Consider the following 57671-nt stretch of genomic DNA (forward strand, 5'->3'; position numbering starts at 1 on the left):
TAAAGGCCTTCCCAGATGGGAAGGCCTTTTTGCTATGGGCGCTCTTTACCCAGCGACCCAAGACTTTCACACCAGAACGAATACAAAAGCCCGGCTTCATGACCGGGTTTTGGTATTTTTAGCCTGCTGGTGAGCTGCCGACATCGCACCACGATGGCAATACCTTCCCCTGTTGGCGATCTTGCTACTGTTTCCACCTCTGTATCGCAGCACATCCCATCTTGGCCATATTGTTCCGCTGCGAGCTGATAGAGCTTGAGGATTAAATCAGGCCATCTTGCAACGGTACGTCATCGCTTCCACTTGTTTGTGTAATCCCCTTTTTTGCTTATGGATTTATTCCATTAAAACAGTCTCTTATCAAGAATGAACTGTTTTGCAGCAGGAATGCCATGCGAGATAAATGATAATGATTATTGTTTGAATGATCGGGGCGGGGTCGTTACAATGCGGGCTGATTAATAAAGTGCTTTTCAAATGAGCCTTTTCTAATACTGCGCGTGGCCGGATGCCAGGGCGTTGTAATAAGTGAAGTAAGGGAATACGTCACCTTCCTACTAAAAATGTTCAGGCTAAAACATGACAACAGTGAAACCGAACAAGCTTGCCTTGCTGATCTGCTCCCTTCTTGCGACCCAGGCCTATGCTGCCAAACAAGAGGTGATGGTCGTTACCGCTTCCGGCTTCCAGCAGAAGATTGAAGATTCTGCCGCCTCCATCTCCGTGATTACCCGCGAACAGCTGGAGAAGCGAGCCTATCGCGACGTGACCGACGCACTGAAGGATGTCCCCGGTGTCGTGGTGACGGGGGGGGGTAGCAGCAGTGATATCAGCATTCGCGGTATGGGGTCGAAATACACCCTGATGCTCGTTGATGGCAAGAAGGTGGATAGCCGTGGCACTCGCCCGAACAGCGATGGTCCGGGTATCGAGCAGGGCTGGCTGCCGCCACTGCAGGCGATTGAGCGCATTGAGGTCGTCCGTGGCCCCATGTCATCCCGTTATGGTTCCGATGCCATGGGGGGCGTGATTAACGTGATTACCCGCAAGACCACCGGCCTGGCTTGGCAGGGCTCGGTTCATGCTGATTCGACCTTCCAGGAGAACAAGGATGCTGGCAACAGCTTCCAGACCGATGCCTATACCGCAGGTTCACTGATCGATGGCGTGTTGGGGCTGCGTTTCAACGGTCAGCTTGCCCATCGTGGTGAAGACAAATTTACCCAGGGTTTTGCCGAGCAGGAGACTCGCAGTGGCACGGCCGTGCTCAGCTTCAAGCCTGATGACCATAACCGCTTCGATCTGGAAGCCAGTCGCAGCCTACAGGATCGGAATCGTACGGCCGGCAACTCGCTGGCTGCCAAGGCGAAAGATAACCTTTATCGCTACGAGCGCACCAACTATGCGCTGACCCATGATGGCCAGTATGATTTCGGCTCTTCCAGCAGCTATCTGCAGCAGGAGACCAACAGCAACCCCGCTCGCAAGATGGAGCTTACCAACACCATCGCCGATACCCATACCCAGTTTATTCTGGGGGATCACTACCTGAGTGTCGGTGGTCAGTATCGCTATGAGGATCTGCACGACCAGGGCAATAACCTGAAAGTAGCCAACCCTGCCGAGCAGCTGACCCGCTGGAGTTGGGCGATGTTTGTCGAGGATGAGTGGTCACTTACTGACAGCTTTGCCCTGACAGGGGGCGCACGCATGGATCGGGATCAGAACTACGGTTCTCACTGGAGCCCGCGCCTCTACGGAGTTTGGCATCTGGATGATAGCTGGACCCTGAAAGGGGGCGTATCAACCGGTTACCGCTCCCCTGACTTGAGGATGTCAGCGGCAAACTGGGGCCAGGTCACCGGTGGTGGCAGCCTGGATGGCATGCTGGTCGGTAACCCGGACCTCAAACCCGAGACCAGTGTGAGTGAAGAGATCGGCCTGCTGTGGAATGGTCATCAGGGCTTCAACGCCGGTGTTACCCTGTTCAACACCGACTTCAAGAACAAGATATCCGAAGTGCGTCGTTGCACCAGCAAGAGCGATCCCGCCTGTACCCTCAATGGTCACAGCTATGACTTCATCAGTGATCGGGTCAACGTCGACAAGGCCAACATGCGCGGTGTCGAGGGGATGATGAATTGGGCCATCAATGAGGATTGGTCGGTCAGCTCCAGCTACACCTTTACCCAGTCCGAGCAGAAGAGTGGTCCACTGGCGGGTCATGCCCTCAACCAGATGCCCCGTCACATGTTCAACGGCAGTGTTGACTGGCAAACCACCGAGGATCTCAGCCTCTGGTCACGGGTAAACTTCCGTGGCGAGACTTCCGAGTACCTGAGCCGGGTCAAGATGGCGGAAGGGACTCCTTCCTACACCTTCTTTGACATGGGCCTGGTCTACAAGGCCAACAATCATCTGGATCTGACCGCCGGGGTCTACAACCTGTTCGACAAGACGGTGGATTACAGCAGCTATGGCACTGTGCTGGATGGTCGCCGCTACAACCTGGGCGTGACTTACAACTTCTGATAGGGAACCTGTCATGCGGCCGCTATCTTCCGATGGCGGCCGTTTTTATTGCGTGTCCGTCAGGGGACTATGCCTGATAGGGGGCGGCTTGCCAGGTATTGCGCCCCAGTCCCTTGGCCTGATACATGAGGGCGTCAGCCTGCCGTAGTAGCTGGTCGGCATCAGCCTCTCTCTCTGCGGCGACCCAGACTGCCCCGGTGCTGATGGAGAGGGTCACCTCGTCGCTGCTGGTGTGCAGGGTTTGCCGGTTGCTCTCCAGGCAGATCCGCTCGGCCCATTGTTCTGTCTCTGCCAGTGTGGCCAGCGGCAGCAGCAGGCAAAACTCCTCGCCGCCGATGCGGGCCAGCAGAGCCTCTTCAGGCAACAGGTTGCTCACAGTCGTGGCCAGCTTTTCCAGCAACAGATCCCCGATGCCATGACCAAAGCGGTCATTGGTCTCCTTGAAGTGATCCACATCGAACAGCAGCAGAGCACAGGGAGCCCCGCTTGCCAGTCGTTGCTCCATGGCGGGCATGAATGCCCGTCGGTTGAGCAGGCCGGTCAGGGGGTCGGTACTGGCTTGTTTCTCCAGTCTGGCGTTGGCGCGGCTCAACTCGGTGGTGCGGCTGGCAACGGCGCGGCGCAGTTGTACTATGTAGGCCATCATGATTAACACTCCGGCAAACAGTAGCCAGGGACCGAGATGGATGGGGTAGACGGTTTCGACATGCATCCACTTGCGGATGATCCGCTCCCGATCGCTCTCTTTGAGCTTGGCGAACCCCTCTTCCAGCCGGTTTAACAGGGCAAGGTCGCCCTTTTTCACCGCAAAGCGGATCTGGTCGGTATAGAGGTGGCGAACCGGAATAAAGCGGGTGGGATCGTCCGAGGTATAGATGTAGAAGTTGGCGACCTGCAGATCGGCGATAAAGGCTTTTATGTCGCCCCGAAAGGCCGCCGCCAGCAGGGTGTCATTGTCATTGAAGGTCTGCAGTCTGGTGCCGGGGAAGTAGCGTCTGGCGTAATACTCCTCGTAGCCACCGGCTACCACACCGACCGTTTCATGGAGCAGGTAGTAATGTACATCTGTGCCGCGCAATTCGCTCGAGAAGAAGAGTTGGGAGTCGAGCTGGGCGAGAGGCCGGCCATAGTCGAACAGTTTGTCCCGCTCCGGTGACCAGAGCAGTCCGGCGTGAACGTCAGCTTTCCCCTCATGGAGCATGTCGAGGGAGCCCTGCCAGTCGACCAGCCTGAACTCGATCTTCTGGCCGGTCACCCGGGTATATTCACGCCACAAATCGATCAGCAGGCCATCCGGCTGGCCCGACTCATTGATATAGGAGAAGGGCTGCCAGGCTTTGGAGTTGGTAATGATGAGCGGCTCTTCCGGGGCTTTGGCCCAGGCAGGCAGGGCAAGGGCGAGTAGCAGGAGCCCCCATCCGATACTGACTATGACTCCTGTCCTGGAAGAGGCCATCCTTGCTCCAATCCGTTGCCGTATACCGTCCCGTGGTCACCGATTATCACCGTCTTTCTGATCGAAGAACAAGCGCTCAAATGATGAAGTTTGCATGATGCAAATGGCGCCATGACAAGGCTGGCGGATAGAGTAACTACTTACAGCGGCAGGCTGATCCGCGCCTCCAGTCCCCCCTGTGGCCGATTGAGCAGGGTCAGCTCGCCGCCGTGCTGATGGACCAGAGTGCGGGCAATGGAGAGCCCGAGCCCCACGCTGCCTGACTCGGTGTTGCGCGCCTCGTCGAGCCGCACGAACGGTTTGAACACATCTTCGAGCCGCGCCGGATCGATCCCCGGCCCGTTATCGCAGACCCGGATCAACAGCTCCTCCTTGCGCCGCTCCAGCGACACTGCGGCGCTGCCGGCATATTTGATGGCGTTGCCGATCAGGTTCTGCAGCACTCGGCGCAGGGTGTTGGCCCGGCAGGCGTAGACCTCTTTGCCTTCCGCCAGACAGGTGACCGGCTGGCCGGTATCGGCATAGTCATCGCACAGGCTGACCAGCAGGCTGACCAGATCCAGCTCGCGGGTAGCCTCCTGCTTCCCCTCCTCGCGAGCAAAGCTGAGGGTCGCGGCCAGCATCTGCTCCATCTGTTGCAGGGTCTGCTGGATGCGCTCCTTGTCCTCGCCATCGGCCAGAAACTCGGTGCGCAGCCGCAGGCTGGTGATGGGGGTACGCAGATCGTGGGAGATGGCCGCCAGCATCCGGGTTCTGTCCTGCACGAAGCGGTCTAGCCGGGTGTGCATCCGGTTGAAGGCCTGAATCGATTCGCGGATCTCGGTCGGCCCCTCCTCTTTCAAGGGCTCGATATCCTCGCCCCGTCCGAGCCGCTCCGCATTGCCTGCCAGCTGCTTGAGCGGGCGGGTGGCACGGCGAAACAGCAGCACCATCAGTCCGATCACCAGACTGGCGACCAGCATCAGATTGAGGGTGGTCTGCCACGACCAGCTGCCCGCCTCCTTGTCGACCAGCGAGCTGAACTGCAGCCAGCCTCCCTGCGGCAGTTCGATGGAGCCATAGAGCCGCATATCCCGCGGCGGGGGCGGCCCCTTGCGATCCCGCATCATGCGGGCATGATGTTCCCACGCCTTGCTGCGCTGGGTATCCTCTTTCAGCTCGGCGCTGATCTCGACGGTGAGGCCGGGGGGGTAGTTGAGGCGCGAGCGCACCAGCTGCTCGAAGCGGGGGCTGCGGTTATCCGGTTGCAGCGGCTCGTCGGAGAGGCGCAGCAGCAGGGTCTCACTGCGGCTCGCTTTGAGGATCTCGTCATAGAGGGACGGAGGAGAGAGGGAGAGCAGTCTGACCACAGAGATGATCCGCTGCATGGCGTTGCGGCTGTTGACGAAGCCGAGCGCCTCCTCCCGATCCGTGCGGTAGATCTGGATACTGAGCAGCTGGATCAGGATCAACCCCGCCAGCGCCACCAGAATGATCTGGCCGGTCAGCCCCTTGGGCCACATCCGTGCCCACAGTCGTCGCAAAGTGCCCACTGTTTAAACCTGTGTCACGTCGGCGGAGAACATATAGCCGCCACCCCAGATGGTCTTGATCAGCTCCGGATGCTTGGGATCCCGCTCCAGCTTGCGGCGCAGGCGGCTCACCAGGGTATCGATGGCGCGATCAAAGGCCACCGCCTCGCGGCCACGGGCCAGATCCAGCAGTTGATCCCGGCTCAGCACCCGTTGCGGGCGTTCGAGAAACACCTTGAGCAGATCGAATTCGGCAGTGGAGAGGCTCAGACCGACCCCATCTTCGTCGACCAGCTCCCGACGATTGACGTCTAGCAGCCAGCGATCGAAGCGCAGGTCCCGGGTCAGGGTCTCGGCGGCGGGCTGGGTCTCGGCCTGGGTGCGGCGCATCACCGCCTTGATGCGCGCCAGCAGCTCGCGCGGATTGAAAGGCTTGGCCAGATAGTCGTCGGCCCCCATCTCCAGCCCTATGATGCGGTCGGTCTCTTCCCCCATGGCCGTGAGCATAATGATGGGCAGGTTCGATTTGACCCGCAGCTCGCGGCAGAGGGTCAGACCATCTTCACCCGGCATCATCAGATCCAGCACCAGCAGGTCGAACTCCCGCTCCTCCAGCAGTCGCTTCATCTCCTTGCCATCCCGGGCGCAACTGACCCGCAGGCCGTGCTGCTCCAGAAAGCGCTTCAAGAGATCGCGGATCTCGCTGTGGTCGTCGACCACCAGAATGTGGGTGCTGCCCTGATTCATGAATACCTCCCCTGCTTGGCGTTGGCACGAGTATACGAAAATCCGCCCGGCGGTTTGTGTCAAAGTGTGCCAGATCCGCACGATGCCACACTCTGCTACAAAAAAGGTTGATGCTGGCAAAGTTCAGACACCGATAGGGTGTTTACTTGAGGGCAAGGCAAGAGCGCCGAACCAGAATCATCCCTACAGGAGATAGACCATGAAAAAGCTGACCAAAACCCTGCTGACTGCCACCCTGATCCTTGGCCTGCCGCTGGGCGCCTATGCAGCCAGTGAAGCGGCCCCCACCGGCCAGCCCGGTGCCATGGTGGATTGCCCGATGGACGGTGGTGGCATGATGGGTGGCAAACACCACGGTGGTCGCCACGACAAGATGGCCCGCATGCAGAACATGACCCCTGAGCAGATCCAGGCCAACCTGCAGCAACGTTATGACCGCATTGAAGATCCTGCCAAGAAGGCGGAGTTCATCAAGAAGCTCAACGAGCGTGCCGCCGGTATGACCAAGCACGCAGAAGCGATGAAGCAGTTCGCCGAAGCGAATCAGTAAGCCACACCTGACAAGGTGTGCCGAAGATGAGAGAGGGGGAGCACGTTGCTCCCCCTCTCTTTTGTTATGGCGAATGGCGCTGGCAAAGCAGTGTTGATTCACCGCCACTGTTTTAAAACAGTTTTGGGATCTCACGCACCAGCCAGCTTTTGGCCTTGCCCATGGTGTCTCGCCGCCAGGCCAGCACCACCTGCAATTGATGGCGATATTCGGGGCTGATCACCTTGAGCCGACCGGCCTTGATGTCCTCCTCAATCCAGCTTTGTGGCATGGTGCCGACGCCGATCCCTGCCAGCAGAGCATCCCGTTTCTCCGTCATGGTGCTGACGGTGAGGCGCGGCTGCTTGTCCAGCAGGCGGTAGGTGAGCACCGGTTTGCGCAGCGCGGTATCGGCGACGGCGATGGCGCGGTAGCGGCGCAGGGTTTCGTCGGCCAAGGGTTCGGGCTCCTGATGCAGCGGATGATCGGGATGGGCGACGTAGAGCATCACCTCGTCCTTGATCACCTGATGCTTGATGCCGGTCATCATGATGTCCGGGTTGACGGAGGAGATAAGCAGGTCGGCGCGGCCATCTTCCAGACACTCCCAGCTACCCGCCAGCACCTCGGCCCGCAGCCGCAGTCGGGTATCGGTCTGCTCGGCCAGCTTCTCCACCAAGGGGTAGAGGGCCTGCACCGGGACCAGCGCATCGACGGCGACTGTGATGTCGGTCTCCCAGCCACGGGCCAGCGCCCGGGTCTCGCCTACCAGATGCTCGGCTGCCTCCAGCAGCACCCGGCCGCGCTCCAGCAGCATGCGCCCCGCCGGGGTGAACTTGGTGCGGTGGCCGCTGCGGTCAAACAGCATGGCATCCAGTTCGTCTTCCAGCTTCTGCACCGTGTAGCTCAATGCCGAGGGCACCTTGCCCAGCTCGTCGGCCGCCGCCGCAAAGCTGCCGCGGCGGTCGATGGCGTCCAGCACCCGGATTGCCTCCAGGGTCAGCGCCCGCTCCTTGTTCGATTCCTTGGCCATTCCTCACCTTCAATTTTTTTGAATATGTTTGCCAGTTTATCTCGCTAACAAGTTAGGTCATGTCACTTTAATATTCAATCAACGCTTAGGCAGGAACGTCGAGCGGCCAAATATGCGGGTAGTTCCGCACTGTGACACACCAAATCGGTCTGTCTGATGTCGGTGAAAGAACAACACACTATTTGAATAACCTCTTGCATGGATGCATTGATTCTGGCCGAAAAGGCCTTGGCAATGACATATAAAACAAGAGAGTGAATGAACATGAAAAACGTAATCAAGATGCTGGCCGTTGCAGGCCTGATGACCACTGGTTTCGCCCAGGCTTCCGTACCGGCTGACTTCAATGCCATGCCCGGCGTGCTGTTTGTGAACTGGAACGCCACTGCCGCAATGGATGGCAAAGCCAATCCGATGCTGGAAGTGCGTGACGAGTCTGGCGATCTGCTGGCATCAGTCCACGCCAACCTGACTGGCACCCAGCAGGTGCGGATCCCGAGCCGTACCCAGGGCAACCTGACTGTCAGCCTGGCTGACCAGAGCAGCGAGTACCGTATTCCGTTCGGTATCGGTAGCGGCAAACAGCGTTAATCAACCGTCCCGGTAGGTGAGGAGCAGACCATGATGCAATTGAGAGCCGCAGAAGCGCGGGGCAAGGCCAACTTTGGCTGGCTGGACGCGCGCCACAGTTTCTCCTTCGGTCACTACTATGACCCGGAGTGGATGGGGCACTCGGTACTGCGGGTGATCAATCAGGATCTGGTTGCGCCGGGTGGCGGATTCGCCACCCACCCTCACGCCAACATGGAGATCCTCACCTGCGTGTTGCAAGGCACCATAGAGCACAAGGACAGCCTCGGCCATGCCGAGCAGATCCCGGCAGGGGATTTCCAGCTGATGAGCGCAGGCAGCGGGATCCGCCACAGTGAGTACAACCCCTCGCAGACGGATCCTCTCTCCCTGTTGCAGATCTGGATCGAGCCGAACGAGTTCGGCACGCCACCCGGATATCAGCAGAAGAAGATCGAGTCCAGACCGGGCATGACGCTGGTGGCGTCACCGGATGGCGAGGATGGATCGCTGCGGATCCGCCAACAGGCCCGCGTATGGCGGCTGGAATTGGCCCCGGGCGAGACGCTCGAATGGGCACTGGCTGGCCGACACGGTTACCTGCAGATGATTTCAGGGGAGTTGACCGCCAACGGTCTGGCTGCCCGACCCGGCGACGGGGTACTCAGTCGTGATGAATACCGGTGGGAGCTGGTTGCGACCAGTGCCAGCCAAGCCCTGTTATTTGACCTACCCTGAAGCAGTCAGCGGTGATGTGACACAAACGAGGAATATGAAATGGACAAGATGAAAGATGTAGCGCTGCTGGCGGGTCGTGTACTGCTGGCGCTGATGTTCGTAATGGCGGGCTGGAGCAAGATCGGCGGGTACGCCGGAACCCAAGGCTATATGGAAGCGATGGGCGTGCCGGGCTTTATGTTGCCGCTGGTGATCCTGCTTGAGCTGGGTGGTGGCCTTGCCGTCGTGCTCGGTCTCTTTACCCGCAGCCTCTCCGTGCTGCTGGCCGGTTTCACCCTGATGGCTGCCTTTATTTTCCATTATCAGCCTGCAGAACAGATGCAGATGCTGATGTTTATGAAGAACGTCTCAGTGGCCGGTGGTTTCCTAGCGCTGGCGGCGGCCGGAGCAGGGGCTTTCAGTGTGGATGCCCGTCTCGGCAAAAACTGGTAATGCCTTGAAGAGTCAAGTTTTCCAATGCCTTTTGGCCGGTGCAACTGCACCGGCTTTTTTCTGTCTGCGTTTTCCGGGTAGGTGAGGTGACGGCACAAATCTGCGGCGCCCCTCATGGTTCAGCGGTTTGCCCGCCTGCTGGCCACAAGTGCCTTTTGCATCTTATCCCCCGATCCCTGACAATTCCCTCTCTTGTGAAGTGACGGAAATGGCTCGCCTTTTCCCTCGCCCCCTCTCATCCACAGGCGGGAATTGCTCATGTTTACCCTCTACCACTCCAATCAGCTGGATCTGCTCAAAGAGCTGCTGGTGAGCCGCATCCGGCAGGCCCCCCTCTCTCACCCCTTCGATCGGGAGCAGATCCTTGTGCAGAGTCCGGGCATGGCCCAGTGGCTCAAGCTGGAGCTGGCCAAGGCCTTCGGCATCGCCGCCAATATCGACTTTCCGCTGCCCGCCAGCTTTATCTGGGAGATGTTCACCCGGGTGCTGGCAGATGTGCCTCGCATAAGCCCCTACAACAAGGGATCCATGAGCTGGCAGCTGATGACCATTCTGCCTGCCCTGCTGGATCGTCCTGCTTTTGCCCCGCTCGCCGCCTATCTGGGCGGGGGAGATGAGGAGGATCCTGCCCAGGATCCCGAGCAGGTGCGGCTGTGGCAGCTCTGCCAGAAGGTGGCGGATCTCTTTGACCAGTATCTGGTCTACCGGCCAGACTGGATCGCCCGTTGGGAAGAGGGGGAAGGATTGAGTCAGGAGCTGGCCGGGGTGAGCGGTCAGGACTGGCAGCCCGAACTGTGGCGCGAGCTGGTGGCTCGCACCCTGGCGCTCTCTCCGAGCGGTTACCACCGCGCCAACCTCTACGAGGAGTTTATCCACGAGCTGGCGCGCACCGCCGATCTGCCGGGCAAGCTGCCGCAGCGGGTCTTTGTGTTTGGCATCTCGGCGTTGCCGCCGCGCTATGTGGAGGCATTGCTGGCCCTCGGCAGTCGGCCGGAGGTGGAGGTGCACCTGTTCGTCACCAACCCCTGCCGCTACTACTGGGGAGATCTGCTGGATCGCAAGACCCTGGCGCGCCTCGAAAACAAGCTTAAACCCGGCACCGATATCGAGACATTGCAGGGCCCCGCCAACCCATTGCTCGCCTCCATGGGCAAGCTGGGGCGCGACTACCTGCACCAGCTGATGGAGCTGGAGGTGCCGCAAATCGAGGCCTTCGTCGATATCGACGAGCTGGATGGCAAGGGCAATATCAAGCTGCTGCATGCCATCCAGAAGGATGTGCTGGAGCTGGCCGAACGGGGCGCCGGCCAGTTCGATCTCGACTGCAGCCACCACAAGAGCCCGATCGATCCGGCGGATGGATCCTTGCAGATCCACGCCTGCCACGGCCCGATGCGCGAACTCGAGGTGCTGCACGACCGGCTGCTGGCGCTGTTCGAGCAGGATCCCACCCTCACCCCGAAAGATGTGGTGGTGATGATGCCGGATGTGAACAGCTACGGCCCCTACATTCAGGCGGTGTTCGGGGCGCGGGGCCAGATCCCGTTTGCGGTCTCGGATCGGGCGGCGAGTCAGGAAAGCCCGCTGCTGCAAAGCTTCCTCGCCCTGCTCAGGTTGCCCAATGCCCGCTTCGGGGCGGGGGAGCTGCTCGCCATTCTCGAGGTGCCCGCCGTGCTGCGCCGTTTCGATCTGGATGACGAGGAGTTCAACCAGCTGCGGGTCTGGGTGCAGGAGACCGGCATTCGCTGGGGGCTGGACGACGGCTATCCCGTCCGTTTCGATCTGCCGCCCATGTCCGGCAACAGCTGGCTGTTCGGTCTGCGCCGCATGTTGCTCGGCTTTGCCATGGGGGATGGCGAGCCGGTGGCGGGCATCCTGCCCTACGCCGATATCGAGGGTCAGCAGGGGTTGGCACTCGGCAAGCTCGCCTGGTTTGTCGATTCGCTGGCCGAATTCCTGCCCCGCCTGCAACAGGCGCAGCCGCTGGCGGAGTGGAACGCTTGCCTGCTGGCGCTGCTGGAGCGCTTCTATGTGGCCGACGAAGATGAAGAACGTCAGCTTCAGCTTATTCGCAGTCAGCTGGCCGACTGGCAGACCCGGCTCGGCGAGGCCCGCTTCGATCAACCCATCACCGCCGACCTGTTGCAGGATTACCTCGGCAGCGTGCTGGGGGAGTCCCGCTCCAGCCAGCGCTTCCTCGCCGGTCAGGTGAACTTCTGCACCCTGATGCCGATGCGCTCCATCCCCTTCAAGCAGGTCTGCCTGCTCGGCATGAACGACGGCGTCTACCCGCGCACCCTGGCCCCCATGGGGTTCGATCTGATGGCGGTGGCGTCGCGGCGGGGGGATCGCTCCCGTCGTGATGATGACCGCTACCTCTTCCTCGAGGCGCTGCTCAGTGCCCAGCAGGGGCTCTACATCAGCTATCAGGGCTTCAGTGCGCAGGACAACAGCGACAAGGTGCCGTCGGTGCTGCTGGCGGAGCTGATCGACTATGTGCGGCAGGGCTTTGTGCTGGCGGGGGATGAGGATCTCGACGACGAAACCTCCGGCAAGCGGCTGCTCAATCACCTGATGGTGGCGCATCCGCTCACCCCCTACAGCCGCAACTACTTCTACCCGGAGCCGGGTTCGCGTCTCTTTACCTATGCCGCCGACTGGCTGCCCGCCCTCAATCCGGTGCGCGGCGCGGCCAACTTCCAGAGCGGCGAGCTGCCTTTACCTCCCGAATGGGGCAAGGAGCAGGGGCTGGAGCTGGCGGAGCTGCTGCGCTTCTATCGCCAGCCCACCAAATATTTCCTCAACCGCCGCCTCAAGGTGTGGTTCGAGCTGAACGAAGCCAACATCGAGGACAGCGAGCCGTTCGAGCTGGATGGCCTGCAACATTACCAGCTGAAAGATCTGCTGCTCGATGCCCATCTGGCAGAAGGGGATAGCACCGAGCGTCGCGAGCGGTTGCAGCTCACCGGCCTGCTGCCGCAAGGGTGGTTCGGCAGCCTGCTGCTGGACGATCTGGATGCCGAGATGGGCAAGCTGGCGGATCGGCTGCGGCCATGGGTTGCTGCCAATGAGTCAGAAAAACAGGCGGTGGAGATCGATATCTCCCTCACTCAGGGCCAGCTGCAAGGGTGGATCGACACCCAGAAGGGGCGTTTGCTGGTGGTCAAACCCGGCAGCTTCAACGGCAAGGATCTGCTGCTGGGCTGGATCCAGCACCTCTGCCTCTCATTGAGCAGCGCCCCCGGCGACACCCTGCTGTTCGATGCCAAACAGAGTCTGCGGTTAGCCAAGCTCGCTGCCGACGAGGCGCGGCCCAAGCTGGCGGCGCTGGTGGCGTGCTGGGCGCAGGGGATGAAGCGGCCGCTGCCGTTTTTCCCCAACACCGCCTGGGATTGGCTCAAGGCGATCGAGAAGGATCCCGACAAGCCGGAGGCGGCCGACAAGGCGGCTCTCACCCGTTTCAACGGCGGCTGGATGATCAATGGGGAGGGGCAAGACGTTTACGTTGCCCGCTGCTTCCCCGAACTCGATGACGAGGTGCTTGGTCAGTTGCAGGCGCTTGCCCGCGAACACCTGACCCCCCTGCTCAATACCCTGGAGGAGCTGAAATAATGGCTAACCCGCTCAATACCCTGCGTTTTCCCCTCCATGGTGAACGACTGATCGAAGCCTCCGCCGGTACCGGCAAGACCTACACCATCGCCGGTCTCTACCTGCGCCTGCTGCTGGGTCACGGCCCGCTCATCGAAGAGGGGGCTGATGCCGGTCAGCCGAGCGCCCACGAGCGGCCCCTCTCGGTGACCGAAATTCTGGTAGTGACCTTTACCGAAGCGGCCACCGCCGAGCTGCGCGGGCGGATCCGCGGCCGCATCCACGAGGCGCGGCTCGCCTTTATGCGCGGCCATAGCAGTGACACCCTGCTGGCCCAACTGTTGGCCGAGGTGGAGGATCACGAGCTGGCGGCCCGCCACCTGCTGGCCGCCGAGCGGCAGATGGACGAGGCGGCGGTCTTTACCATCCACGGCTTCTGCCAGCGGATGCTCAAGCAGAACGCCTTCGAGTCGGGCGCACTCTTTGAAACCGAATTTCTTACCGACGACAGCCAGCTTCGGCTGCAGGCGGTGAGCGACTACTGGCGATCCGAGTTCTATCCGGTGGATAAAGCCCTCGCCAGCGCGGTGCGCGCGCTCTGGCCGAGCCCCGCCGCCCTGCTGCGGGAGATGGGCAGCTGGCTCGACAACAGCGAGCTGGAGATCCACCCCGCGCTGGGGGATGAGACCCTCGCCGCCCGCCATCATGCAGCTATGGCCCGCATTGAGGCGGTGAAGAGTGAATGGCTGGCGCAGATGGACGAGATCCGCCGCCAGACGGATGGGCAAGTAAGCCGCTACACCGGCAAGAACTACGAAGGGTGGCTTGCCAAGATAGCCGACTGGGCGCAGGACGAGAGCAGTGGCTACGCCATCCCGAAGGAGCTGGAGCGCTTCGGTCAGACGGTGCTGGAGGAGAACCTCAAGAAGGGGGGCGCTGTGCCGACCCTGCCGCTGTTCAGCCAGATAGACGAGTTGCTGGCGAGCCGTCCCGGTATTCGCGATCTCATCCTGCAACGGGCCGCCACAGTAGTGCGCAGCCGGATGCAGGCGAGCAAGCGGCAGGCTCATCAGCTCTCGTTCGATGACTTGCTGAAAGATCTCGACGGGGCGCTTGGCTCCAGCCTTGGCGAGCGGCTCTGCGAGCGGATTCGCGCCACCTATCGGGTGGCGATGATCGACGAATTTCAGGATACCGATCCCCAGCAGTACCGCATCTTCCATCGGCTTTACGGCGGCCACACAGACACGGCGCTGTTGATGATCGGTGACCCCAAGCAGGCCATCTACGGTTTTCGCGGCGCCGACATCTTTACCTACATTCAGGCGCGGCGAAATGTGAGCGCCCACTACACCCTCGGGCGCAACTGGCGTTCCAGCAGTGCGTTGGTGGGGGCGGTCAACGGCCTGTTCGAGCGGGCCAAGGATCCCTTTATCTACGAGGCGGATATCCCCTTCCTGCCGGTGGAGGCGCAGGGCAAGAGCAAGGCGCTGCTGCTCGATGGCGTCACCGCGCCCGTGCTCCACTGCTGGCAGCTGAGCGGCCAGCCGACCTTCAATCGGGGGGATTACCAGAGCAAGATGGCCCGCGCCACCGCCGCCGAGATCCACCACCTGCTGACGCTGGCCCGCGAGGGCAAGGCGCAGATCGGTGACAAAGCGGTGAAGGCCGGGGATATCGCCGTGCTGGTGCGCACCGGCGCCGAGGGCAAGCTGGTGCAGCAGGAGCTGGCGCGCCTCGCCATCGCCTCCGTCTATCTGTCGAACCGCGAGAGCGTGCTGGAGCAGACGGAGGCGCGGGAGATTTTGCTGATTTTGCACGCCTGCCAGAACCCGAGCGAGGAGCGCAGCCTGCGGGCGGCGCTCGCCACCGGCCTGTTTGACCTCGACGCCAAGGCGCTCGATGGGCTGGCCAGCGACGAGCGTGCGTGGGAGAGCGCGGTGCAGGAGTTTATGGAGTACCGCAAGATCTGGCACCGCCGTGGTGTGCTGGCGATGCTGCGGGCCCTGCTGCACCGGCGCAATCTCGCCTCTTCGCTGTTGGCGAGCCCCTACGGCGAGCGGCGGCTGACCAACTTCCTCCATCTCGGCGAGCTGCTGCAACAGGTGAGCAGCGAGCTGGATGGCGAATATGCCCTGCTGCGTTGGCTGGGGAAGGCGGTGAGCCGCCCCAACGGGCAGGATGCGGAGCAGGTACTGCGCCTCGAATCCGAGCGCAAGCTGGTGCAGATCGTCACCATCCACAAATCCAAGGGGCTGGAGTACCCGCTGGTGTTCCTGCCCTTCATCTGCAGCCACAGAACCGCCGAGACCCCGCTCTATCACGAGGCGGACGAGGCGGGCAATCGCACCATTCTCGATCTGACCGGCGGCGACTCGTCGCTCGCCGAAGCGGATAGGGAGCGCCTTGCCGAAGATCTGCGGCTGCTCTATGTGGCGCTGACCCGGGGCGTCTACGCCACCTGGCTGGGGCTGGCGCCGGTGCGGGCGGGGGCGGGCAAGTCGGAGAAGACTGACCTGCACCACACCGCCATCGGCTACCTGCTGCAAAAGGGCGAGGAGGGGGATGCACAGACGCTGGCGACCGCCCTGACCGAGCTGGCGCAGGCGCTGCCCGGGGTGGCCGTCGGTGAGCCCTCGCTCACCCGTCCGGCCCCGCTGCCACCAGAGGAGGAGCAGTTGGGCGAGCCGCAGGTGCGCCACTTTAGCGGCTCCCTTGAGCGGGACTGGTGGATCAGCTCCTACTCCGGGCTGGCGGCGCAGGGCCACGGCCACAGCAAGGGCGTGCTCGCCAATCCCGGCTTCGATGATGAGGTCGTCACCGAGGCGGCTGCGCTGGCTTCCGAGCAACCTGAAGAGGCGCCCCAGCCCTCCATCTTCACCTTCCCGAAGGGGGCGCGCCCCGGCACCTTGCTGCACAGTCTGTTCGAGACCATCGACTTTCAAAGCGCCGCGGGCGAGCCGTTGGCGGAGCATATTGCCACCCTGCTGGCGCAAGATGGCTTCGACGAGAGCTGGGCCCCCGTGTTGCAACAGCAGGTGGAGGCGGTGCTGGATACCCCGCTGGAAACAGGCTTTGGTGAGCCGGTGCGGCTGCGGGACTTGAGTGCCGAGCGCAAACAGGTGGAGCTGGAGTTCTTCCTGCCCATGGGGCGGGTGACGGCCCCGGCGCTGACCGCCCTCTGCCAGCAGCACGACCCGCTGTCGCGGGGCAACAAGCCGCTCAGCTTTGCCACCGTGCAGGGGATGCTCAAGGGTTTTATCGACCTGGTGTTCGAGTGGCAGGGGCGCTGGTATCTGCTCGACTACAAATCCAACCACCTCGGCATGAGCCCCGCCGATTACAGCCGTCCGGCGCTGGAGCGGGCGATGGCCGAGCACCGCTACGACCTGCAATACCAGCTCTACTCGCTGGCGCTGCACCGGCTGCTCACCCTGCGCCTGCCGGGTTACGACTTCGAGCAGCACTTTGGCGGCGTTTTCTATCTGTTCCTGCGCGGCATGCCGCAGGGGGGCATTTTCCATACCCGCCCGAGCCGTGAACTGGTGCTGGGGCTGGATAAGTTGTTTCGCGAAGGCAGTGAGCTGCCAGCAGCGGGATCCCAAGCATTGAACGAGGTAGAGGCATGAGCGGCACCATAATCAGCACCGCGACCAGCGCAATGATGGTTGAACGGCTCAAAACACTGGCGCTGGCTGGCCGCATCCGCCAGCTGGATCTGCAATTTGCCAGGCTGGTGGCAGACCTTGGCGGCAGCCCCGAGCTGGTGCTGGGGGCTGCGCTCGCCTGCTTCGAGCTGGGGCGCGGTCATGTCTGTCTGCCGCTGGAGATGCTCGCTGCCGGATCCTTGCGGCCGTTCGGGCTGGATCCCCAGCAGAGCCAGGATCTGCTGTTGGATCTGGCGGATCCTGCCCGCTGGCCCGCTCTGTTTGCGGCCAGCCCCTTGGTCGGCTGTGAGCAGGATGACGGGCGAACCCCGCGCTGGCCGCTGCGGCTGTGGCACGGGCGGCTCTACCTCACCCGCTACCACGATTTTGAACTGGGGGTGGCCCGCCATCTGCGCGCTTTGAGCGAGCGAGCGCCAGAAGAGGGGCATAAGCGGCCGGAGATAGCCCCGGCCCTGTCGCGGCTGTTTGCCCGCGACTATGGGTTGGTGTTCGCGGCGCTGCTGAAAGCCCGCCTCGCCCCCGACTTCTCGGCCCGCCACTTTATCGAGAAGTATCTGGATCTGGTGTTCCCGAACGAGGTGGATTGGCCCGCCATCGAGACGCTGCTGGCCAGCGCCCAGGCGGCGAGCGACTTGAGCAAGCTGGATACGCTGGTGCCCGAGGCGCTCTGCTGCAACGGTCAGAAGCTGGCGGCGGCCACCGCGGCGGCACGCCCCTTTGCGGTGATCTCCGGCGGCCCCGGCACCGGCAAGACCACTACGGTCGCCAAACTGCTCGCCATTCTGGTGGAGACCGGCCTGCAAGCAGGCAAGGCCCCGGCGATCCGGCTGGTGGCCCCCACCGGCAAGGCGGCGGCGCGCCTCACCGAGAGTATCGGCTCTGCCCTGCAGGCTCTGGACCTGCCCCCCGAGTGGGTCGAAGCGATCCCCACCGAAGCGGGCACCTTGCACCGGCTGCTCGGGGTCATTCCGGGGCGCACCCAGTTCCGCCACCACGCGGGCAACCCGCTGCACCTTGACTTGCTGGTGGTGGATGAGGCCTCCATGGTCGACTTGCCGATGATGGCACGCCTGCTCGATGCGCTGCCCAGCCACGCCCGCCTGATCCTGCTCGGCGACAAGGATCAGCTCGCCTCGGTGGAGGCGGGGGCCGTGCTCGGCGATATCTGCAGCTTTATCGAACAGGGCATCAGCCCGGCGCAGGCGGATTGGCTCTCCCGCCAGACTGGCTACCGCCTGCAGGGCTCGCCCGCAGGGGCACCGGTGCGCGACAGCCTCTGCTTGCTGGCCAAGAGCTGGCGCTTTGATCAGCATTCGGGCATCGGCCAGCTGGCGCGCGCCTGCAACAGCGGCGATGCCACGGCGGTGGAATCAGTCTGGGGCATGGGCTTTGCCGATATCAGCCTGCACCCCTGGGCGGGGGAGGCCTACGACGCCCTGATTGCCCAGGGGGTGGCCGGTTACGGCAGCTATCTGAAGGCGGCCCGCGCGGGGGAAGCGCCCGCCGCTGTGTTCAAGGCATTCAACAGCTTCCAGATCCTCTGTGCCCTGCGCGATGGCCCGTTCGGGGTGCTGGGACTTAACGAGCGGCTCGAACTGGCCCTGTCACGGGCTGGCCTGATCGCCCGCGATGGCGACTGGTATGCCGGTCGTCCGGTGATGGTGGTGCGCAACGACCATGGCGTCGGCCTCTACAACGGCGATATGGGGCTCTGCCTGCCCGATGAAACTGGCCGGTTAAAGGTATGGTTTGAGCAGCCGGACGGTACCCTGCGGGCCCTGTTGCCCAGTCGGCTGCCACCCCACGAGACGGTCTATGCCATGACCATCCACAAATCCCAAGGCTCGGAGTTTGCCCATACCGTACTGGTGCTGCCCGACAGCCCCAGCCCGCTGCTGACCCGCGAGCTGGTCTATACCGGCATCACCCGCGCCAAGGCTCGCCTCGATCTCTACGGCGACCGCGCCCTGCTGGCACAAGCGGTAAGGAAAAAGACCGAGCGTTATTCCGGGTTGGCGGAGAGGTTGGGGGAGTGATGGATTGGACGGCGGTAAAGGGATTCACCGCCGTTTAATTGCGCTTGAATAACTCAAGCTGCCATTAAATTAATTCATAGGAAAAATATCATATATGAAGTATGAGAAGACCTTAAAATCCCTTTGTCAGACACCTAAGTTAACTGAAGAACATATTAAGTTCATTTTCAAAAAACGGGATTCGGTTGATGTGGAAGTAACAAAGAAAAATTTAGGTCGAGATGGATTTGACATTCAAACTGATGAAGGAAGATGTTATGTAACAGAACGACCAATTTCAGATTTGAACAAGAAGTGGGGTAGGGTGACAGCGCTTCAGGAACGAATGCTTAATTTGTCAATACCAGTTCCACTTTTTATTGGAGAAGGCACAATTGTAAGAGATATAGGTCGTATTAATAAAACGGATGACCCATATAAATCAGCTAGTGAATGGCTACATGAAAACTTCACACCTGATGTTTATGCAACATACTTCAATAAGTATTTCTCTGTGAGTGACTCATTAGCAGACTATAAGACAATAATATTTGAAGCTATTGAAGCCTATCATATGGGGTTGGATCACATAGCGATTATGTCTCTTTTTCCTGTTTTTGAAGCTGGCTTGAGGAATATTCAGGTCTGTATCCTCAATCAAGGGATAAATACGGTCAGTACAGTAGAGTTTGAAAAAGGTCTTAAAGAGTTAATAATGCAACGGGGGAGGAATTACATGTCTCCATATATCTGGCATCCAGGGAAAGGTTATAACAGCGAGGTGGAAATAGATTTTCTAACACATGTTAATCCCCAATGCGATGTAATAAATGCATTTAGAAAATTCTTCTCATCAGTGTTATATAAGCCAAGTGGTTCAGATAGATCACTAAACGGTTTTAATAGACACTTGATTGTTCATCTATTGAAAAATGATTTTCATGAACCATCAAATTTTCCAAGAATCATTTTGGCACTAACACACATCATGTTTATTGAAAGTCTTCAAAATGAAAAAGTGCCATTTTTCTGGCCTGGAATAGATCAGGTTGATATGGAGCTTGGGAGTTATTTACGTAAATTAACAGATGCCATTTTCATATCTCGAAGGAAATTATTGGACTCACTAACTACATGTGCATATTGATTCGACAAATGACACATTTATTTCATCCCGTATGTTGGGCTTCGCAGGCTCAGCACCAACCTACCGATTGTGTAGGTTGTGGCTGAGCGTAGCAAAGCCCAACGTTTACCGCGTAATCTCTTTTTTCCTCCCCCTCATCCCCGACCCTTCTCCTCCTTTTCTAATAAACGGGAGAGGGGAGGTTTGGCGCCGTGGCTATACACGCCATTGCCAACACCATATCCCCGATGCTGCTTTATCCCCTCTCCCTCTGGGAGAGGGCTAGGGTGAGGGGAGCCGGTTTACACAATGCCCATTTCGTAAAATCGGGTAGGGTGCAATGAACGAAGTGAATTGCGCCACCCATATTTATCTTGCAAAATGGAGGGATACTTTTCGTTTTTAATAATAAATCAGGCAGTAAAATGACAATTCATAGTTTTAAAAGCGAACGGCAAAAAAACATGCTGCTTGGGGTTGGCTTTATACTTCTGGTTGTTCTATGGTTGGCAAGTATCTTATTCAAGACAAAATTATCAGATAAAACACTTATTGCTGAGTTGGTTCCTGAGTCGCTCACCTACATTACTATCAGTGCGTTATTTGGATTAGTGGGTGCAATAGTAACTGCTTTTCGATGTCCCAGACGTCATGCCTTAAAATATATTTCAAAAGCGTTTTGTAATTGCTTCTTTATGATGCTTATAACGTCATGGTATGGCTATGATATGTACGTCTATTATTATCCAGATAAAGTGGTCAGTTATGATACGGAATATAAAGTGGTTCATCCCGGACCATCCAAAGGCAAATACGGCCGTTGTGAGGCAGGCTTAAAAATAAAAGATAAGCATACAGGGTATTGGTTTGATCTTTGTTACAGTGATAGTGAGCTTGGTAAGGCACAGATTCGGAATTATGGTGAGGTATGGGTGAAAACTCGGGTTAATGAGGCTGGGTCATACCTGGAGAGCTACAAGGTATATCCAGAAAAATCTTATTTTTCTATCCCCTCACCGCCAACCGCTCTCCAGCAACTAAATAAGAGGGTAATCTCGTTCCCGCGCCCAGATTAAGTTTCTCTAATCGAACCGGTGTGGTTGGCGATCATATTTCCGATGCTGCTTTATCCCCTCTCCCTCTGGGAGAGGGTGAGGGGAGCGGGTTGGCACAATATGCTGCACTTGGTCACCCCTCTTGCTCTGCCCGATTATTCCATCCCCCAAATGACTGAATCGTGAGTTAAATCCGGTAAATGGGGCGCGCTTGAGCCACACTTATGGCCACCCTGATTCAGCCTGCGCCGTGAGTGGCCGATAACCGGGGAAACGGTGGTGCGGTGGGGTTCTGGCTGACAGATCTGTTGCAATATGCCAAGGTAGCGCCTCACGACAACAGCGCGATTCCCCGTGGTGGCGCGGGGCGGAAGAACAAGGATAACTGCTATGGTGCAGGACAGTGACACGATCAGGATCTCGGATGTCAGCGAGGCCGTGGTGCATGGCATTCTGGAGGTGACCAGCGATGGCATCTGGGATTGGCATGCCAATACCGGTTTTGTCTATCGCAACCCTGGCTGGTACCGGATGCTGGGTTACGAGCCTCACTCCCTCGGCAATACCGTCTTCACCTGGGAGAACGTGATCCACCCCGACGATCTGGCGGCAGTGATGGCGAAGTTCGATCTCTGCCTGAGCGGCAGTGCCCACGAATATCGCGCCGAGTACCGTTGCCGCTGCCGGGATGGCAGTTACCTCTGGATTGAGGATTGTGGCCGCATCATTGAGCGCAATCCCGACGGGTCTGTGGCGCGGATGATCGGCGCCCATCGCGATATCCACGCCAGCAAGTTGTTGCTGGAGCAGCTGGAGCGGCGCAATCAGTCGCTGGAGCAGCAGGTTGCCGAGCGTACCGCCGAGCTGGTGCGACTCAACGAGGCGCTGCAACAGAAAGCCGAGGAGAACCGTCTGCTGGCAGAGACCGATGCTCTGACCGGCTCCGCCAGTCGCTATCGGCTGGAGCGGGCGTTGCAGCTGGAGTGCGAGCGGGCGCGCCGCTTCCATCAGCCGTTTACGGTGATCGCCATGGATGTGGACAACTTCAAGCAGATCAATGACAGCTATGGCCACAATGCCGGGGATCAGACCCTGATCAACATAGTGGCGCTGGTGCGGCGTCATATCCGCGAGATCGATCTGCTGGCCCGCTGGGGTGGTGACGAGTTTATGGTGTTGTTGCCCAACACCGGCCGCGAGGATGCGCTGGTGGTGGCGAGCAAGTTTCAGGCCTTGATGGCGAGCGAGTCCATTTGCCCACACGCTCCCGCCACCATGAGCTTCGGGCTGGCGGAGTATCAGCAGGATGAGCAGAAAGAGAGCCTGATGGTGCGTGCCGATCGGGCGCTCTATCAGGCCAAGCAGCTGGGTAAAGACCAGATCTGCTAACGCGGGGTACGGAAAAAGAGCAGTAAAAAGGGCCGCAGGTTTGAAACCTGCGGCCCTTTTGTATTGTTACTGACGCGGCGCGACTTAGAAGTGGTAGCGCAGACCCAGCTTGAAGGTATCCAGAGAGTAGTGCTCGTCACCCAGGCTCAGGGCATCGAACTGGCGCTCGTAACCGATACCGGCAGAGAAGTGGTCGTTGAAGGCGTAGTCCAGACCCACTTCCAGATTGGGGTGTACCTTGCTCTTGGTTGCGCTCTTGCTTCCCTGACCGCTGAAACCGAGGAGGGTGGCGTTGCCGACAACTTCCACTTCGGTGCGGGTGTAGGCGATACCCGGTTTGGCATAGGCGCTGAAGCCCCAGGCCAGCGGCTGGCTCAGCTTGGCGGCCAGGCTGATGCTGCGGGTTTCGATGGTGGTGTCGGCAAAGCCGGTTGCAATCGGGGAGGTCACCCAAATCAGCTGATCCATCTGTTGGGCGTGCAGGCCACCTTCAACGGCCAACCAGGGTTTGAAGCTGTAACCCACGATCAGGCTGCCGCCGTCGAGCTGGTCGTCGATCACTTTGGCGTCATAGGCGTCTTTGGCAGCACCATCGAGATCCATCTTGGAGGTGGTCAGATCCAGACCTGCATACCAGCCTTCGGCATGGGCGCCGCCATTCATGGCCAGAGCAAGCAGGGAGAAAGCGGCAATTTTATTAAACTTGTTCATGGATAAATAACCTTGTGTTGCGTGAACTGCGTGTGATTTATATTGCTCAATCCATGAAGCTTTTTATATTTCCGTCATTGCTCTGCTCTCACAGAGGGGCCGCAGTATAGTCAGCACATTTTTGAATAACAAGAGAGTGATTTCCCCATTCTTCTAAATATGACTGGCTGCAAGCAGGGGCATTTTGTTTAATAAATGGTGTTATTAGAGTTTTAGCTTTATTGAGGTTTAAATAATTAACTGGTGAGGGAAATGACAGGCTGAGAGTTCGGTTTTGATTCTATGTGATTGATTTATATCGGCATTAAATTTTCATTCGAGCGTAGCCGTGATGAGTTGTCTAAAAATTGGCATCTCAGATGTCACTGATTGGCATCAGGTTCTTTTCGATGATTTTTTGAACGCCTCACAAGGTGAAACCGTGAGAAAAAAATCTATCTTTTTGCCTGTTTTTTGCTCTTTTTGAGGTTTGGGATTGTTCCCGCTGAGGGTTTTGGTGGTCTTTTGAGGCTGTTTTTGTGTGGGCCATGCTACCCATCAGATACGCGAATGGGCTCTTGTGGGTGGCTTTTCATTTCTCCCGGCAGCACTCGTTGGGGTGGGCGTGAGGTGTGATAAGCAGATATGGGTCGTGCGGCCTGATTAATTTTATTTGCTTATATGCACAAGCCATTTAAAAGATAGGTTTTTGGAATTATAAATAACTTGATTATATTCATTTTATATTTAATGAAGCTTTCCAATCAAGCCATTTAAATATATTGAATGGCAATGACACGGTATTGATGGTCGTTTAGGATACCTTGCCAGAGAGGTCGTGGTGGCTGGCGCATCAGTGGGCGGCGGGTGGCCTGTGACACTTCCCCTTGCCGGGGCCCTTGACCTGACCTGCGAATTCAGGGAAAAGAAAAGGGCGGTGCTATCAGCGCCGCCCAATGCCAGGAAAGAGAAAAAACCTTACGGTTTAAAAGATAAAAATTTGGAAGCAAACAATCGATTTCTCAACCAGGAAGGGTCTTGAATTCGATACGTTTCGATTATGCGCGATGTTCTATGCAGCACTAGCAAAATGTTTGCGGGTTGAAAGATATGCACTGTCTGGTGTCAGATTTTGCGACCTCATCGTTCAACTGGTCTGTCCTGATGGGCGTTGTAGGCGATTTTTTCTCTAGGCTGTTTTTTCGGTGTCAATATCTGAGCCTTGAAGGTAAAAACAGGTCAGAAGCTGACTCGGCATAACCATGCAATGAAAGTGCGATAACAAGGAAGAGTGGCATGACCTACAGCCAGACCCTGGCCAACAATATTCTCGACACCCTGAAGAAGACCCTGACCGACAAGGGGATCCGCTATCAGACCCTGGCAGAAGCCATGGGTGTCTCCATCGCGACCGTGAAACGGATGATGAACAAGCCCTCCCTGCCGTTCGATACTCTGCTGGAGATCTGCCATTTGGTGGGGCTCTCGTTCGAGGAGTTGCTGGATCGCACTCAGGACGCCCAGAGCCGCCGCGCCGTCTTCACCCAGGAGCAGGATGAGGCGTTTCACAACGAGCCGGGGCTCTACGCTTTTCTCGCCAATATCTTCTGGCGCGACAAGACGCTGATCGATCTCAAGCGGGAGTACGGCCTGACCGATGCCTCCTGCTACCTCTATCTGCGCAAGCTGGAGAAGCTCGGCATTTTGCAGCTCGGTATCGACAACAGTTACCACTTCCTCATCAGCGAGCGGATCAGCTTCGAGCAGCACAGCCGTTTCGCCCGTCAGCAGGCACGGCAGGCGATGTCGGTGCTGGGGGAGTATCTGGTGGAGAACATGCACAAGTCGAACAACTATATGGCGCTCTGCCAGCTGCACCTCAACGAGGGAGAGGCGATGGCGCTGATCGACCGGATGAAGGAGTACTGGCATCAGGAGATCAAGCTCAACCGCCCCGCCATCGGCCAGCAGGAGCACGCCAAGACCTACACCATGTCGCTGCAACTGGCCGACTGCGGCTACCAGAGCTTCGACGACATGATCCCCAATATCGACAACTGATCCCGGCGGATCCTGCGGGATCCGCTCTGTTGGCTGGAGTCTAATCGGCGACCCGGGTTTGTTGCAGCTTGCCTGCGAGCGGCTGCAATGCTCGCGTATCCAGACAGATGCGGATGGCATCCGGCCGCCAGTGCTCGATATCGCAATCCACCAGACCACCCCGCTCGTCATAGTTGACCCGCACCAGCCGCAGCACCGCGCTCCCCTCCGCCAGATTGAGGGCCCGAGCGATGGCGCCGCGCGCCGCCGAGGGGGTGATCTCGAGACTCGCCCCGCCCTGGCCTATGCCATAGCGCTGCTGATAGAGCTCGGTGAGGGAGCTGGCCAGCGGCGCGCTAGCGATATCGGGAAAGCGGCTCGCCAGCAGGTGGTGGCTGACATGAAGCACAGGTCGCCCATCGATCAGCCGCTGGCGGCGGATCTCATAAAGTGGGGTGAAGGGTTCCAACCCCATCCAGCGGCACAGCTCGCTGCTGGCAAGCTCGCTGCCGTGGGCCAGCACCCGGGTTTCGGCGGTGCGCTGCTGCTCGCCGATCCACTGGTGAAAGTGGGTGTGGATGGCGGGATCGTAGGTGAGGCGGGGTGGCGCCACAAACCAGCCGCGCCGCTCGGCACGGTAGATAAGGCCGTCCGCTTCGAGGCTGGAGAGCGCCTCCTTGATGGTGATGCGGGTGGTGGCGAAACGCTCGCTCAGGGCCCGTTCGGCGGGCAGCTGCTGCCCGGCCCCCAATTGGCCGCTGCCGATATAGCGGCGCAGGGTCTGGCAAATCTGTTCGCACTTGGAGGAGGAGCGGCCATCGGCCATGCTCTGTTCGTTCACTCTCTGCTCGCTCAATCTCGGCTTGGTCACACTCTTGTCCCTGTTGCTTATTCAGAAGGCGGGTGGTTGGCCAATCCCTTACTGGAATAGTCCAGCCTCACTCGGGTTCAGAGTTGTAACTGCTGTGGATGACAGCGCCATGACAGGGTGATTGTCATCAAACTGCCATTAAAGCGCCCCGCCACCGTCACAATTCCCCTCTAGCATCCCTCTCGAACCTTAACTGACCTAGTCCAGAGGGATGGGATGATGAAAAGCGTGATCGCAAGTGCACTGGCCATGGTGGCCATCAGCCAACCGTTTTTTGCCACAAATAGCTATGCAGCCGAAAATATCGCGGATCTCGAAAAGGCCGCCCGCGGTGAAGGCCAGCTCCACAGCATCGGCATGCCCGACAGCTGGGCCAACTGGAAGGATACCTGGCAGCAGCTGGGCAGCATCTACGGCATCAAGCATCAGGATACCGACATGAGCTCGGCGCAGGAGATCGCCAAGTTCGCCGCCGAGAAGGCCAACGCCACCGCCGATATCGGCGATGTGGGCGGCGCCTTCGGTCCGGTTGCGGTCAAGCAGGGGGTTACCCAGCCCTACAAGCCCTCCACCTGGGCTGATATTCCCAACTGGGCCAAGGACGCCGACGGTCACTGGATGCTGGCCTATACCGGCACCATCGCCTTCCTGATCAACAAGGATCTGGTCAAGGCAGCCCCCACCAGCTGGCAATCCCTGCTGGGTGGCGACTACAAGGTGACCCTGGGTGACGTGGGCGTTGCCTCTCAGGCCAACAACGGCGTGCTGGCGGCGGCCTATGCCACCGGTGGCAGCGAGAAGAATCTGAAACCTGCACTGGAGCTGTTCGGTCAGCTGGCCAAGCAGGGTCGTCTCTCCCTGAACGATCCCACCATCGCCAACATCGAGAAGGGTGAGGTGGAAGTGGGTGTGCTGTGGGACTTCAACGCCCTCAACTACCGCGACCAGATCGACCCCAAGAAGTTTGATGTGGTGATCCCGAGCGACGGCTCCGTCATCGCCGGTTATACCACCATCATCAACAAGTGGGCCAAGAACCCCAACGCCGCCAAACTGGCCCGTGAATACATCCTCTCCGATGCCGGTCAAATCAACCTGGCCCGTGGCTACGCTCGCCCGATCCGCAGCAACGTGACCCTGCCGGATGACGTGAAGGCCAAGCTGCTGCCGGCCGAGCAGTACGCCAATGCCAAGCCGGTGCAGGATCACGCCGCCTGGGAGCAGAGCTCCAAAGCCCTGCCGCGCCAGTGGCAAGAAACCGTCATGATCAACATGCAGTAAGGGAATCCAGTGCAACACAAGGTGATAGTGGTACTTGTGGATGGTCTGGCAGCCGAGGTAGCCCACACCATGGGCTACCTCGGTGGCATGGTGGAGGCGGGGCGGGGCCTGCATACGACCCTGAATGCTGCCCTGCCGTCTCTCTCCCGACCCCTCTACGAGTGCATCCTGACCGGCGTGCCGCCGGTGGTGAGCGGCATCACCCACAACGGGGTGAGTCGTCTCAGTCTGCATGACTCCATCTTCCATCTGGCCCGCGCCGCGGGTAAACGCACCGCAGCGGCGGCCTACCATTGGGTGAGCGAACTCTACAACCGCAGCCCATGGCTGGCTGCCCGTGATCGCTTTACTCACGACGAGCTGCTGCCGATCCAGCACGGCTGCTTCTACTGGGATGACAACTATCCCGACAGCCATCTGCTGATGGATGGCGAGTGGCTGCGCAGCCAGTACGATCCCGATTTTCTGCTGATCCACCCGATGGGGGTGGACGATGTGGGCCACAAGTTTGGCCTCGATTCCCGCCAGTACCGCAATCAGGCGCGCCGGATGGACAGCCTGCTGGCCGATCTGCTGCCCCAGTGGCTGGTGGAGGGATATCAGGTGGTGATCACCTCGGATCACGGCATGAACAACGATCTGAGCCACGGCGGCACCCTGCCGGAAGAGCGCACCGTGCCACTCTGGCTGTTTGGCGATGCCTTTATCGAGCGCTGGCCGGATGGGGTAGTGATCGCCCAGACCCAGCTCTGCGCCCTGATGGCCGATCTGCTGGGCATCCCCCACGACAAGCCGGCTGCGCCACCGCTGCTCAAGGCGGCCTTTATGCGCGAGGTGCACTGATGATGCCTGCCACCACCGAGATCCTCGCGGATCGACCCGTGGCAACCAAGCAGAAGGTGCGCCGCCACTGGCTGCCCGCATTGGTATTGCTGCCGTTTATCCTCTTGATGATCCTGTTCCAGCTCGCCCCCATGGTGTGGGTGCTGGTGGGCAGCTTTCAGACCCCCGATGGCTGGGGCCTCGACTACTACCGGGAGATTTTGAGCTCCCCCTTCTACCTGCAATCATTCGGTAACTCATTGCGTATCGCCGGTATCGCCAGTTTGGCGGGGCTTGCCATCGGCACTCTGGGGGCGGCGGCGCTGCGTCACAGCGGCGAGCGGGTCAAGCGGCTGCTGCTGGCCTTCGTCACCATGACCGGCAACTTCAGCGGGGTGCCGCTGGCATTCGCCTTCATCATCATTCTCGGCATCAACGGTGCGGTGACCCTGCTGCTGAAATCCTGGGGATTGATCGACGGCTTCAACCTCTACTCGGGCAGCGGCCTTATCCTCATCTACACCTACTTCCAGATCCCGCTTGCCCTGCTGCTGCTCTACCCGGCGTTCGATGCGCTGCAGGATGAGTGGCCACAGGCGGCCGCGCTGCTCGGCGCGAGCAAGCGCCAATATGTGTGGCACGTGGCGCTGCCGGTGCTGACACCTGCGCTGCTCGGCACCCTGATCATCCTGTTTGCCAACGCGGTGGGGGCCTATGCCTCTGCCTACGCCCTCACCACCGGCAACTTCAATCTGGTGACCATCCGGGTGGCCAGTCTGGTCTCCGGCGATATCTTCCTCGAACCCAATATGGCGGCGGCGCTGGCAGTGATCCTGATGGTGCTGCTGGGGGTGGTGACGGCCGCCAACCAGTGGCTGCTGAAAAAGAGCTATGTGAACAAGGGGCAATCCCATGCATGATTTGACGCCGCGCTGGCCCAAGTGGGTGCTGGGTGGGCTGGTCGCCACCCTGCTGCTGCCGCTGCTGGCCACGTTTCTCTACTCCATCTCCACCCGCTGGGGGGCGACCCTGCTGCCGGATGGCTTCACCCTCGACTGGTATCTCAAGCTGTGGGGCGACCCGCGCTTTCTGGCTGCATTTGGCCGCAGCCTCCTGGTCTGTTTCGCCACCCTGCTGCTGGGCACCCTGGTGCTGGTGCCGACCGTGCTGGTGGTGGCCTACTACTTCCCAAAGCTGGATCCCTGGATGAACCTGCTGATCCTGCTCCCTTTCGCGGTGCCACCTGTGGTCTCGTCAGTGGGGCTGCTGCAGATCTACGCCGATGGTGTTCTGCCCATTATCGGCACGCCGTGGATCCTGATCGGCACCTGGTTCACCGTGGTGCTCCCCTTCATGTACCGGGCACTGGCCAACAGCCTGCAAGGGGTACCGCTCAGGGATTTGATGGATGCCGCCCATCTGCTGGGGGCAAGTAGTCGGCGCGCCTTCCTGCTGGTGGTGATCCCTTGTCTGCGCAAGGGATTGCTGGCGGCGCTGTTTCTCTCTCTCTCCTTCCTGCTCGGCGAGTTCGTGTTTGCCAATATGCTGGTGGGCACCCGTTACGAGACCCTGCAGGTCTACCTCTACAACATGCGCGCTACTTCGGGCCACTTCACCAGTGCGCTGGTGATGAGCTACTTCCTGCTGACCCTGCTGCTCACCTGGGCGGCCAACAGATTTCATCGGTGATCCAAGATGTTTCATTTAGAAGTCAATCAGTTGCACAAATCCTACGGCGATACGCCGGTGTTCGAGGGGATCGAATTCGGCATTCGCAAGGGGGAGCTGGTGACTTTGCTCGGCCCCTCCGGCTGCGGCAAATCGACCCTGCTGCGGGCGCTGGCCGGGCTCACCCCAGTGGATGGTGGTCAGGTGCGGGTGGCCGGTGAAGATATCACCTGGCAGGAGCCCCAGAAGCGGGGCATCGGCATGGTGTTCCAGAGCTATGCGCTGTTCCCCAACATGACGGTGTGGGACAACGTCGCCTTCGGCCTCAAGATGAAACCCCAGCCGGGACGGGATCTGGCCGCCAGCGTGCAGGAGGCATTGGCGCTGGTGGAGCTGACCGGTTTCGAGCGCCGCTATCCGGCCGAGCTCTCCGGCGGCCAGCGCCAGCGGGTGGCGCTGGCCCGGGCGTTGGTGGTGCAGCCGCGGATCCTGCTGCTGGACGAGCCGCTCTCGGCGCTGGATGCCCGCATCCGCCGCAGCCTGCGCCAGCAGATCCGCGAGATCCAGCAGCGCCTTGAGCTCACCACCATCTTCGTGACCCACGATCAGGAGGAGGCGCTCACCATGTCGGATCGGATCTTCCTGATGAACAAGGGGTCCATCGTCCAGAGCGGCACGCCGGAGGAGATCTACACCCGCCCCGCCAGCGAGTTTGTGGCGAGCTTTATCGGCAACTACAACCTGCTTGGCGCCGAGCAGGGCAAGTCGCTGTTTGGCCCCCGTTTTCAGGGCAAGCTGGCGCTGCGGCCAGAGTCCATCACCCTGCTGCCCGCCGGGGCGAGCAGCAGCGAACCCAGCCTGCCCGGCATCGTTCGTCAGCAACAGCTGCTCGGCAACGTGATCCGCTATCAGGTGGAGTGCGAGGCGGGGCTGTTGACGGTGGATTGCCTCAACCGCTCGGCTGGCGATCTGCTGGCCACCGGCAGTGCCGTGACTCTGGCGGTGGCCCGGGATCAACTCTGTGAGGTAGCATGACGCCTCGTTTCATTTTCGTTGTTACCGCAAGGAGCCCTCATGGCACTGGCACTGTTTGATCTGGACGAAACCCTGATTGCGGGGGATTCCGCCAGCCTCTGGCTGGAGTACATGGTGGCCGAGGAGCTGGCGCCCGCCAGCATGATCGCGGAGGAGCAGGCCATGATGTCCCTCTACCATCAGGGCAAGATGGATATGCACCAGTACATGGCCTTCACCCTGCAACCGCTGGCGGGCAAGACGCGCCAGTGGCTCGACTCGCTCTGTGCCCGCTTTGCCGAGCAGGTGCTGCGTGAGCGCCTCTACCCCGAGGGGTTGGCGCGTATCGAATGGCATCGGGAGCGGGGCGACGATCTGGTGCTCATCTCCGCCTCCGGCGAGCATCTGGTGGCCCCCATGGCGAAGATGCTGGGGATGGATCACTGCGTCGCCATTTTGCTCGATGAGGAGGAGGGGATGCTGACCGGCCAGACCCGCGGCACCCTCAGCTTTCGCGAGGGCAAGGTGGCCCGCATAAACCAGCTGTTTGCAGGCAGGGACCACCTCTGGCAGGGGAGCTTTGGCTACAGCGACTCCCACAACGATCTGCCCATGCTGCGGGCGGTGAGCCATCCCCATGCGGTCAATCCTGCCCCCGCGCTGCGTCAGCAGGCCGAGGAGCTGGGCTGGCCGGTGTGGGAGTGGCAGCGCTGAGCCGCGCGCCACACAGGCTTAACGTGCGGCAAGAAGCACGAAAAACAAAGAGAGAGGCAGGAGCCTCTCTCTTTGTTTTTGCGGACAGCGTTGTGGATGAGGCTGGCCGCTGGGGCTACCCTTCGTTGGTTTGTTGTCGGGGCTCGCCAAAGGCGGGAATGTCCTCCTCGGCACTCTGGTGAGGGGCGTGGCGCAGCGGGAAGCAGATACGGTTTTTCCCCTCCCGCTTGGCCTGGTAGACCCCCTTGTCGGCCAGCTCCACCAGTTCTTTGGCCGAGAGCCCGGAGCGGCTGAAAGCCACCCCGCCGCTGATGGTGATGGTGAGATCGGGTTCGCGCCACTCCAGCTGCTCCACCCCGAGCCGGAACGCTTCCAGCAGGGAGGGGAGCATCGGCTGCTCTTCGCCGTAACGGAAGATCAGCACCAGCTCCTCGCCGCCATAGCGGCAGAACCAGCCCCACTCGTGGAACAGATTCATGCCCAGCTTGCTCACCCGCTTGAGCACCACATCCCCTGCCTGATGGCCATGGGTATCGTTGACTCGCTTGAAATCATCCAGATCGAACATCACCACCCCGAAGGGGGCGCCACTGTTGAGCTGCTTCTGCAGGCACTCGTCGAAGAAGCGGCGGTTGTAGAGCCCGGTGAGCTTGTCCTGATGGGCTTGCAGGCGGATCTGGGCAAAGTCCTGGCTGGCGGCATCCATCTCTTCATAGACCTTGGCCAGCTCCAGCATACGGCGGCCGTTGTAGGCGATACCGCCAGAGCGGCTGGCGCGGATCAGCAGGGTGATCTCCCCCAGCATGCGGCGGAAGTAGCGGGACCAGAGCAGGGCCAGCAGCAGATAGAGAATGCAGGCGACGGCAATCATCAACTGCACGTTGATGGAGACGCTGTCGATCACCTGCTGCATGCTGGCAGTCGGCTCGACGCTGAGCAGGATCCAGCGCTGCTCGGGGATGCGGTAGTAGGAGACCATCAGGCCGCTGGCATCATCGAGGAAAAAGCCCTGCGGCTGTTGCATCCGGGCCAGCCAGTCGGGGTGAGCGAGGGGTTTGAATACCCGTTCACGATCCGGATGGGCCAGCACCAGCCCGTCATGGTTGAGCAGGATCTGATAACCATTGCCCAGATGGTGACTCTGATCATGCCGACTGTTTAGCCAGCTGGCGAGGGGGGTGAGCTGGGTATCCAGCGAGAGTACGCCAACCCGCTTGCCGTCAGGATCTTCAATCACCCTGGCCAGCGCCATAGTGAGAGTGCCCAAGGTGTAGTCGTAATAAGGATCAGTCCAGACAATCTGTCCGGGATGGCTGGATGCCAGCAGATACCAGGGGCGGGTTCTGGGATCGAACTTCTCGTCGGCCTGCCAGGAGGGGTGGATCAGCATCTTGCGATGCTCGGTGCCCACGTAGACGTAATCGAGCTCCATCACCTTGTGATAGGCCTGCCATTGCTGCAGGTAGCGCTCGCCGTTAAGGATCTCAGGGCCGCTGAAATCCCGATAATTTACCTGCTGATAAATGAGCGTAAACTGGCGTTTGAGGGTCGCCAGATAGGGTTCGATCAGGGTATGGAAATACTGGGTGTTGCGAGCAATCAGATATTGTTGCTGCTCGTGGCGCAGGGTGCGCTCCATATGCAGGTAGTAGATGCTGCCGAGCAGCAACACAGGGATAAAGAGCAAGAGGAGGCCCAGCCGCATGCGGGTGATCAAAGACCAAGTGTTCTTGGGCTTGGCGGGGGACATGAACAGATCCTTTTCGTCTCGGGTGACACCAGCATATATGATGCGGTGCGGCTCGTCTAAAGGCAGAAAATGAGATGTTTCCGATGCTGAACCACACTCTGCTCTCAATGATTCATTATGGCAGCATAGCGGTGCTGATCCTTGCCCTCTGTGTCGAGTATCTGATCTTTCGGCGCGGCCTGAACATGCTGCGAGTGCGCCGCCTGCTGTTGGCAGATGGGGTGGCGGCGCTGGCGCTCTTCTCCATCTTTGCCACCGGGTGTCTACTGGCCCTCGAGCATGCCAACTCGGTGGTGCAGATCTTTGCCCATCCTGCCCACGGCCTCAAGATGGGGCTGTTTCTGCTTATTGTCGGCTCCCTCGTTTATCCCAGCCGCCTCTTCTATCGCTGGCGTCGCGCCCTGCGTCTGGGCAAGGCGCCGATGATCTCCATCCAGCAGCACTTCCGGGTGGTGTGGATCCTGCGGGGCAATCTGCTACTGATTGCCCTGTTGGCCGTGTTCACCAAGCCCTCGCTGCTGTAACACTCGCGGTGCTCAAAAGCAGTGCGATGCAGCGCGTTGAGAGCGAGAGCGAAGACAAAGAGTGGAGACAAGAGGATAGGGAGGCGGGTATCTTGGATCGGGTAACCCGTCACGCGCCGATTTAAGGAAGAATCGCCATGCGCTCCAATCTGATGTTGCTGATGGCTGCCACCATCTGGGGTATGGGCTTTGTCGCCCAGCGCCTCGGGATGGATCACATGGGGCCCTATACCTTCAATGGCCTGCGCTTTCTGCTCGGCGCCCTCTCCCTGCTGCCGCTGCTCTGGTGGCTCAAATCCCGACAACCTGTTGCCATCGCGAGCGACCATCGCCAACTGCTGATCGGTGGTGTGCTGGCCGGGCTGGTGCTGTTCTGTGCCGCCTCCCTGCAGCAGGTGGGGCTGCTTTATACCACGGCCGCCAAGGCCGGTTTCATCACCGGGCTCTACATCATTCTGGTGCCGGTACTGGGGCTGCTGCTGCGCCACAAGAGCGGACTCAATACCTGGATTGGTGCCCTGATTGCTCTGACGGGCCTCTATGTGTTGAGCGTCACCGACGAGTTCACCATCGGCTTTGGCGATCTGTTGCAGGTGGTCGGCGCCCTGTTCTGGGCCGTTCACCTGCTGCTGGTGGATCACTACTCCAACCGGGTTGCTCCCATCAAGCTCGCCGGGGTGCAGTTCGTGGTGTGCGGCCTGCTCAGCCTCGCCACTGCTTTTGTTATCGAAAGCCCGACTGTTAGCGGCGCCGTGGCCGGTTGGCAGGCGCTGCTCTACGCCGGGCTGGTGTCGGTCGGGGTGGGTTATACCCTGCAGGTGGTGGGGCAGCGTGGCGCCCATCCGGCCCATGCCGCCATCATCCTCAGTCTGGAGACCGTCTTTGCTGCCGTGGGGGGCGTGTTGCTGTTGGGTGAGACGCTGGACGAGCGCGCCATCGCCGGTTGCGCCCTGATGTTGGCGGGAATGCTCATCTCCCAGATCCGGCTGCGCTGGTGGTGGAAGTCGCGCCGGGACAAGGTGCCTGCGACCAAGTAAACCGCGCTCGCTGCATAACAAAACGCCCCGACAGTCGGGGCGTTTTGCATGATGGCGATTTGGATCAGGGGCGCTGATCCAGCTCGCGCTCCAGCTCCATGGCTTTCTGACGGGCCGGATGGGTATTGAGGCGCTGCCAGTAGGCTTGCAGGTGCGGGAAGTGGGCCAGCTGACCATTTTGCGCCAGCAGATCCACCAGGAAGGAGTTCATGATGTCGGCGCCGGAGAGGCGATCCCCCACCAAGTAGCGGCGATTCGCCAGTACCTCATTGAGGTAGCCCAGCACCTTGGCACACTCGGCCTTGGCATAGTCCGGCAGGAAGCGCATCGGGCTACCATCTTTGCGCACAAACATATCCAGCAGCAGCGGCAGGATGCCGGAGCTCTCGGCAAAGTGGAGCCACTGCAGATATTCGGGATACTCCGGGCTATCTGGTGCCGGTGCCAGCCGATCGGCGGCGTAGCGGGCGATCAGGTACTCGGTGATGGCGCCCGATTCCGCCAGCACCCGGCCGTTGAACTCGATGACCGGCGACTTGCCGAGAGGGTGAATGGCTTTGAGCTCGGGCGGTGCCAGAAAGGTGGCGGCATCGCGCTGATACGCCTTGATCTCATAGGGCTGGCCCAGCTCTTCGAGCAGCCAGATGATGCGCTGGGAGCGGGATTTGTTCAGGTGGTGCAGGACTATCATAACGACCTCGATTCGGTGGCAGGAAAGTGTGTACGAACGGGCAAGGGGGGCGGTTCACCGGCAGTAAAAAAAGAGCGGGCTGATGCCCGCTCGCTCAACGCCCGACTCAGGCCTCCAGCGCCTGATCCAGATCCGCCAGAATGTCCTCGATCGCCTCGATCCCTACCGACAGCCGGATCATCTCCGGTTTCACGCCAGCCTTGGCCTGCTCCTCCTCGCTCAGCTGGCGATGGGTGGTGGAGGCCGGATGGCAGGCCAGCGACTTGGCGTCGCCGATATTGACCAGCCGCTTGAAGATCTTCAGCGCATCGTAGAAGCGCACCCCCGCCTCGTAGCCATCCTTCAGACCGAACGAGAGGATGGCCGAGGGGCGGCCGGCCATGTACTTCTCCGCCAGCAGATAGTGCGGGTGACCCGGCAGACCGGCGTAGCTGACCCAGGCCACCTTGGGGTGATGCTTGAGGTGGTTGGCAACCCGCAGGGCGTTATCCACGTGGCGCTCCATGCGCAGGCTCAGGGTCTCCAGCCCTTGCAGCAGCAGGAAGGCGTTCATCGGCGCCAGCGCCGCGCCGGTATTGCGCAGGGGCACTGTGCGTACCCGCCCGATAAAGGCCGCCGGGCCAAAGGCCTCGGTATAGACCACCCCGTGGTAGGAGGGTTCGGGTTTGGTCAGCTGGGGGAAGCGCTCGGCGTGATCCGCCCAGGGGAACTTGCCCGAGTCGACCACCACGCCACCCAGCGAGTTGCCGTGGCCGCCGACATATTTGGTGAGGCTGTGGACCACGATGTCGGCGCCGTGTTCGATGGGCTTGCAGAGCACCGGGGTGGCGACCGTGTTGTCGACGATGAGCGGCACACCACGGGCGTGGGCGGCCTTGGCCAGCGCGGCCAGATCGACGATGTTGCCCGCCGGGTTGCCGATGCTCTCGCAGTAGACTGCCTTGGTCTTGTCGTCGATCAGGGCGGCGATGGCTTCGGCGCTGTCATCCTTGGCGAAGCGCACCTCGACCCCGAAACTCGGCAGCATGTGGGCGAACAAGGTGTAGGTGCCGCCATAGAGCTGGGGCGTGGAGACGATGTTGTCACCGGCGGCGGTCAGCGCCTGAATGGCGTAGGTGATGGCGGCGGAACCTGCCGAGACCACCAGCGCGGCGATCCCCCCTTCCAGCGCGGCCATCCGCTGCTCCAGCACATCGTTGGTGGGGTTCATGATGCGGGTGTAGATGTTGCCCGGCACCGCCAGATTGAACAGATCCGCCCCGTGCTGGGCGCTCTCGAACTCGTAGGCCACCGTCTGGTAGATGGGCACGGCGACGGCTTTGGTGGTGGGGTCGTTGGAAAAGCCGTGGTGCAAGGCCAGGGTCGCATCTTTCATCACACACTCCTTGTTGGATGTTGCTTATGGCAGTTATAGATGGATAGACGTCCAATCTATCAGGCCCGTGGCCGATGTAAACAGCAAGATCCGGCAAAGCAATGTCGCCCGCAGGGGATGCGCGTCCCGAGTGGTTGGTATGGCCCGCACTCAGAGGCGACGGCGATACTCCTTGTCATCGATCTGGTTCATATCCCACTGCATCAGGCGGTTGAGCTGCTGCATGGGATCCTCGATAAGTGGCAGCGGGCGCGGCAGGATCCGCTTGAAGTAACGGCGCAAGGTCTGCTGGATCCGGTTCGGTTTGATGGGGTTGGCGTGGCTCATGATGGTGCTCCTCTGCTGTGGTTATCACGTTCATCAGCAGTATTGAGCTAAAATGCGGAAGTAAAAACTGATGACTTATAGCAACAGGATTTCCTCTTTTATGCCAACCGGTCGCCTCTACCAGCAATTTCAACGACTCGCCCAGCTGCTTGGCAGCGACGAGCGGGAGATCAGCCTCGCCGAGGTGGCGGATCTGCTCTGCTGCACCCCGCGCAACGCTCGCCTGCTGCTGCGGCGGATGCAGGATCAGGGCTGGCTCAGCTGGTCGGCGGAAGCGGGGCGGGGGCGGCGCTCCCGACTCACCCTGCTCGACAGTCAGGAGAGCCTGACCCGGCGCCGCTTGCGGGATCTGCTCAGTCAGGGACAGCTGGCGCAGGCGGTGCGGCTGGCCGAGGATCGCCTCGATCTGCTCACCCCGCTGCTGATCGAACAGCTCGGTCAGGCCACCCGCGAGGGGCGCCAGATCCTGCGGGTGCCATACTATCGCCCGTTGCCGCAGTTGCTGCCCACCGGCCCGATGCGCCGCTCCGAAATTCACCTGAGCCGCCAGATCTTCAACGGCCTCACCCGGCGAAATGAGGAAAATGGGGAAATCGAAGGGGATCTGGCCCACCACTGGGAGTGTCTGGGCCCTTGCCACTGGCGTTTCTATCTGCGCCCGGCGGTGCGCTTTCACCACGGTCGCGAGCTGGTGGTGGAGGATGTGATGGAGAGTCTGCTGGCTTTGCGGGATCGCCCGCTGTTCGCCCATCTGGACCGGCTGGAGAGCCCCTGGCCGCGCACCCTGGATCTCTATCTCGACAGCCCGGATCCCTGGCTGCCCCACCTGCTGGCCGAACCGGTTGCGACCATTTTGCCGCGGGAGCTCAAGGGGGAGGCAGGCTTTGCCCTGCAACCGGTGGGCACCGGCCCCTACCGGGTGGCCGCCAACGATCCCCTGCATCTTTGCCTTGCGGCGTTTGACGACTACTTCGGCCTGCGCGCCCTGCTCGACGAGATCGATATCTGGATGCTGCCGGAGCTGGCGGAGCGGCTGGAGACCCACCTGCAGCTGGGGCGCGACAGCCCTGAGCTCGGCACCATGCGCGGCGAATCGGAGCTGGAGTCGGGCTGCTACTTCCTGCTGCAGGATGATCGTTCCGGATCCTTGCAGGATCCCGCCCTGCGGCAGTGGCTGGGCCAGCTGCTCAATCCGGTAACCCTGATGGGGCGGGTCGCCCCCGAGTTGCAACGGGGCTGGACCAGCGCCCTCGGCCTGCTGCCCCACTGGCGCGAAGCACTGCCCGCCCCCTTGCCCACACCGGCGCAGTTGCCGACGACCTTGGTGCTGGCCTGTTTCAACCAGCATCTGGAGTTCAACGAGTGCGCCAACGCCATGAGCAGCCTGCTGGCCGAACAGGGGATCCGGCTGGAGGTGCGCACCCTCGATTACGGCCGCTGGGTGAGTGGCGAGGATGAAGACGTGGATCTCTGGCTCGGCACCCTCAATCTCGAACATGCCGGCCCTTTTGCCCCCTACGCCTGGCTGCAGGGCACCCCGTTGCTGCGCAAAGTGTGGAGCAGTCAGCATGAGTTGTGGCAGGGCTTGATGCAGTGGCGGGCCAGCGGTGCCGAGCCTGGCCCCCGCGCCCTGCTGGCAAGGGTGCAGCAGCAGAGCTGGTTTGTGCCGCTGTTTCACCACTGGCTGGAGCTGGAGAGCCGGGTCGGCGTGCACGGGGTGCGGATGACAGCGCTCGGCTGGTTCGATTTTCGCAGCGCCTGGCTGCGGCCGGAACCGTCCCATCAGCCCGCAGAGGCGCCATAGTTCGTCCAATTTCTGTCGCGGCTGACGGGCGTTCCGTGGCCGCTTGCGTGAAAGATCCGTAAATCGGCCGCTGCTGCACAGTTTGTGTCACGCCTCTGTGCCATGCTGTTTCAGGTTATGGACAGCAGAGCAAATGAGGAAAACGATGAGCAACAATTCAGACAGTTCCGCAGGAAAATGCCCGGTCATGCACGGGGGAACCACCTCCGTCGAGACGTCCAGAATGGAGTGGTGGCCGAAGAGCCTCAACCTCGACATTCTTCACCAACACGATACCAAGACCAATCCGCTGGGGGCCGGTTTCAACTATCGGGAAGCCTTGAAGGGGCTCGATATGGCGGCCCTCAAGCAGGATGTGACCGCCCTGATGACCGACAGTCAGGAGTGGTGGCCCGCCGACTGGGGCCACTACGGCGGCCTGATGATCCGCATGGCTTGGCACTCGGCCGGGACTTATCGCATCGCCGATGGCCGTGGTGGTGGCGGCAGCGGCAACCAGCGTTTCGCCCCTCTCAACTCCTGGCCGGATAACGCCAACCTCGACAAGGCCCGTCGCCTGCTGTGGCCCATCAAGAAGAAATACGGCAACAAGATCAGCTGGGCCGATTTGCTCATTCTGGCGGGCACCGTGGCTTATGAGTCCATGGGGCTCAAGACCTTCGGCTTCGCCTTTGGCCGCGAGGATATCTGGCACCCGGAGAAGGATATCTACTGGGGATCGGAGAAGGAGTGGCTGGCGCCCAGCGGCAAGCCGGGCGGTCGTTACTCCGGCGAGCGGGATCTGGAAAATCCGCTGGCGGCGGTGATGATGGGGCTTATCTACGTCAACCCGGAAGGGGTGGATGGCCAGCCCGATCCGCTGAAAACTGCGCAGGATATGCGAGTCACCTTCGCTCGCATGGCGATGGAGGATGAAGAGACGGTAGCGTTGACCGCCGGTGGCCACACCGTCGGCAAGGCTCACGGCAACGGCGATGCCAAACAGCTCGGGCCCGAGCCGGAAGGGGCCAGCCTCGAGGAGCAGGGGCTCGGCTGGATCAATCACCACAGCCGCGGCATCGGCCGCAACACTGTGACCAGCGGCATCGAAGGGGCCTGGACCACCCACCCGACCCAATGGGACAACGGCTACTTCGATCTACTGTTCAAGTACGACTGGTGGTTGCAAAAATCTCCGGCGGGGGCCCATCAGTGGGAACCGATCAATATCGCCGAAGAGGATATGCCGGTGGATGTGGAGGACCCGTCGATCCGCTGCAAACCCATGATGACGGATGCCGACATGGCGCTCAAATTCGATCCCGAGTATCGCAAGATTGCCGAGCGCTTCCGCGATGACCCGGCGGCCTTCTCCGACGCCTTTGCCCGCGCCTGGTTCAAGCTGACCCACAGGGATATGGGGCCGAAGAGCCGCTATGTCGGCCCCTATGTGCCGACAGAAGATCTGATCTGGCAGGATCCGGTGCCTGCCGGACGTGCCGATTATGACGTGGCGGCGGTGAAGGCCCGGATTGCCGCCAGCGGCCTCTCCATCAGCGAGCGGGTCACTACCGCCTGGGATAGTGCCCGTACCTTCCGTGGCTCCGACAAGCGGGGTGGTGCCAACGGCGCCCGCATCCGGCTGGCGCCCCAGAAGGATTGGCCGGGCAACGAACCGGCGAAGTTGGCAAAGGTGCTGGCGGTCTATGACAAGCTGGCGGCCGAGTGTGGCGTCAGCGTCGCGGATCTCATCGTGCTGGGGGGCAACCTCGCCATCGAGCAGGCTGCCCAGGCCGCCGGAGTGACGGTGAGCGTGCCGTTTGCGCCGGGCCGGGGGGACGCCACTCAGGCTCAGACCGATGTGGCCTCGTTCGAGGTGCTGGAGCCGCTGGCCGACGGCTTCCGCAACTGGCTCAAGCAGGACTATGTGGTGACGGCGGAGGAGTTGCTGCTGGATCGCGCCCAGCTGATGGGGCTCACCGCCTGCGAGATGACGGCGCTGGTCGGCGGGATGCGGGTGCTCGGTACCAACCACGGCGGTACCGGGCACGGGGTCTTTACCGATCGGGTCGGGGTACTCAGCAACGACTTCTTCGTCAACCTGACCGACATGGGCTACCAGTGGCTGCCGAAAGCGAGCAATCTCTACGAGATCCGCGATCGCCGCAGCGGCGCGCTGAAGTGGACGGCCACCCGGGTGGATCTGGTGTTCGGCTCCAACTCGGTGCTGCGCGCTTATGCCGAGGTCTATGCCCAGGATGACAACAAGGAGAAGTTTGTCTGTGACTTCATCACCGCCTGGAACAAGGTGATGAATGCGGATCGCTTCGATCTGTTGGGCTAGTCCCCGAGCCGTTTGGTTATCTGCATCAGCCCCGCACACCCTAGGTGTGTGGGGCTTTTTACAGCCCGCTTTTCTGTGCAGCCCTACCATCCGCCGCACTGCGACACCCGCTGGCCGGTCGCGCAGGGTCGTGGGCATCCCTGTGCTTGGGCCAGCAGTATCATGTAACATGCTGATCCGCTGGTGATGCCCGGCAGCCACCCCATTGGCCACTGATGTCCAATCAACAGGACAAGGACAGAAACAAAGAGACAAGGAGTCAACTCATGCTGGAAATGCAGATCCAACCCCGCTTTCAGGAGACGGATGCCCTCGGCCATATCAACAATACGGTGCCGGCGGTCTGGTTCGAATCGGCGCGAGATCCCCTGTTCCGGATCTTCTCCCCGGATCTGGATGTGCATAACTGGCATCTGATCATCGCGGGCTATACGGTGCAGTTCAAACGGGAGCTGTTCTACGGCCAGCCGGTCACCATCAAGACTGGCGTGCGCCGCATCGGCACCAGCTCCTTTACGGTCTGGCAGGAGGCCTGGCAGGGCGGCGAACTGGCCGTCACCGCCGAAACGACCCTGATCCATTTTGACTACCGGGCCCGCCAATCCCTGCCCCTGAGCGATGCTCACCGGGAAGGGCTGCGGGCCTGGCTGACAGAGAGTTAACCACGGGCCGGATGGCCCATCACAGGAGTGTTATGTACAACTCAATGCGCAACACAGCGATCGCGCTGACCCTGGGATTCTGCTCCCTCCCTTCTCTGGCCGCTTCTCTCGCCGAGCAGTTTACCCTGATGGAGAAGGGGGCCGAGAGCGCCCTCGATACCCGTCAATTCAGCCATGACGGCGTCGATATCAAGGCCTGGATCGATGGCGCCCCCGTCATCATCGCCGTGCCCATCATGAACGAGCTGGGCAAGCTGGAAGGGGAGAGCCGCTACTACTTCAAGGGCGGCAAGCTGTTCGGGGTCAAAGAGCCCGCCGCCCAGTTTGCCTTTGATGACAGCGGCAAGCTGACCCAATGGCTGGACGAGAAGGGGCAGCCCGCCGAGTTCGTCAGCAAGATGAGCATGCAGCAGCGTCAGGAGTGGCTCACCAAGCGAGCCGCCGAGCTGAGCAAGCTGTTTGTGGTGAGCGCGGCCGAACAGAAGGCGGCCAAGGGTGGCGTCAAGCTGAAGGGGGCGGATCTCGCTCACTGGCTATGCAACGGCAAACTGATGGATCTCGCCCACGGCGACAAGGTGATCTTCGAGCAGGATAAGCTGAAGATTGGCGAGCAGGGGATCGAGGGGGAGGTCTCCCTGCGTCAGGAGAAGGGGTGGCAGGAGCTGAGCCTCAAGTGCGAGGTACAGGGCACTCAGGTAACCCGCCTCACCTGGCAGCCGCTGCCGGGTGCCAACAAGCCGCAATAAGCGCAATAGCAAGGGGGCCCATCACGGGCCCCCTTCTCATTCGGTGTGTGGCTCCCCCAGCTTGAGCCGGGTGAGTGCCTCGACCCGGCGCCACTGTCCGGGCTCGAACCAGCGGGCCAGCACCTCCTGCTGCTGTTCGGCCCGGGCCTCGTTCGGCAGTTGTCTGAACTCGGCCAGAAAGCCGCTGAGCTGCTCCTCGAACCCCTGCCGGTTCTGCTCCAGCTGGCGCATCCGATCCACCGCTTCCGGCCCCCCCGTCTCCAGCAGCAGAGCCTCCCGTTTGGCCGGGTCCATCTGCGCCAGCTCTTGCAACTCCTCAAGCAGGCGGCTGTTGGCCTCCGCTTCGCGAAACCAGCCCGGTTGCTCCGCCAGCCAGAGATCCAGCTCGCTGGCCAGCTGCGACTTGTCGCTGTCTCTTGCCTCCGCCAGCGCCCTGCGGCGCAGGGTCAGCTGCTCCATCAGTCGATCCTCGGCAAACAGCTGGGCCTGCTCGGCCGGGGTAAAGCTCTGCTGGCGCAGTTGCTCCCGCTCGTCAAACAGGATCTGCAGGCTGGCGAGGGAGATCTCGGTGGGCACTGTCAGGCTGCTCTGGGCGGAGACAAAGGTGCGATAGCGCGCCTGCAGGGCATCGGCTGCCTCCTGCTCGGGATCGTGCGGGTGGCTCTGTGCATGCTGGCTGGCTTGAGCGGGGGATGAGTCTGCCGTCGGTGCCGTGGGCCAGAGCAACACTCCGCCAAGCAGCAGGGTGATGGCGCAGGGTACGACGAGCAGGGTGGCTATCTTCATAGTCCCAGCTCCTTGAGACGGTTGGCATGCTGGCGATAGAGGGTGACCGGATCGGTCTCGAACAGATGGTGGATGCCGAAGGACTGGTTCACCTCATCCAGATGGTTCATCCGGTAGTCGGTGCCGATCACCTTGCCGAGGTGGCTGCTGCAGACCCCGACCAGTCCATCATTGGGTTCCTTGAAGAAGGCGCCGGTCAGCGCCAGCGCAGGATCCACCGGATCCAGCAGATTGGTCAGGTTGCCGCGCCCACTCCAGGAGAAGTAGTAGACGCCGTTGCTGGCCTGCATCGGCCCCTCGCCGCAATAGCGGCTGGGCAGCCCCTCCGGATAGCGCTGGTTGAACTGGCTGGCCCCCTTGCTGGTAAGGGCATCGAGGGCTGCGACCGGATCTTGTGGCAGCTGACTCCCGCCCGAGAGCAGCGAAATCATGCCGGAGAGGGCGTGGGCTGCGGCGGCCGCCAGCTTCTCGGCGGCCGAGCCGGGGGCGGCATTGGCCCGCACCAGATCGGCAATCTCTGAGCCGTAGTTGACCCCGCCGACGCTGGTGGCGGAGGCGACCAGCTCGGGGGCGACCGAAGCGACATAGCGGATGGTCGGGCCGCCATGGGAGTGGCCGATCAGGTTGACCTTCTCGGCGCCGGTGGCAGCCAGCAGCAGCTCAACTTGGGCGAGCAGTTGCTCCCCCCGTTGCTCCGAACTGGCGGTGGCCGATACCTGAGCCACGTAGACTTTGGCACCATCCCGGCTCAGGGCCTGGGGAATGCCGTAGAAGTAATCGACCCCGAGCAGCTTGTCGAAGCCGAACAGGCCGTGCACCAGCACTATGGGGTAGCGGGTCTGGGTGTATCCGCTGGCGTGTGCCAGCATGGGCAGGGTGCAGAGCAGCACCAGAAGCCATCTCTTCATCATCAGCATCCTTGTTGAATCGTGAGGAACAGATTGTGTGGCGTACTCCATGTTCGCCGGTGCCAGTATGGTGGCTGCTGACGGGAGAGGCTGTGAGGGGGATCGCAACTCGGGATTCAAAAGGAATTCAGGGTGCGGGCGGGGAAGCGGTGCTCCCCGCCCTACGGCTTATTGCCACTCCACCAGGTGATACTGCTTCTTGCCCCGGCGCAGCAGCAGGTAGCGACCAAACAGCCGATCAGTGGCGCTCAGCTGATCATCTTGCTTGAGCACACCATTGAGGCTGATGGCGCCCGCCGCCAGCAGTTCGCGGGCGATGCGCCTGGAGTTAGCCAGACCGCAGCTGACCAGCAGGCTGACCAGATCCGTCTCGCCGCTGACGGTGCTGCTCGGCATGCCATCCTGCGCCAGCTGGGCCAGATCGCTCTCGCCGAGGCGGGCCACATCGCCGCTAAACAGCAGCTCGCTGATGCGCTGCACCGCTGCCAGCGCCGCCTTGCCGTGTACCAGCTCGGTCAGCTCATCGGCCAGCACCTGCTGGGCCTGCTTTCGCCCCTGCCGCTTGGCGTCTTCCGCCTCCAGTGCATCAATCTCGCTCAGCGACATAAAGCTGTAGTAGCGCAGGAAGCGGTAGACATCCTCATCCGCGGTGCCGAGCCAGAACTGGTAGAAGGCGTAAGGGGAGGTGAGCGCCGGATCGAGCCAGACCGCGCCCCCTTCGGTCTTGCCGAACTTGGTGCCGTCTGCCTTGGTGATAAGGGGCAGGGTCATGCCGTGCACCTGAGCCTGATGGAGGCGACGGGTGAGATCCATGCCGCTGGTGATATTGCCCCACTGGTCGTTGCCGCCAATCTGCAGGGTGCAACCGAGCCGCTGGTGCAGCACCGCAAAGTCGTAGGATTGCAGCAGAGCGTAGGAGAACTCGGTGAACGAGATGCCCTGATCCGGGCGGGCCAGTCGCTGGCGCACCGACTCCCGCGCCAGCATTGCATTGACCGAGAAGTGCTTGCCGATATCCCGCAGAAAATCGAGGGCGGACATCTGCCCCATCCAGTCGCCATTGTTGACCAGTTGCGGGGCCGACAGGCCCTCATCGGCGGGCAGCAGCGCCCTGATCTGGGCCGACAGGCTGGCGACCCAACCCTGCACGGTATCGGCACTGTTGAGGCTGCGCTCGGTCGCCTTGAAGCTGGGATCGCCAATAAGGCCGGTTGCCCCGCCCACCAGTGCCACCGGGGTGTGGCCCGCCAGCTGGAAGCGGCGCAGCATCAAGAGCGGCACCAGATGACCGATATGCAGGCTGCCGGCGGTGGGATCGAACCCGCAATAGACGGTGCGCGGGGTGGCAAGATGATCGGCCAGGGCCGCTGGGTCGGAATTCTGGGCCACAAGGCCGCGCTCGGTCAGCTCATCGAGCAGGTGGGGGTTGATCATGGGTTCTCCAACAGCAGGGGGAAAAGCCGTCATCCTCGCCGTTCTGGCTGGTGGCGGATATGTCCCCTGAGGGACAGTTTTGCCACTCTCGTGCTAGCATTCAGCCATAGCGGGGAATCGCTCCTCGTCACCGGAAACGTGCCACCATGACCCAGCCATTCACCACAGATGCCTTGACCCGCAGCATGACCGGGGTGGTCGATGCCCTGCACAGCAGCGCCTTTGCGGCGGCGTTGGTGCGGCTGATCCAGCAACAGGTGGCGTTTGATTGCGCCCTGCTGCTCGGGGTGGGGCAGCGGCCCGTCTACCTCTACGACAACCTCAACCATCAGCGGGCTCTGCTGTTTGATCGCTACCTCACCAGCCACTTCAGTCAGGATCCCTTTATGCAGGCGCTGGAGCAGGGCTTGCCTGCCGGCGTCTGGACCCTGGCGCAGGTCTCCCAAGGGCGGCTCGATCCCGAATATCGCCACCACTTCTATCAGGCCACCGGCTGGCAGGAGGAGGTGGGGCTGATCCTGCCGGTGCGGGACGGGCTGACGCTGATGCTGTTTCTGGGGCGCCTCGACAAGCGCAGTACCCTCAGTCGTGACGAGCTGGCGAGGCTGGAGCAGCTGTTCCCGCTGGTGCATTCGCTCTGTCGTCAGCAGTGGCGGCAGAGCCAGCCGCTGTTGGCCCAGAGCACTGCGCTGCCAGACAGCGCCAGCCTCCGGAGTGCGGTGGAGCAGGCTATGTCGAGTGTCGGGGGGGATTTGCTCACCCGGCGCGAGCGGCAGGTGGCGGAGTTGCTGCTGCAGGGATTGGATACCGAGGCGATTGCCGCAGCGCTCGGGATTGGCAGCGGCACGGTGAAGAATCACCGCAAGCATCTCTATGGCAAGCTGCGGCTCGGCTCGCGGGCCGAGCTGTTCAATCTCTTTCTGAACCACCTCATTACTGCTCCGGTGGAGGCATCGCAGGCGTCATCGGCGGGAGATAGAGAGAGCCCGCCATAGGGTGGGCCGGAGTTACTCGATGCTCGGGATGGTGGGAGTTGTTTCGGGCAGGATACTGAGCAACTGGTAGCGCTTCATCAGCTGCTTGTATTCATCCCCCTGTTTGACCTTGTCCAGCGCCTGTTGCAGGCGGGCAACCTGTTGCTTGTCTGCCCTCAGGTTGAAGGCGAAGCAGTTATCCTGCTCTTCAATGATCGCGACGGTGACAAAATCCTCGCTGGGAAAACCCAGCTCCTTGGCCTGATGGCGCAGCATCACCTCGTTGCCCGCCACCAGATCGGTGCGTGCCATGATGAGCTGGCGCACCACCTGATCCATGCGCTCTACCGACATCATATTGCCAGGGCTGATCCCGCGGTTGAGCAGCAACTGCTCCCCGACATCCGCCTGCATCACACCAATCTGCAGCTTGGCGAGATCCGCTTTGCTGGCCACTTTGGGGGCATCCTGCTTGCGGCCGACCAGCGCGACCCTGGAGTGGCTGATGGGGCAGACCCAGAGGAAGTGGGGATCCCGCTCCTTGGTATGTGCCGTGGTAAAGAGCACGGCCTCTTGCTGCTGGGTCAGCAGATACCAGCCGCGGGCCCAGGGCAGAAAGTGGATGGGTTGCTCCGGCTCCCCCATTTCGCGCCACATCAGGCGCAGCAACTCGACTGCTAACCCCACAGGCTGACCATTTTTATCCTGGCCATTGAGTGGCATGTTCTGCTCCGAATAGTAGATAAGTGCCGGAGCCGGGAGCGCGATAAACAGGGCGAGAGAAGCGAGAGCAGGGAGCAGACGACGCATGATGCACTCCTTGTGCGGGTAGTTACCTAACAGTCTATGTGGCCTTTTCCATAACGTCATGATCCGGTAGCGGGATAAAAAACAGGCCACCTTGCGGTGGCCTGTCGGTTTATTTGAGCAGGGCTTCCATCTCCGCCTCTGCCTTGGCGCGCGCCTTGGCTTCCGCCGCTCTGGCGGCATCGGCGACGCTCTCTCCGGCCGTATGGGATGCGGCACTGACAGCCTGTTTGGCCGGATCGGTAACGGCCTTGGTTGCCTCTTGCGTCACGGTAGCGGCAGCACTGCTGACTGCCTGTTTGGCAGGCGCGGCAAAGGCTTTGGTGGCTTCTTGCGTCGCGGTCGCAGCGGCACTGCTGACGGCCTGTTTGGCAGGAGCGGTAACAGCCTTGGTGGCTTCTTGGGTCATGGTCGCAGCGGCGTTGCTGACGGCCTGTTTGGCAGGAGCGGCAACGGCTTTGGTGGCTTCTTGGGTCGCGGCAGCAGCGGCGCTATTGACTGCTTGCTTGGCAGGAATGGCAACGGCTTTGGCCGCTTCTTGCGTCGCGGTTGCAGCGGCGCTGCTGACGGCTTGCTTGGCAGGTGTGACAACGGCCTTGGTAGCTTCTTGCGCCGCGGTCGCAGTGGCGCTGCTGACAGCCTGTTTGGCAGGTGTGACAACGGCCTTGGTAGCTTCTTGCGCCGCGGTCGCAGCGGCGCTGCTGGCTGCCTGTTTGGCCGGAGCGGCAACGGCCTTGGTGGCTTCTTGCGTCGCGGTCGCAGCGGCACTGCTCACTGCCTGTTTGGCGGGTGCAGTGACTGCGGTGGTTGCAGTGCGGGTAAGATCGGTTGCGCTTTGGTTCACCGCTTGGGCGGCCTGTCCGGTGGCTTGTCTGGCGGCCTGCCCTGTGGCGTTGGCGGCTGCGCCGCTGATAGCCTGACTTGCGCTGTTGGTCAGCGAGCCGGTGACGCCGCGGGTCACTGTGCCCAGCGCGCTGCCAAGGGAGAAGGGGGAGGCGCCACTCTGACTGGTCGCTGCGCCGGTCAGGGCATTGGTCGCCGGGGTGAGCTGGCTGGTAGGGGTCTGCCAGCCCTGCATGGCGGTTGGCCAGGTCGGTGCCGTGCCCGCCAGATTTTCGCCGAAGGTCAGGGTGGTGCCATCCCCTTTTTGCAACAATACCGACATCTGGTTGGTTTGCGAGTTCCACACCATCCCCGCCTGCTTGGCGATATCCGGCACGGGCGCATACTCGGAGACTACATAGAAAAGCGGCCCCTCCTGCTGTAACTTGTCGGCAGTCTTGAGCAACTGCATGGTGCTGTCGTAGTTGGGGCCAAGGATGGCGGTCATCCGATCCTTGATCAGGGGTTGTTCGAACAGATTGACCTCGTTCGGGTCAAAGCCGACCAGCGGCTTGAGCAGGGCCCACATCAGTTGGCTGGTGGGGCTCATCATCAGCAATGGGGCAACGCAGGCGGACAACATCAGGCTCAGGCAGGCCGCCTGAAGCAACGGCATGATACGCATTGGGATAATATCCAAATAACGATTTGATAAGTAAGGTTATATTTTGTCAGGACGTGACAAATTCACCGGAAGTTTGCGCGTGGCAGCGAGAGACTGCCCGCAGGCGCTGGCAGGCTACCATATTGGTTCCACAATGCCAGCAGGCAGTATGATTGTCAGTCAAGTAAACCCCGGGGCTGGTCGACTCTTCGAGAGTGCCTCCCATCGAAACAGGATCCCTCTCATGAAAAATGTACTGCTCTGCCTGCTGGCCTCCCTCTGGCTCGCCCCTGCTCTGGCCGCGTCCAAAACCACTGTGGTGGGCGAGTCTGCCAGTCCCGAGCTGGTGTTGCCGCTGGGCTCATTGCCCGAGCGGGTCTGCTGGTTTGCGGATCAGAAATATTCCGAAGGGGCCCGCATTCTGCAGGGAGATATCTGGCTGGAGTGTGGCCCGCAGAACGACCTCGAGAGCAATGGCCCGTTGGCCTGGCGCTCTCCTGCGGTGGTGTTGCCTGCCACCCGTGGTGCGAAAAACCAGAAGACGATTTCCGTGGGTCAGTGAGGCTTTTCTTGATCCAGCTAAAGACATGGACGTGATCCCTGTCGCATAATGCAGCTCCTTTCTTCTCTTGGCTGGAACCTAAGAAATGGCTCGTCGCTCTTCCAATGCACAACGTCGTCGCAGTAGCTGGTGGTACAAACGCTTGTTGGCAAGGGAGCGGGAAGAGCGCGAAGCGCGTTCCGTCCGGGATTGATACAGCATTGAAAAAACGGAGCCTCGGGCTCCGTTTTCTATTTCTCACCGTCAATAGCAAGATAACGGGGGCCATCAGGCCCCCGTTTTGTTTTTGCAGATGTTGCCTGCTTGTGGCTTAGCGCTGCAAGGCGGCCAGTGCCAGTTCGACCCGCTTGGCGTATTCGGGGTCGGCCTGCTCGAAGTGTTTGAGCTGGGCCGCGACGATGGCGTCATCCTCCACATTGACAAGGGATCGGGCCAGGTTGGCGGCGAGCCGTGAACGCTGCCCCTCGTCCATGATGCGGAACAGGTTGCCCGGCTGGCTGTAGTAGTCGCTGTCGTAGTCACGGAAGTCGTAGTGCAGGGCGGCCCCTTCCAGACTCAGCGCAGGTTCGTGCTGCTCGCTCGGCTGTTGGGTACCGAAACGGTTCGGCTGATAGTTGGGGCTGGCGCCGCCATTGCTGTCCGCTCGCATGGCACCGTCACGATGGGCGCCGTGATGGAACGGGCAGCGCGGGGCGTTGACCGGCAGCAGACCGTGGTTGACGCCGAGGCGATAGCGCTGGGTGTCACCGTAGGAGAAGAGCCGCCCTTGCAACATGCGATCCGGCGAGAAGCCGATACCGGGCACCACGTTGGCCGGGGTAAAGGCGGCCTGCTCCACATGGGCGAAGTAGTTGTCCGGGTTCTGGTTGAGCTCCAGCACGCCCACCGGGATCAGCGGGTAGTCGCTGTGCGGCCACACCTTGGTCAGGTCGAACGGGTGGATGTTGTAAGTCTGAGCTTCGGCCTCCGGCATCACCTGCACATAGACCTTCCAGCGCGGGAAGTCGCCCCGCTCGATGGCATTGAACAGATCCGCCTGACTGGTCTCCCGATCCTGCCCGACGGCGGTGGCGGCCTCTTCATCGGTGTAGAAGCTGTGGCCCTGCTCGGTCTTGAAGTGGAACTTGACCCAGAAGCGCTCGTTGGCATCGTTGATAAAGCTGAAGGTGTGGCTGCCGTAGCCGTTCATCTCCCGCAGGCTCTTGGGGATGCCGCGATCGCTGAACAGTATGGTGACCTGATGCAGGGATTCCGGATGGCGTGACCAGAAGTCCCAGGCTGCGGTGGCGCTGCGCAGGTTGGTGCGCGGATCCCGCTTCTGGGTGTGGATGAAGTCAGGGAATTTCAGCGGATCGCGGATGAAAAAGACCGGGGTGTTGTTACCCACCAGATCCCAGTTGCCCTGCTCGGTATAGAACTTGAGAGCGAAGCCGCGCACGTCGCGTTCGGCATCGGCGGCGCCTTTCTCACCGGCCACGGTGGAGAAGCGCAGGAATACAGGCGTCTGCTTGCCGATGGCGCTGAACAGATCGGCCTTGCTGAACTGGCTGATGTCGTGGGTCACGGTAAAGGTGCCGTAGGCGCCCGAGCCCTTAGCGTGAACCACCCGCTCGGGAATGCGCTCGCGGTCGAAGTGGGCGAGTTTCTCCATCAACCAGATATCTTGCATCAGGATGGGGCCGCGCGGGCCGGCGGTGAGGCTGTTGTTGTTGTCGACGACGGGGGCGCCGTTGGCGCTGTGCAGGGTCTTGTCAGTCATGGCTTCTCTCCTTGTTGATATGGGGTCAGCCTACGGATCTGCGCCGTGCTCGGCCAATGGGCCTTTCCTCGCCCTTTGATAGGTAAGACAAATGGGTGCGGGTAGGGGATGTGTAACCGCGCCGGATATTGCATGATGGAGGTTTCGAGAAGGAGCCTCATATGCAGATTACTATCCGTCATGCCGAACCCACCGATGCCCCCGCCTTACGGGATCTCTACGCCATGCCTAATGCCCAGGCGGGCACTCTGCACCTGCCCACACCTCCCCTGAGCCAGTGGCAGAAGCGGTTGGAGAGCAGTGATGTGATCGCCTTGGTGGCCGAGGTTGACGGCCTGCTGGTAGGCCAGCTCTCGCTGCTGGTTGAGTCCAATCCGAGACGCAAGCATGTGGCCTGTATCGGTATGGGGGTACGGGATGACTGGGCCGGCAAAGGGGTGGGCTCTGCCCTGATGGCCGCGGCGCTGGATCTGGCCGATAACTGGCTCAACCTGCACCGGATTGAGCTGACCGTCTATACCGACAATGAGGCCGCACAGGCGCTCTATCGCAAGTTCGGTTTCACGCAGGAGGGGTTGGCCCGTGACTATGCCTTCCGCCAAGGGCGTTATGTGGATGCACTCTATATGGCCAGAGTTGCGGGGAGCGCCAGTCGCTAACGGCATGGTCGATTATCAGGACAGATTGCGCCCGGTGATCCGGGCGCTGGAGCAGAATCCCGATCTCTCCATTGAAACGCTGGCAAGCAGTGCCTGCTTGTCTTTCTACCATTTTCACCGGGTGTTTACGGCTGTGGCGGGGGAGACACCCGGGGAGATGTGTCGTCGTCTGCGCATCCAGCGGGCTGCTTGGCAGCTCTGCTATACCGATGCCAGTGTCACGGCCATTGCGTTGGGGGCGGGGCTCGCCAGCTCCCAGGCGTTTGCCAAGGTATTTCGCCGTTACTATGGTTGCACGCCGGGAGAGTTTCGCCGCGACAAGAGCAAGAATGGACACTTGATGAGCAAGGATGGACACGCACTTGTGCAGCCGAATCCTTATGCTGAGGGTCACTCATCAGCACGGAGCAATACCATGAAAACCATCGAGATGGACGCCCGCACTCTGGCTTATATGCGTGTCACCGGCCCCTATGGCGAGGGGTATGGTCCCGTTTGTAGTCAGCTGCATCAGTGGGCCAGCGCCCGCGGTCTGGAAGGTGGGGAGTGGATCTTCATCTATCACGATAACCCCGAGGTGACTCCGCCAGCCCAGTGTCGCACTGACAACGGGGTGACGGTGCCTGCGGGGACGGTGGGGATGGGTGCGGTCGAGATCCAGATTATTCCCGCCGGTCGTTACGCCCAGTCCCGTTATCTTATTACCGACCGCAGTCAGTATGGCCCTCGTTGGCAGGAGCATATCGGCGACATCGTTGCTGCCGGGCTGGAGTTTGGCAATGGTCCCTGCTTCGAGCTTTATCACAGCATGAGCGATGATCCTGTGCAGGACGATGTCAGCTTTTGCTCCAGCCTCAAGGGGTAGGACGCAGCAAGACGGAAGGGATGGTACAGAACGTCGCGCAGAAACGAGAGAGCCGGACAGTGTCCGGCTCTTTTGCATCTGGCGGCTGGGCGGCGGTTAGCGCTGGAACCCCTTCTGGGCGAACTTGGGACGGGCGTTCATGATCTGCTCCACCTGCTCGTCGCTCATCTTGCCGCGCGACAACCCCAGCACCTTGTAGGTGAGCAGCGGTCGGGCGGGCAGGGCGATCATCAGGGCGCGGATCTGGTTCTCGTCATCCTTCTCCCGGGTCGGTTTGCCGTAGGCGTAGGTGAGAACGCCGGCATCCATCAGGTTTTTGACGGCGGGCTCGGTGATCGGCAAGTTTATGACGCTTTTACGCTGCAGCACGAACTCGCGCAGCACCGCCTTCTCGTTGAAGTCGAGGAAGCCGATCATCTGGGCCAGCTGATCCTGCTGACGGCGCGCCTGCCACTCTTCGCATGCCCACTCCCAGGCGATCAGGAAGCCCTGACTGCAGAAGTAGGAGATGGCGATCAGCATGCCGACCCCCAGCCAGGCCGCATGATCCGCAGCCCACTGGCTGACGGCCCCTTTCATCAGCCCGGCTGGAAACAGCAGAATGATGCTGCAGCAGAGCAACAACCAGACCATCAGCCAGTTGAGGCGGTTCAGTTGATAGAAATGTTGGATCCACCGTTTCATTGTTCATCCTTCCCAAACTGTTGTGGATAGTGAACTACCTACAGCAATCGGTGTGCCAACAGCGCAATAGCAGTGGGGAGGAGGGGCTGGCGAGGTTACATTCCCTTACAACTTATTGAATGAGTTGTCATTAATTTGCCTTGTGAGGCGGCGGTCGAGTTGCTAAAACGTCCCCTCAGTCATTGGGGAGTAGCAACCCGCCCGCATTCCGGGCCGGGCCCATGTCAACACTCTTGGATCCTCGTATCCATGGCATGGGCGGCGATAGGCACTATCGCTCTGCAAGACCTTTGGCCTCGATATGCACGCCAGCCGGGCGAGCCATGTCGGGTCCATCGGTTATTCTGCTCGCCTGGCGGTATCTATTATGTTGATTACCCTGCTGTTATTTCTCGTCTCTGCGGTCACCATCTACCTTGCCTGCGAATACTTCGTCAACGGCATCGAGTGGATCGGTCACCACTTCAAACTCTCCCAAAGCGCCACCGGCTCCCTGCTGGCGGCACTGGGTACGGCACTGCCCGAGTGTATCGTGACCCTCACCGCCCTGCTGATGGGCAACACAACCGCCCAGCAGGAGATAGGCATTGGCGCCGCCCTCGGCGGGCCGCTGGTGTTGGCGACCATCGGCTATGCGGCAGTCGGCCTCACCCTGCTGCTTTGCATGGGGCGTACCGAACGGGCCATCGATGGCGAGGTGCAGCGCGAGATTGGCCGGGATCAGCGCTGGTTTATCGGCATCTTTCTGGTGGCGACCGCGCTGGGGCTGGTCGCCTTTACCGGCAAGAGCTGGTTGGCTCCGCTGTTCGTGCTGGTCTACCTCGTCTATGTAAGGCGCGAGCTGAAACAAAGCGACAGCCATGAGGTCGAGCTGCCGGAGCCCCTCAAGCTGGCTCCAAATGCCGGGATCCCGCCCCTTGGCAAGGTGCTGCTGCAGACACTGGCTGCACTGGTGGTGGTGGCGCTGGCGGCCCAGCTGTTTGTCCATCAGCTGGAGAGCATGGGCGAGCTTTTTAGCCTCTCGCCGGTGCTGGCGGCCCTGCTGTTGAGTCCGGTGGCGACCGAGATGCCGGAGCTGATGAACGTGCTGATCTGGGTGCGGCAGGGCAAGAATCGGCTGGCGCTGGCCAATATCTCCGGGGCCATGATGATCCAGGGCACTATCCCCAAGGCGTTCTGCTTGATCTTTACCCCCTGGCTGCTGGATGGCGCCATGATGGCCTCCTCGCTGGTGACGTTGCTGGCGGTGGGGTTGCTCTGGTGGGGGTTCAGAAAGGGGGTGATGACCGCCGAACGGTTGGCACTGGTCGGCCTGCTCTATCTCGGTTTTTGCGGCTGGTTGCTGGTGAGCTGAAACGGGAAGCGCGGATATGAAAAAGCCCCCTTGGCAGGGGGCTTTGTTGTATCGGTAGGGGCGGTGCTTACAGCGCGGCGATTTCGGCCTGCTGGGCTTCCAGCTTGGTCAGCTGGAGACGGTAATCTTCCAGCTTCTCGCGTTCTTTGGCGATGACCGCTTCCGGTGCCTTGGCGACGAAGGCTTCGTTGCCGAGTTTGCCTTCGATACGGCCGCACTCGCCCACCAGACGGGCAACCTCTTTGGCCAGACGGGCCAGTTCGGCATCCTTGTCGATGAGACCGGCCATCGGGATCATCAGCTCGGTGGCACCGATCAGCTTCTTCACTGACAGCGGGGCGGTTTCACCGTCCGCCAGTACGCGGATAGACTCCAGACGGGCCAGCGACTTGAGGAAGGCCTCGTTGTCGGCGGCGCGCTGGGCATCCTTGGCATCGCACTGGAGCAGCACGTTGAGGGGCACGCTCGGTGCCACGTTCATCTCGGCGCGGATGTTGCGGATGCTGACGATGAACTCCTTCACCCACTCCTGATCCGCCATCGCGGCTTCGTCCACCTTGGCGGCATCGAACTCCGGGAAGGCCTGAATCATGATGGTGTCGGCGTGTACGCCAGCCAGCGGGGCGACCGATTTCCAGATGGTCTCGGTGATGAACGGGATGATCGGGTGCGCCAGACGCAGCAGGGTTTCGAGCACAGTCACGAGGGTGTGGCGGGCAGCGCGCTGCTCGGCCTCGGAACCCTTGGTCAGTACCGGCTTGGTCAGCTCCAGATACCAGTCACAGAACTGGTTCCAGATAAATTCGTACAGCACGCCAGCCGCGATGTCGAAGCGGTAGGTATCGAGGGCGGTACGGAAGTCACGGATGGCCACTTGCAGCTGAGACTGGATCCAGCGATCCGCCAGACTGAACTGCATCTCGCCGCCGTTGAAGCCGCAATCCTGATCTTCGGTGTTCATCAGCACATAGCGGGAGGCGTTCCACAGCTTGTTGCAGAAGTTGTTGTAGCCGTCCAGGCGCTTCATGTCCCAGTTGATGTCACGACCGGTAGAGGCCAGCGCGGCCAGAGTGAAGCGCAGGGCGTCGGTACCGTGGGCATCGATCCCTTCCGGGAATTGCTTGGCGGTACGCTTGGCGATCTTCTCGGCCATCTGCGGCTGCATCATGTTGCCTGTGCGCTTCTCCAGCAGGTCTTCCAGCGAGATACCGTCGATCATGTCGAGCGGGTCCAGCACGTTGCCCTTGGACTTGGACATCTTCTGGCCCTCTTCGTCACGGATAAGACCGGTGATGTAGACGGTCTTGAACGGGACTTGCGGCTGGCCGTTTTCGTCCTTGATGAAGTGCATGGTCATCATGATCATCCGGGCAATCCAGAAGAAGATGATGTCGAAGCCGCTCATCAGCACGTCGGTCGGGTGGAAGGTCTTGAGTGCCTCGGTGTTGTTCGGCCAGCCCAGAGTGGAGAAGGTCCACAGGGCGGAGCTGAACCAGGTGTCGAGCACGTCTTCGTCCTGACGCAGTACGGTTACGGCCGGGATGCTGTGCTTGGCGCGCACTTCGTCTTCGCTGCGGCCAACGTAGACGTTGCCGGCGTCGTCATACCATGCCGGGATGCGGTGACCCCACCAGAGCTGACGGGAGACGCACCAGTCCTGAATGTCGCGCATCCAGGAGAAGTACATGTTTTCGTACTGCTTCGGCACGAACTGGATGCGGCCATCTTCCACCGCCTCGATGGCGGTCTTGGCCATCGGTGCCACGCGCACGTACCACTGGTCGGTCAGCATCGGCTCGATGGGCACGCCACCGCGATCGCCGTAAGGCTGTTGCAGCACGTGATCCTTGATCTCGTCCAGCAGACCCAGCTCTTCGAGCTTGGCCAGAATCGCCTTACGAGCGGCGAAGCGCTCCAGACCGGCGAACTCGGCTGGCAGGGCGGCATCGTAGGCGGTGCTCGGGTTGCCGTTGGTGTCGACCACTTCAGCCTCGGCACGCACGTGGGCGTCCAGAGTGAAGATGTTGATCATCGGCAGGCTGTGGCGCTTGCCTACTTCGTTATCGTTGAAGTCGTGGGCCGGGGTGATCTTCACGCACCCGGTGCCCTTCTCCATGTCGGCGTGTTCATCGGCGACGATGGGGATCAGGCGGTTCACCAGCGGCAGCAGGATGTGCTGGCCGATCAGCGCCTTGTAGCGCGGGTCTTCCGGGTTCACGGCCACGGCGGTATCGCCCAGCATGGTCTCCGGACGGGTGGTGGCGACGATCAGGTAATCCTTGCCTTCGGCGGTCTTGGCGCCGTTGGCCAGCGGATAGCGCAGGTGCCACATGTGGCCCTTGATCTCGCGGTTTTCCACTTCCAGATCGGAGATGGCGGTGTTGAGTTTCGGATCCCAGTTCACCAGACGCTTGCCGCGGTACATCAGGCCATCTTCGTAAAGACGGACAAATACTTCCTGCACGGCGGCGGAGAGACCCTCATCCATGGTGAAGCGCTCGCGCTCCCAATCCACGGAGTCGCCCAGACGGCGCATCTGGCGGGTGATGGTGCCACCGGACTCTTCCTTCCACTGCCAAATCTTGTCGATGAAGGCGTCACGGCCGTAATCGTGGCGAGTCTTGCCCTCTTCTGCGGCGATCTTGCGCTCAACCACCATCTG

Annotated in this window: 47 protein-coding genes and 1 riboswitch (1 of these 48 running past the window's edge); of the genes, 29 read left to right on the plus strand and 18 right to left on the minus strand. The window is 60.9% G+C overall.

Annotated elements, in window-relative coordinates; all coding sequences use genetic code 11:
• The first annotated feature begins 579 nt into the window (after positions 1–579).
• Positions 580–2532, plus strand: coding sequence for a ligand-gated channel protein (locus AACT07_RS14475; protein ID WP_069528464.1), 1953 nt, complete (start codon positions 580–582; stop codon positions 2530–2532).
• A gap of 67 nt (positions 2533–2599) precedes the next feature.
• Here the strand turns inward: AACT07_RS14475 and AACT07_RS14480 are convergent, their stop codons facing one another.
• The 3 genes from AACT07_RS14480 to AACT07_RS14490 all read right to left on the minus strand — a co-directional run bounded on the left by AACT07_RS14480 (position 2600) and on the right by AACT07_RS14490 (position 6246).
• Positions 2600–3988 carry a transporter substrate-binding domain-containing diguanylate cyclase gene (locus AACT07_RS14480; protein WP_069528465.1) on the minus strand — a complete coding sequence of 463 codons (1389 nt, stop codon included), beginning with the start codon at positions 3986–3988 and terminating at the stop codon, positions 2600–2602.
• Between the two features lie 140 nt (positions 3989–4128).
• Positions 4129–5490, minus strand: a complete 1362-nt coding sequence (locus tag AACT07_RS14485) for an ATP-binding protein (RefSeq protein WP_069528466.1) — start codon at positions 5488–5490, stop codon at positions 4129–4131.
• 33 nt (positions 5491–5523) lie between these two features.
• Complete coding sequence (locus AACT07_RS14490; RefSeq protein WP_069528467.1) at positions 5524–6246, minus strand: response regulator; 723 nt, start codon at positions 6244–6246, stop codon at positions 5524–5526.
• Positions 6247–6445: 199 nt separating this feature from the next.
• Between AACT07_RS14490 and AACT07_RS14495 the strand changes: the two genes are divergently transcribed.
• Positions 6446–6796: a hypothetical protein gene (locus AACT07_RS14495; RefSeq protein WP_005355311.1), complete on the plus strand. Its 351-nt coding sequence runs from the start codon at positions 6446–6448 to the stop codon at positions 6794–6796.
• Between the two features lie 112 nt (positions 6797–6908).
• Here the strand turns inward: AACT07_RS14495 and AACT07_RS14500 are convergent, their stop codons facing one another.
• A complete protein-coding gene (locus AACT07_RS14500; protein ID WP_069528468.1) occupies positions 6909–7808 on the minus strand; it encodes a LysR family transcriptional regulator in 900 nt (299 codons plus the stop codon).
• 258 nt (positions 7809–8066) lie between these two features.
• Here AACT07_RS14500 and AACT07_RS14505 point away from each other — a divergent pair, with 258 nt between their 5' ends.
• The 9 genes from AACT07_RS14505 (at position 8067) to AACT07_RS14545 (ending at position 22392) form a co-directional block, all read left to right on the plus strand.
• A complete protein-coding gene (locus tag AACT07_RS14505) occupies positions 8067–8399 on the plus strand; it encodes a hypothetical protein (RefSeq protein ID WP_013723379.1) in 333 nt (110 codons plus the stop codon).
• Between the two features lie 30 nt (positions 8400–8429).
• Entirely contained in the window at positions 8430–9116 is a 687-nt protein-coding gene (locus AACT07_RS14510) for a pirin family protein (RefSeq protein WP_005355292.1), read from the plus strand.
• Between the two features lie 39 nt (positions 9117–9155).
• Positions 9156–9548, plus strand: a complete 393-nt coding sequence (locus tag AACT07_RS14515) for a DoxX family protein (protein WP_005336513.1) — start codon at positions 9156–9158, stop codon at positions 9546–9548.
• Between the two features lie 258 nt (positions 9549–9806).
• On the plus strand, positions 9807–13160 hold the full coding sequence (gene recC, locus AACT07_RS14520; RefSeq protein WP_069528469.1) for an exodeoxyribonuclease V subunit gamma: 3354 nt from the start codon (positions 9807–9809) through the stop codon (positions 13158–13160).
• On the plus strand, positions 13160–16768 hold the full coding sequence (recB, locus tag AACT07_RS14525) for an exodeoxyribonuclease V subunit beta (RefSeq protein ID WP_069528470.1): 3609 nt from the start codon (positions 13160–13162) through the stop codon (positions 16766–16768). Before recC ends, recB begins: the two co-directional genes overlap by 1 nt.
• Positions 16765–18843, plus strand: a complete 2079-nt coding sequence (recD, locus tag AACT07_RS14530) for an exodeoxyribonuclease V subunit alpha (protein ID WP_069528472.1) — start codon at positions 16765–16767, stop codon at positions 18841–18843. Before recB ends, recD begins: the two co-directional genes overlap by 4 nt.
• 94 nt (positions 18844–18937) lie before the next feature.
• Positions 18938–19969 carry a hypothetical protein gene (locus tag AACT07_RS14535; protein ID WP_080560594.1) on the plus strand — a complete coding sequence of 344 codons (1032 nt, stop codon included), beginning with the start codon at positions 18938–18940 and terminating at the stop codon, positions 19967–19969.
• A gap of 404 nt (positions 19970–20373) precedes the next feature.
• The gene (locus AACT07_RS14540) at positions 20374–21024 is read left to right on the plus strand and encodes a hypothetical protein (protein ID WP_139123886.1); all 651 of its coding nucleotides are present in this window, start codon (positions 20374–20376) and stop codon (positions 21022–21024) included.
• A 369-nt stretch (positions 21025–21393) separates the two neighbouring features.
• Complete coding sequence (locus AACT07_RS14545; RefSeq protein WP_069528473.1) at positions 21394–22392, plus strand: sensor domain-containing diguanylate cyclase; 999 nt, start codon at positions 21394–21396, stop codon at positions 22390–22392.
• An 84-nt stretch (positions 22393–22476) separates the two neighbouring features.
• Here the strand turns inward: AACT07_RS14545 and AACT07_RS14550 are convergent, their stop codons facing one another.
• Positions 22477–23103 carry a porin family protein gene (locus AACT07_RS14550; protein ID WP_069528474.1) on the minus strand — a complete coding sequence of 209 codons (627 nt, stop codon included), beginning with the start codon at positions 23101–23103 and terminating at the stop codon, positions 22477–22479.
• Between the two features lie 1275 nt (positions 23104–24378).
• Here AACT07_RS14550 and AACT07_RS14555 point away from each other — a divergent pair.
• Entirely contained in the window at positions 24379–25143 is a 765-nt protein-coding gene (locus AACT07_RS14555; protein ID WP_005336490.1) for a helix-turn-helix domain-containing protein, read from the plus strand.
• Between the two features lie 40 nt (positions 25144–25183).
• Here the strand turns inward: AACT07_RS14555 and AACT07_RS14560 are convergent, their stop codons facing one another.
• Positions 25184–25948: a UTRA domain-containing protein gene (locus AACT07_RS14560; protein ID WP_058057086.1), complete on the minus strand. Its 765-nt coding sequence runs from the start codon at positions 25946–25948 to the stop codon at positions 25184–25186.
• 264 nt (positions 25949–26212) lie between these two features.
• On the opposite strand from AACT07_RS14560, the gene AACT07_RS14565 reads away from it, so the two are divergent.
• Genes AACT07_RS14565 through AACT07_RS14590 form a run of 6 tightly spaced genes read left to right on the plus strand, consistent with a single transcriptional unit; the run spans position 26213 to position 31492 of the window.
• A complete protein-coding gene (locus AACT07_RS14565; RefSeq protein WP_069528475.1) occupies positions 26213–27274 on the plus strand; it encodes an ABC transporter substrate-binding protein in 1062 nt (353 codons plus the stop codon).
• Between the two features lie 9 nt (positions 27275–27283).
• A complete protein-coding gene (locus tag AACT07_RS14570; RefSeq protein ID WP_069528476.1) occupies positions 27284–28117 on the plus strand; it encodes an alkaline phosphatase family protein in 834 nt (277 codons plus the stop codon).
• The gene (locus AACT07_RS14575) at positions 28117–29016 is read left to right on the plus strand and encodes an ABC transporter permease (RefSeq protein ID WP_069528478.1); all 900 of its coding nucleotides are present in this window, start codon (positions 28117–28119) and stop codon (positions 29014–29016) included. The genes AACT07_RS14570 and AACT07_RS14575 overlap by 1 nt, the downstream gene beginning before the upstream one ends.
• Complete coding sequence (locus AACT07_RS14580; protein WP_005355251.1) at positions 29009–29785, plus strand: ABC transporter permease; 777 nt, start codon at positions 29009–29011, stop codon at positions 29783–29785. Before AACT07_RS14575 ends, AACT07_RS14580 begins: the two co-directional genes overlap by 8 nt.
• Positions 29786–29791: 6 nt before the next feature.
• The gene (locus AACT07_RS14585; protein WP_069528479.1) at positions 29792–30799 is read left to right on the plus strand and encodes an ABC transporter ATP-binding protein; all 1008 of its coding nucleotides are present in this window, start codon (positions 29792–29794) and stop codon (positions 30797–30799) included.
• A 39-nt stretch (positions 30800–30838) separates the two neighbouring features.
• On the plus strand, positions 30839–31492 hold the full coding sequence (locus tag AACT07_RS14590) for an HAD family hydrolase (RefSeq protein ID WP_005356809.1): 654 nt from the start codon (positions 30839–30841) through the stop codon (positions 31490–31492).
• Positions 31493–31607: 115 nt separating this feature from the next.
• Here the strand turns inward: AACT07_RS14590 and AACT07_RS14595 are convergent, their stop codons facing one another.
• Positions 31608–33242: a sensor domain-containing diguanylate cyclase gene (locus AACT07_RS14595; RefSeq protein WP_069528480.1), complete on the minus strand. Its 1635-nt coding sequence runs from the start codon at positions 33240–33242 to the stop codon at positions 31608–31610.
• Positions 33243–33325: 83 nt separating this feature from the next.
• On the opposite strand from AACT07_RS14595, the gene AACT07_RS14600 reads away from it, so the two are divergent.
• Together AACT07_RS14600 and AACT07_RS14605 are read left to right on the plus strand one after the other, a co-directional pair.
• Positions 33326–33766, plus strand: coding sequence for a DUF2214 family protein (locus tag AACT07_RS14600; RefSeq protein WP_069528481.1), 441 nt, complete (start codon positions 33326–33328; stop codon positions 33764–33766).
• 137 nt (positions 33767–33903) lie between these two features.
• Positions 33904–34803, plus strand: a complete 900-nt coding sequence (locus AACT07_RS14605) for a DMT family transporter (RefSeq protein ID WP_069528482.1) — start codon at positions 33904–33906, stop codon at positions 34801–34803.
• A 64-nt stretch (positions 34804–34867) separates the two neighbouring features.
• Here AACT07_RS14605 and AACT07_RS14610 read toward each other — a convergent pair whose 3' ends face one another.
• From AACT07_RS14610 to AACT07_RS14620, 3 genes are all read right to left on the minus strand, one after another.
• On the minus strand, positions 34868–35494 hold the full coding sequence (locus AACT07_RS14610) for a glutathione S-transferase family protein (protein WP_069528489.1): 627 nt from the start codon (positions 35492–35494) through the stop codon (positions 34868–34870).
• A 106-nt stretch (positions 35495–35600) separates the two neighbouring features.
• Positions 35601–36869, minus strand: a complete 1269-nt coding sequence (locus AACT07_RS14615) for an O-acetylhomoserine aminocarboxypropyltransferase/cysteine synthase family protein (protein WP_042053440.1) — start codon at positions 36867–36869, stop codon at positions 35601–35603.
• A 150-nt stretch (positions 36870–37019) separates the two neighbouring features.
• Entirely contained in the window at positions 37020–37196 is a 177-nt protein-coding gene (locus tag AACT07_RS14620; RefSeq protein WP_005355239.1) for a hypothetical protein, read from the minus strand.
• 100 nt (positions 37197–37296) lie between these two features.
• Between AACT07_RS14620 and sgrR the strand changes: the two genes are divergently transcribed.
• The 4 genes from sgrR to AACT07_RS14640 all read left to right on the plus strand — a co-directional run bounded on the left by sgrR (position 37297) and on the right by AACT07_RS14640 (position 42731).
• On the plus strand, positions 37297–39000 hold the full coding sequence (sgrR, locus tag AACT07_RS14625; RefSeq protein ID WP_069528496.1) for an HTH-type transcriptional regulator SgrR: 1704 nt from the start codon (positions 37297–37299) through the stop codon (positions 38998–39000).
• 145 nt (positions 39001–39145) lie between these two features.
• Positions 39146–41323 (plus strand): catalase/peroxidase HPI, encoded by a 2178-nt coding sequence (gene katG / locus AACT07_RS14630; protein ID WP_069528503.1) that lies wholly within the window; start codon positions 39146–39148, stop codon positions 41321–41323.
• Positions 41324–41589: 266 nt separating this feature from the next.
• Positions 41590–41985, plus strand: a complete 396-nt coding sequence (locus tag AACT07_RS14635; RefSeq protein WP_005336457.1) for an acyl-CoA thioesterase — start codon at positions 41590–41592, stop codon at positions 41983–41985.
• A 44-nt stretch (positions 41986–42029) separates the two neighbouring features.
• Complete coding sequence (locus AACT07_RS14640; protein WP_042081272.1) at positions 42030–42731, plus strand: hypothetical protein; 702 nt, start codon at positions 42030–42032, stop codon at positions 42729–42731.
• Between the two features lie 36 nt (positions 42732–42767).
• Here the strand turns inward: AACT07_RS14640 and AACT07_RS14645 are convergent, their stop codons facing one another.
• The 3 genes from AACT07_RS14645 to tyrS form a co-directional block, all read right to left on the minus strand.
• Positions 42768–43517, minus strand: a complete 750-nt coding sequence (locus AACT07_RS14645) for a lipase secretion chaperone (RefSeq protein ID WP_069528504.1) — start codon at positions 43515–43517, stop codon at positions 42768–42770.
• The gene (locus tag AACT07_RS14650; protein WP_031227935.1) at positions 43514–44425 is read right to left on the minus strand and encodes a lipase family alpha/beta hydrolase; all 912 of its coding nucleotides are present in this window, start codon (positions 44423–44425) and stop codon (positions 43514–43516) included. Before AACT07_RS14650 ends, AACT07_RS14645 begins: the two co-directional genes overlap by 4 nt.
• Positions 44426–44593: 168 nt before the next feature.
• Positions 44594–45859 carry a tyrosine--tRNA ligase gene (tyrS, locus tag AACT07_RS14655; RefSeq protein ID WP_069528506.1) on the minus strand — a complete coding sequence of 422 codons (1266 nt, stop codon included), beginning with the start codon at positions 45857–45859 and terminating at the stop codon, positions 44594–44596.
• A 146-nt stretch (positions 45860–46005) separates the two neighbouring features.
• Between tyrS and AACT07_RS14660 the strand changes: the two genes are divergently transcribed.
• Positions 46006–46854, plus strand: coding sequence for a helix-turn-helix transcriptional regulator (locus tag AACT07_RS14660; protein ID WP_069528508.1), 849 nt, complete (start codon positions 46006–46008; stop codon positions 46852–46854).
• A gap of 12 nt (positions 46855–46866) precedes the next feature.
• On the opposite strand, the gene AACT07_RS14665 is transcribed toward AACT07_RS14660, so the two are convergent.
• Positions 46867–47643: a substrate-binding periplasmic protein gene (locus AACT07_RS14665; protein ID WP_069528510.1), complete on the minus strand. Its 777-nt coding sequence runs from the start codon at positions 47641–47643 to the stop codon at positions 46867–46869.
• 109 nt (positions 47644–47752) lie between these two features.
• Entirely contained in the window at positions 47753–49147 is a 1395-nt protein-coding gene (locus tag AACT07_RS14670; RefSeq protein ID WP_069528512.1) for a hypothetical protein, read from the minus strand.
• Positions 49148–49370: 223 nt separating this feature from the next.
• Here AACT07_RS14670 and AACT07_RS14675 point away from each other — a divergent pair, with 223 nt between their 5' ends.
• Entirely contained in the window at positions 49371–49688 is a 318-nt protein-coding gene (locus AACT07_RS14675) for a DUF1496 domain-containing protein (RefSeq protein WP_069528514.1), read from the plus strand.
• 310 nt (positions 49689–49998) lie between these two features.
• On the opposite strand, the gene AACT07_RS14680 is transcribed toward AACT07_RS14675, so the two are convergent.
• On the minus strand, positions 49999–51447 hold the full coding sequence (locus AACT07_RS14680) for a catalase (protein WP_069528518.1): 1449 nt from the start codon (positions 51445–51447) through the stop codon (positions 49999–50001).
• A 161-nt stretch (positions 51448–51608) separates the two neighbouring features.
• Here AACT07_RS14680 and AACT07_RS14685 point away from each other — a divergent pair, with 161 nt between their 5' ends.
• Both AACT07_RS14685 and AACT07_RS14690 read left to right on the plus strand, forming a co-directional pair.
• Positions 51609–52106, plus strand: a complete 498-nt coding sequence (locus AACT07_RS14685; RefSeq protein ID WP_069528520.1) for a GNAT family N-acetyltransferase — start codon at positions 51609–51611, stop codon at positions 52104–52106.
• A 4-nt stretch (positions 52107–52110) separates the two neighbouring features.
• Positions 52111–52971, plus strand: coding sequence for an AraC family transcriptional regulator (locus AACT07_RS14690; RefSeq protein WP_069528522.1), 861 nt, complete (start codon positions 52111–52113; stop codon positions 52969–52971).
• Positions 52972–53067: 96 nt separating this feature from the next.
• Here the strand turns inward: AACT07_RS14690 and AACT07_RS14695 are convergent, their stop codons facing one another.
• Entirely contained in the window at positions 53068–53655 is a 588-nt protein-coding gene (locus tag AACT07_RS14695; protein ID WP_005336432.1) for a superinfection exclusion B family protein, read from the minus strand.
• A gap of 172 nt (positions 53656–53827) precedes the next feature.
• Positions 53828–53935: riboswitch (yybP-ykoY riboswitch) on the plus strand.
• A gap of 87 nt (positions 53936–54022) precedes the next feature.
• Here AACT07_RS14695 and AACT07_RS14700 point away from each other — a divergent pair.
• On the plus strand, positions 54023–55009 hold the full coding sequence (locus AACT07_RS14700; protein WP_069528524.1) for a sodium:calcium antiporter: 987 nt from the start codon (positions 54023–54025) through the stop codon (positions 55007–55009).
• Between the two features lie 67 nt (positions 55010–55076).
• Here AACT07_RS14700 and AACT07_RS14705 read toward each other — a convergent pair whose 3' ends face one another.
• On the minus strand, positions 55077–57671 hold the 3' portion of the coding sequence (locus AACT07_RS14705) for a valine--tRNA ligase (protein WP_047437342.1). It continues 258 nt past the right edge of the window; the window shows 2595 of its 2853 coding nt (coding positions 259–2853); its start codon lies off the right edge, out of view — the gene reads right to left on this strand; it ends in the stop codon at positions 55077–55079.

The sequence above is a fragment of the Aeromonas sp. ANP5 genome (assembly GCF_963870295.1).
In the GTDB taxonomy this organism is placed as follows: domain Bacteria; phylum Pseudomonadota; class Gammaproteobacteria; order Enterobacterales; family Aeromonadaceae; genus Aeromonas; species Aeromonas veronii.

What these genes read in the sequence shown, in the direction of transcription:
- AACT07_RS14535 (WP_080560594.1), top strand. Translation starts at nt 18,938, where the DNA reads ATGAAGTATGAGAAGACCTTAAAATCCCTTTGTCAGACACCTAAGTTA.
- recC (WP_069528469.1), top strand. Translation starts at nt 9,807, where the DNA reads ATGTTTACCCTCTACCACTCCAATCAGCTGGATCTGCTCAAAGAGCTG.
- AACT07_RS14580 (WP_005355251.1), top strand. Translation starts at nt 29,009, where the DNA reads ATGCATGATTTGACGCCGCGCTGGCCCAAGTGGGTGCTGGGTGGGCTG.
- AACT07_RS14540 (WP_139123886.1), top strand. Translation starts at nt 20,374, where the DNA reads ATGACAATTCATAGTTTTAAAAGCGAACGGCAAAAAAACATGCTGCTT.
- katG (WP_069528503.1), top strand. Translation starts at nt 39,146, where the DNA reads ATGAGCAACAATTCAGACAGTTCCGCAGGAAAATGCCCGGTCATGCAC.
- AACT07_RS14645 (WP_069528504.1), bottom strand. Translation starts at nt 43,517, where the DNA reads ATGAAGATAGCCACCCTGCTCGTCGTACCCTGCGCCATCACCCTGCTG.
- AACT07_RS14620 (WP_005355239.1), bottom strand. Translation starts at nt 37,196, where the DNA reads ATGAGCCACGCCAACCCCATCAAACCGAACCGGATCCAGCAGACCTTG.
- AACT07_RS14615 (WP_042053440.1), bottom strand. Translation starts at nt 36,869, where the DNA reads ATGAAAGATGCGACCCTGGCCTTGCACCACGGCTTTTCCAACGACCCC.
- AACT07_RS14600 (WP_069528481.1), top strand. Translation starts at nt 33,326, where the DNA reads ATGCTGAACCACACTCTGCTCTCAATGATTCATTATGGCAGCATAGCG.
- AACT07_RS14565 (WP_069528475.1), top strand. Translation starts at nt 26,213, where the DNA reads ATGAAAAGCGTGATCGCAAGTGCACTGGCCATGGTGGCCATCAGCCAA.
- AACT07_RS14480 (WP_069528465.1), bottom strand. Translation starts at nt 3,988, where the DNA reads ATGGCCTCTTCCAGGACAGGAGTCATAGTCAGTATCGGATGGGGGCTC.
- AACT07_RS14665 (WP_069528510.1), bottom strand. Translation starts at nt 47,643, where the DNA reads ATGCGTCGTCTGCTCCCTGCTCTCGCTTCTCTCGCCCTGTTTATCGCG.
- AACT07_RS14585 (WP_069528479.1), top strand. Translation starts at nt 29,792, where the DNA reads ATGTTTCATTTAGAAGTCAATCAGTTGCACAAATCCTACGGCGATACG.
- tyrS (WP_069528506.1), bottom strand. Translation starts at nt 45,859, where the DNA reads ATGATCAACCCCCACCTGCTCGATGAGCTGACCGAGCGCGGCCTTGTG.
- AACT07_RS14635 (WP_005336457.1), top strand. Translation starts at nt 41,590, where the DNA reads ATGCTGGAAATGCAGATCCAACCCCGCTTTCAGGAGACGGATGCCCTC.
- AACT07_RS14545 (WP_069528473.1), top strand. Translation starts at nt 21,394, where the DNA reads ATGGTGCAGGACAGTGACACGATCAGGATCTCGGATGTCAGCGAGGCC.
- AACT07_RS14650 (WP_031227935.1), bottom strand. Translation starts at nt 44,425, where the DNA reads ATGAAGAGATGGCTTCTGGTGCTGCTCTGCACCCTGCCCATGCTGGCA.
- recB (WP_069528470.1), top strand. Translation starts at nt 13,160, where the DNA reads ATGGCTAACCCGCTCAATACCCTGCGTTTTCCCCTCCATGGTGAACGA.
- AACT07_RS14490 (WP_069528467.1), bottom strand. Translation starts at nt 6,246, where the DNA reads ATGAATCAGGGCAGCACCCACATTCTGGTGGTCGACGACCACAGCGAG.
- AACT07_RS14495 (WP_005355311.1), top strand. Translation starts at nt 6,446, where the DNA reads ATGAAAAAGCTGACCAAAACCCTGCTGACTGCCACCCTGATCCTTGGC.
- AACT07_RS14510 (WP_005355292.1), top strand. Translation starts at nt 8,430, where the DNA reads ATGATGCAATTGAGAGCCGCAGAAGCGCGGGGCAAGGCCAACTTTGGC.
- AACT07_RS14555 (WP_005336490.1), top strand. Translation starts at nt 24,379, where the DNA reads ATGACCTACAGCCAGACCCTGGCCAACAATATTCTCGACACCCTGAAG.
- AACT07_RS14505 (WP_013723379.1), top strand. Translation starts at nt 8,067, where the DNA reads ATGAACATGAAAAACGTAATCAAGATGCTGGCCGTTGCAGGCCTGATG.
- AACT07_RS14485 (WP_069528466.1), bottom strand. Translation starts at nt 5,490, where the DNA reads ATGTGGCCCAAGGGGCTGACCGGCCAGATCATTCTGGTGGCGCTGGCG.
- AACT07_RS14605 (WP_069528482.1), top strand. Translation starts at nt 33,904, where the DNA reads ATGCGCTCCAATCTGATGTTGCTGATGGCTGCCACCATCTGGGGTATG.
- AACT07_RS14685 (WP_069528520.1), top strand. Translation starts at nt 51,609, where the DNA reads ATGCAGATTACTATCCGTCATGCCGAACCCACCGATGCCCCCGCCTTA.
- AACT07_RS14550 (WP_069528474.1), bottom strand. Translation starts at nt 23,103, where the DNA reads ATGAACAAGTTTAATAAAATTGCCGCTTTCTCCCTGCTTGCTCTGGCC.
- AACT07_RS14560 (WP_058057086.1), bottom strand. Translation starts at nt 25,948, where the DNA reads ATGGCCGATGGCCGCTCCTCCTCCAAGTGCGAACAGATTTGCCAGACC.
- AACT07_RS14610 (WP_069528489.1), bottom strand. Translation starts at nt 35,494, where the DNA reads ATGATAGTCCTGCACCACCTGAACAAATCCCGCTCCCAGCGCATCATC.
- AACT07_RS14515 (WP_005336513.1), top strand. Translation starts at nt 9,156, where the DNA reads ATGGACAAGATGAAAGATGTAGCGCTGCTGGCGGGTCGTGTACTGCTG.
- AACT07_RS14475 (WP_069528464.1), top strand. Translation starts at nt 580, where the DNA reads ATGACAACAGTGAAACCGAACAAGCTTGCCTTGCTGATCTGCTCCCTT.
- AACT07_RS14670 (WP_069528512.1), bottom strand. Translation starts at nt 49,147, where the DNA reads ATGCGTATCATGCCGTTGCTTCAGGCGGCCTGCCTGAGCCTGATGTTG.
- AACT07_RS14590 (WP_005356809.1), top strand. Translation starts at nt 30,839, where the DNA reads ATGGCACTGGCACTGTTTGATCTGGACGAAACCCTGATTGCGGGGGAT.
- recD (WP_069528472.1), top strand. Translation starts at nt 16,765, where the DNA reads ATGAGCGGCACCATAATCAGCACCGCGACCAGCGCAATGATGGTTGAA.
- AACT07_RS14700 (WP_069528524.1), top strand. Translation starts at nt 54,023, where the DNA reads ATGTTGATTACCCTGCTGTTATTTCTCGTCTCTGCGGTCACCATCTAC.
- AACT07_RS14690 (WP_069528522.1), top strand. Translation starts at nt 52,111, where the DNA reads ATGGTCGATTATCAGGACAGATTGCGCCCGGTGATCCGGGCGCTGGAG.
- AACT07_RS14500 (WP_069528468.1), bottom strand. Translation starts at nt 7,808, where the DNA reads ATGGCCAAGGAATCGAACAAGGAGCGGGCGCTGACCCTGGAGGCAATC.
- AACT07_RS14575 (WP_069528478.1), top strand. Translation starts at nt 28,117, where the DNA reads ATGATGCCTGCCACCACCGAGATCCTCGCGGATCGACCCGTGGCAACC.
- AACT07_RS14680 (WP_069528518.1), bottom strand. Translation starts at nt 51,447, where the DNA reads ATGACTGACAAGACCCTGCACAGCGCCAACGGCGCCCCCGTCGTCGAC.
- AACT07_RS14695 (WP_005336432.1), bottom strand. Translation starts at nt 53,655, where the DNA reads ATGAAACGGTGGATCCAACATTTCTATCAACTGAACCGCCTCAACTGG.
- AACT07_RS14675 (WP_069528514.1), top strand. Translation starts at nt 49,371, where the DNA reads ATGAAAAATGTACTGCTCTGCCTGCTGGCCTCCCTCTGGCTCGCCCCT.
- sgrR (WP_069528496.1), top strand. Translation starts at nt 37,297, where the DNA reads ATGCCAACCGGTCGCCTCTACCAGCAATTTCAACGACTCGCCCAGCTG.
- AACT07_RS14595 (WP_069528480.1), bottom strand. Translation starts at nt 33,242, where the DNA reads ATGTCCCCCGCCAAGCCCAAGAACACTTGGTCTTTGATCACCCGCATG.
- AACT07_RS14640 (WP_042081272.1), top strand. Translation starts at nt 42,030, where the DNA reads ATGCGCAACACAGCGATCGCGCTGACCCTGGGATTCTGCTCCCTCCCT.
- AACT07_RS14660 (WP_069528508.1), top strand. Translation starts at nt 46,006, where the DNA reads ATGACCCAGCCATTCACCACAGATGCCTTGACCCGCAGCATGACCGGG.